Raw genomic sequence first — 57,671 nt, 5'->3', positions numbered from 1 at the left:
CCCACTTGTCGATAGCGCGAAACAACCTGCGCCACCACATTAAATCGTTCGGCGGATCGTTTGCCAGCTCCGCTTCCACGTGCTGCTCGATCATCACGCCCTGACGTTGCTCGCTGTCTAGTAGCTCCGTCATCTGGCGTGAGTCGAGTTTTGGCAACATCAAAACGAGCATTAAAACCAGTGCCAGCGTCAGCCAGAAGATGGCGAAGATGCGGGCGGTTAAGCTGCCTATCATGAAGCGGAAACCATCAGATAACCACGACCACGCAGGGTTTTGAACCAGGGATGACCGTCTTTACGCTCCGGCAGCTTACGGCGCAGGTTCGAGATATGCATGTCGATGGCGCGGTCAAACGGGGTGAGGCGTTTGCCCAGCACTTCCTGGCTTAAGTGTTCACGCGACACCACCTGGCCGAGATGCTGCGCCAGCAGATACAGCAGGGTGAACTCGGTGCCGGTTAGCTCCAGCGTTTCACCGTCGAAGCTCGCTTCCTGTCGGCCCGGGTTCAGGCTCAGGGAGTCCACTTCCAGCGTAGGTGAGCTGTTGTCGGTATTCTGCTGCTGCTCGCTCCAGTGAGAGCGGCGCAGGATCGCGCGAATACGGGCCACCAGTTCACGGTCGTTGAACGGCTTAGGTAAATAGTCATCCGCACCCAGCTCAAGGCCGAGTACGCGGTCAAGCTCGCTGCCGCGTGCGGTCAGCATAATGACGGGGGTCTGGTGTGTCTGGCGAAGCTCTTTCAACGTATCAATACCGTTTTTCTTCGGCATCATGACGTCGAGCAAAAGTAAATCGATGCTGTCGTCAAGGAGACTCAGCGCCTGCTCGCCATCATGGGCAACCAGGACGTTGAAACCTTCCATGTCGAGCAACTCCTTTAAAAGAGATGTGAGCTCTCGGTCATCATCAACTAACAGGATTTTATTCATTGTTTAAATACCTCCGAGGCAGAAATTACGACATCAAGGCTATCTAATCCATGACTTTACGTTGTTTTACACCCCCTGACGCATGTTTGCAGCCTGAATCGTAGACTGTCTCTCGTTGAATCGCGACACGAAAGATTTTGGGAGCAAGTGATGCGCAAAGTTACCGCTGCCGTCATGGCCTCAACGCTGGCCTTCAGTGCGTTTAGCCAGGCTGCTGTAGCTATCATCAGCGATAACGGTTCCTCAGCAGAGGGCGCAACGCAGCACAGCAGCCAAAGCCATATGTTTGACGGCATAAGTTTAACCGAACATCAGCGTCAACAGATGCGAGATCTGATGCAGAGGGCAAGACACGACCAGCCCCCTGTTAATGTTAGCGAAATGGAGACAATGCATCGCCTTGTCACCGCAGAAAATTTTGACGAAAGCGCTGTACGCGCTCAGGCCGAAAAAATGGCGCAGGAACAGGTTGCCCGCCAGGTAGAGATGGCGAAGGTTCGCAACCAGATGTTCCACCTGCTAACGCCCGAGCAGCAAGCGGTTTTGAATACCAAACATCAGCAACGTATGAACCAGTTGCGTGAGGTTGCACGGATGCAGCGAAGCTCAGATATGACGCTTTTCAGTAGCAATAGCAGTACCCGTAGTAACCAGTAAACCCTGTTTTCCTTGCCATAGACACCATCCCTGTCTTCCCCCACATGATGTGGGGGTTTTTTTTGCCCATCGTTCCGGTTTGTTAACGCTTTATTCATCCTTTCACTCCACCACCATCCGTTATACTAGCGCCATGGCATGACAGGAGTGTTTATGAATCAATCCTATGGACGGCTGGTAAGCCGGGCCGCAATAGCCGCGACGGTGATGGCGTCGTGTTTACTGATCATTAAAATTTTCGCGTGGTGGTACACCGGATCGGTCAGTATTCTGGCGGCGCTGGTGGACTCACTGGTGGATATTGCCGCCTCGCTGACCAACCTGCTGGTGGTGCGCTACTCGCTGCAACCGGCGGATGAAGAGCATACGTTTGGCCACGGCAAAGCGGAATCGCTGGCCGCGCTGGCACAAAGCATGTTTATTTCGGGCTCTGCGCTTTTCCTGTTTTTGACAGGCATTCAGCATCTTGTTTCGCCGTCACCGATGAACGATCCGGGCGTTGGCGTGGTCGTAACGGTAGTTGCACTTATAAGCACACTTGTTCTTGTAACGTTCCAGCGCTGGGTTGTACGCAAAACACAAAGCCAGGCTGTACGGGCCGATATGCTTCATTATCAGTCTGATGTTATGATGAATGGGGCTATTCTTATTGCGCTTGGTCTGGCCTGGTATGGCTGGCATCGGGCCGATGCGTTGTTTGCGTTAGGGATAGGGATCTATATTTTATACAGCGCCTTGCGGATGGGGTATGACGCGGTACAGTCGCTTCTTGACCGTGCGCTTCCGGATGCAGAACGTGATGAAATTTATGCCATCGTGACCAACTGGCCCGGCGTCAGTGGTGCTCACGATCTTCGTACGCGGCAGTCAGGGCCGACCCGCTTTATTCAGATTCATTTGGAAATGGAAGACAACCTGCCACTGGTTCAGGCGCATATGGTCGCTGAACAGGTGGAGCAGGCGATTTTGCAGCGTTTCCCTGGGTCAGACGTCATTATTCACCAGGACCCATGCTCTGTCGTACCCAGGGCGTTTTGAGCTTTCGTAATTCGTTGTAAAAAAGTGAGCCAGAGCAGCATTTTGTGGATAAATTACCACCATATGGCCTGACCTGAATCAATTCAGCTGGAAGGGATTGATATACTATTTGCAGTATTCGACGGTTGAACAGTTTCTTCCGGCAGCAGATTTCAATTTTGCATTCCTAAGTTCAGAGGTAGTCATGATTAAGAAAATCGGTGTGTTGACAAGCGGCGGTGATGCGCCGGGCATGAACGCGGCAATCCGTGGGGTTGTCCGTGCAGCGCTGACGGAAGGTCTGGAAGTTTTTGGTATCTATGACGGTTACCTGGGTCTGTATGAAGACCGCATGGTTCAGCTCGACCGCTACAGCGTGTCTGACATGATCAACCGTGGCGGTACTTTCCTCGGTTCTGCACGCTTCCCGGAATTCCGTGACGAACACATCCGTGAAGTGGCTATCGAAAACATGAAAAAACGGGGTCTGGATGCGCTGGTGGTTATCGGCGGCGACGGCTCCTACATGGGTGCAAAACGTCTGACTGAAATGGGCTTCCCGTGCATCGGCCTGCCTGGCACCATCGACAACGACATTAAAGGCACCGACTACACCATCGGTTACTTCACCGCGCTGGGTACCGTTGTGGAAGCGATTGACCGCCTGCGTGACACCTCTTCCTCTCACCAGCGTATTTCCATTGTTGAAGTGATGGGCCGTTACTGCGGTGACCTGACTCTGGCAGCGGCAATTGCCGGTGGCTGTGAGTTCGTGGTGGTGCCGGAAGTGGAATTTAGCCGTGAAGATCTGGTCGCTGAAATCAAAGCCGGTATCGCGAAAGGTAAGAAACACGCCATCGTTGCTATCACCGAGCACATCTGTGACGTTGACGAGCTGGCGAAGTACATCGAAACCGAAACCAAACGCGAAACCCGCGCGACCGTTCTGGGTCACATTCAGCGTGGTGGTTCCCCAGGCCCGTACGACCGTATCCTGGCGTCCCGCATGGGCGCGTACGCGATCGAGCTACTGCTTCAGGGACACGGCGGCCGCTGCGTCGGTATCCAGAACGAGAAACTGGTTCACCATGACATCATCGATGCCATTGAAAACATGAAGCGTCCGTTCAAAGGTGACTGGCTGGACTGCGCGAAAAAACTGTACTGATTGGCTCTGTTGCCCGGTGGCGGCAAGGTAAATGCAAAACGGTAACCCTTGGGTTACCGTTTTTTATGGTTGCTCCCTCTCCTGTGGGAGAGGGTTGGGGTGAGGGCATCAGTCCGCTCATTCACTTTTTTTATTCCTCCACGTTATAGCCAATCTTTTTTTATTCTTTAATCATCGGTTAGCTTTCTGGCACGCTGCATTCATCAAAACACTACACAAGAGAGCTGGGCGATGAATAAATGGGGCGTGGGGTTAACATTATTGCTGGCATCAACCAGCGTTCTGGCAAAGGACATTCAGTTACTGAATGTGTCGTACGATCCGACGCGTGAACTGTACGACCAGTACAACAAAGCTTTCGCGGCGCACTGGAAACAGGAAACCGGCGATAACGTGGTGGTTCGCCAGTCTCACGGCGGTTCCGGTAAGCAGGCGACATCGGTGATCAACGGTATCGAAGCCGACGTGGTGACCCTGGCGCTGGCTTATGACGTGGATGCGATCGCGGAGCGTGGCCGTATCGACAAAAACTGGATCAAGCGCCTGCCGGACAACTCTGCGCCATACACCTCGACCATCGTCTTCCTGGTGCGCAAAGGCAACCCGAAACAGATTAAAGACTGGAACGACCTGATTAAGCCTGGCGTGTCTGTCATTACCCCGAACCCGAAAAGTTCCGGCGGCGCACGCTGGAACTACCTGGCGGCCTGGGGCTACGCGCTGCACCACAACAACGGCGATCAGGCCAAAGCACAGGACTTCGTCAAAGCACTGTTTAAAAACGTCGAAGTGCTGGACTCCGGCGCGCGCGGCGCAACCAACACCTTCGTCGAGCGCGGCATCGGCGACGTGCTGATCGCCTGGGAAAACGAAGCCCTGCTGGCGACCAACGAGCTGGGTAAAGACAAGTTCGAGATCGTCACCCCGAGCGAATCCATCCTCGCTGAGCCGACCGTCTCCGTCGTCGATAAGGTTGTTGATAAGAAGGGCACCAAAGCGGTGGCGGAAGCCTACCTGAAGTACCTCTACTCACCGGAAGGGCAGGAAATTGCGGCGAAAAACTTCTACCGCCCACGCGATGAGGCCGTCGCGAAGAAATACGAAAACGCCTTCCCGAAACTGAAGCTGTTTACTATCGATGATGTTTTTGGCGGCTGGACCAAAGCGCAGAAAGAGCACTTCTCTAACGGCGGCACCTTCGACCAGATCAGCAAGCGCTAAGCGTTTTACAAAGAACGACACGGTAACCCGGTGTGAGAAATCCGCCGGGTTTTTTATTTGGTCATCATTTTGCGTTACTCTTTTGCCTCTATTGAAAACAGGGAACGCGTTGTGAAAAAAATTATCTTACTGATTCTGATCGTTATCGCCCTTGCCGCAGGCGGCGTGTACTGGATGAAAGCGGGTAATCCGAATGCGTTGCGTCATATCGTTCTCGACCAGTGTGTGCCCAACCAGCTGCATAACCGTAACCCGGCACCGTGCGCGCAGGTGAAGCCAGATGCGGGCTACGTGGTGTTCAAAGACCGCAACGGACCGCTGCAATACCTGCTGATGCCCACGTACCGTATCAACGGCACTGAAAGCCCGCTGCTGACAGAGCCGCAGACACCGAATTTCTTCTGGCTGGCATGGCAGTCTCGTCATTTTATGAGCATGAAACGAGGGGCCGACGTGCCTGACAGCGCCGTTTCGCTAACCATCAACTCCCCGACCGGGCGCACGCAAAACCATTTTCATATCCACATCTCCTGTCTGCGCCCAGACGTGCGCGAGAAGCTGAACGCGTCGCAGGGGCAAATCAGCACCCAGTGGTTACCGCTTCCGGGCGGGCTGGAAGGGCATGAATACCTTGCCCGTCGGGTGACGGAGAACGAACTGGTGCAGCGCAGCCCGTTTATGATGCTGGCGGAAGAGCTGCCAGAAGCGCGCGACCATATGGGACGCTTCGCGCTGGCGATGGCGCAGCAGTCAGACGGCTCGTTTGTATTGCTGGCGACAGAGCGTAATTTGCTTACCTTTAACCGCGCGTCAGCTGAGGAATTGCAGGATCATCAATGCGATATCCTGAAGTGACCCCACCATAAATAGCGTTTACTCGCCCTGCCTGTCGCCGTAGACTTGCTGAAAAATTCTACAGGAGACAGGTATGTCGCTCTGGTTAACGCATCCTCTGCTGCTTCCCTCGCTGATCGTCGGCGTCACCATCGTGCTGTGGGCGACGTCGCTGTTGCCCGAATTTATCACCGCGCTGCTGTTTTTCACGGCGGCGATGACCGCCAGAATCGCCCCGCCGGAAGTGATCTTCGGCGGCTTCGCCTCGTCTGCCTTCTGGCTGGTGTTCAGCGGCTTTGTGCTGGGTGTGGCGATTCGGAAAACCGGCCTGGCGGACAGGGCCGCCCGGGCGCTGTCGGCAAAGCTTACCGACTCCTGGGTGCTGATGGTGGCGAGCGTTGTGCTGCTGAGCTATGCCCTGGCATTCGTGATGCCGTCGAACATGGGACGTATTGCGCTGCTGATGCCGATTGTCGCCGCGATGGCGAAGCGGGCCGGCATTCCTGATGGCTCGCGGGCCTGGTTTGGCCTGGCGCTGGCGGTCGGGTTTGGCACCTTCCAGCTCTCGGCCACTATTTTGCCCGCCAACGTGCCCAACCTGGTGATGAGCGGCGCGGCGGAAGGCTCATACGGTATCCACCTCAACTATGTCCCGTATCTGCTGCTGCACACGCCGGTGCTGGGTATTCTCAAAGGCCTGATTCTGATTGGCCTGATCTGCTGGCTGTTCCCCGGCAACCCGAAACCGGCGAAGGATCTCGCGCCATCGGAACCGATGGGGCGTGACGAAAAACGGCTCGCCTGGCTGCTGGCGGTGGTGTTGACGATGTGGGTGACGGAGAGCTGGCACGGCGTGGGCCCAGCGTGGACAGGGCTGGCGGCCTCGGTCGTCGTTATGCTGCCGCGTATAGGTTTTATCACCGGGGAGGAGTTCTCGGCGGGGGTGAATATGCGCACCTGTATTTACGTCGCGGGTATACTCGGGCTGGCCATTACGGTGACGCAGACCGGTATCGGTGCGGCCGTAGGCGAGGCGTTGCTCCATATCATGCCGCTGGATGCAGATCGCCCGTTTACCAGCTTCCTGGCGCTGACGGGGATCACCACGGCGCTCAACTTCATTATGACCGCCAATGGCGTTCCGGCGCTGTACACCACGCTGGCGCAGAGCTTCTCGGACGCGACCGGCTTCCCGCTGCTGTCGGTGATCATGATTCAGGTGCTGGGGTATTCCACACCGTTGCTGCCGTATCAGGCGTCGCCGATTGTGGTGGCGATGGGCTTAGGGAAAGTGCCTGCGAAGGCGGGGATGCTGCTCTGCCTGGCGCTGGCGATTGCGACGTATCTGGTGCTGCTGCCGCTGGATTATTTGTGGTTTAGCGTATTAGGACGTTTGTAGTGGTTTTGTAGGGCGGGTTAGCGAAGCGCCACCCGCCCCAAAGGCAATTACGCCTGCTTAGCCGCTTCTGCCGCTTTAACGATCACCGCGAAAGCGTCTGCTTTCAGGGATGCGCCACCAACCAGCGCGCCATCGATGTCTGGCTGGGTGAACAGCTCAGCTGCGTTTGATGCGTTAACGGAACCGCCGTACTGGATGATGACCTGCTCCGCCACTTTCGCGTCTGCTTTTGCAATGTGGTCACGAATGAACTTGTGCACCGCCTGTGCCTGCGCTGGAGTTGCAGATTTGCCGGTACCGATCGCCCAGACTGGCTCGTAAGCGATAACCGCGCCTTCGAACGCTGCCGCGCCCTGGGTTTTCAGCACAGCGTCGATCTGACGTGCGCACACTTCTTCGGTTTTACCCGCTTCGTTTTCTGCTTCGGTTTCACCGATGCACAGAACCGGGATCAGACCCTGCTCTTTCAGCACAGCGAATTTCTTCGCGATGAACTCGTCAGATTCTTTGTGGTAGGTGCGACGCTCAGAGTGGCCGATGATGATGTATTTCGCGCCGATGTCTTTCAGCATTTCAGCGGAGGTTTCACCGGTAAACGCGCCAGACAGGTTAACGTCAACGTTCTGCGCGCCCAGAATGATGTGGCTGCCGTCAGCGGCACGTTTAGCCAGATCCAGGTACATATCCGGCGGAGCGATAGCAACCGCGCAGCCGGTCACGCCAGCCAGCTCTTTACGCAGGTTAGCAACCAGTTCGTTTACCATGTGGCGGCTGCCGTTCAGTTTCCAGTTACCCATCACTAAAGGATGTCGCATTTCAATTCTCCACGCTCAATAAGCGAATTAAGGAATATGGCCACCCTTAAGGGCAGCATGGTCTGTGAATCAGTATAGAGATTTTCCCTCGAAAGGCTTTGCTTTTTGTCATTAATTCGCCCCCTCGAGTGCGTCTGATAGGGCCAGCTTAATCGGTTCAACCGCGAAGGTCAGCCCCTTTTCGCCGTTATCTGCGACGACATAGCGAACGGCACCTTCCGTATCGGCGTAATAGCGTTTGTTTTTCCCCGCGGTAAGTAGTTTTTGCAGCTTTTGCTGGCTTTGTGCTTTCGTGAAGGTGGGGGTAAAGGCGCGCAGAATAGCGCTCATGTACTCCAGCGCTTTCGCTTTCGCCGCTTTCTGCTCTGGGCCCTGAATCGGCAGCCAGGTGATCTGCATGCTTTTGATTTTTAACGTTCCGCGCTCAAGGGCGGTAGAGGCATACAGATTCTCGTTAATTTTGCTGGCCGCGCGGGTCAGGGTCGGCGTATCGCGGGCGCTGTCAATCGCTCGGAACTCTCCCAACGGAAGTGAGGGGTTTTCTTTGTTGAAGGCTTCGCGGAACTGGCTGATAGATTGATCGAAAGAGGGAGCGCCCGCCAGAAGATAGGGGGCGGTGACCGGGGAAGCCGTTTCCGTGGCGTACAGGGAAAAACTGGCGCTCAGCATCGCTAAACACAAATAAAGAGAGTGTGCCGAACTTTTCATCAACATTGCCCCTGGCCGTCATTGCCCATGATTAAAACGATATCTGGTCGGCTTGTCAAAAGGTCACAACTCCAGGGTAAAATGCGGGCTAAACAATAATAAGGAACCTTACATGACCATACAGCAGTGGCTGTTTTCATTCAAAGGGCGTATTGGGCGCCGTGACTTCTGGATCTGGATTGCAACGTGGGTTGTCGCCATGCTGCTTCTGTTTTTTGTTGCCTACAACGCATGGCTGAGCACGCAAACCGCGGCATTTGCGCTGGTCTGTTTACTGTGGCCAACCGCCGCCGTGGTGGTGAAACGTCTGCACGATCGTGGCCGCTCCGGCGCATGGGCTTTCCTGATTATTCTGGCGTGGATGCTGGTGGCGGGGAACTGGTCATTGCTGCCCTCAATCCTCCCATGGGTGGTGGGCAGACTGCTGCCGACGGTTATCTTTGTAATGATGGTTGTCGAACTGGGCGCGTTTATCGGCACCCAGAGCGAGAACAAATATGGAAAAGATACCCTTGAGGTGAAGTACCGCTGATCACCAGTAGTGTTCAGCGGTCATGTGGCCCGGCCGGCGGCGAAGGTGCTTCGTCATCTGTCGGGTATCTTTCAGCAGCTGCTGCGTATCGCGTACCATCTGCGGGTTACCGCACAGCATCACATGGCTGGTTTCGGTATTCATCGGTAAACCCACCGCCTCTTCCAGCGCGCCGCTTTCAATCAACGCCGGAACGCGACCGGTTAACGAGCCAGCTGCGGTTTCGCGGCTGACCACCGTCTGAATTTTTAACTTTCCGCCATATCGCTGTTCCAGCGCCTGCATCTGCGGCAAATAGCTCAGGTCTGCGGCGTAGCGCGCGGCGTGAACCAGCACGATATTTTTAAAGCGCTCCAGATCTTTGCCGTATTGCAGAATGGAAAGATACGGGCCGATGGCCGTGCCGGTCGCCAGCATCCAGAGCGTGTCACAGTCGGGGATTTCATCCAGCACGAAGAACCCCGCCGCGTCGGAGACAATCTGCACTTCATCGCCTGGCTTCAGCGCAGCGAGGCGCGGGCTGAGCTTACCGTCCGGGACGGTGACCAGATAGAACTCAAGGTCCGGGTTATCAGGCGCATTAACGTAAGAGTAGGCGCGCTGTACGCGTTCACCGTCGATATCCAGCCCGAGTTTGGCAAACTGCCCGGCAGTAAACGGATGAACGGGAGCGTGCAGCGTGAGGCTAAATAGCGCATCGGTCCAGAACTGTACCTTTGTGACTTTACCTGTTACCCAGTCCGCCATGATCTTCTCCTGTGCTGTTTCTCTCTTCTATCTTCCGTACTTGTGGGAAACATTTCCAGCCCATTCGGGCCGGAAAGCTCTATCGATCAAACGGTTTTACAGAATGTGCGTCTGTACGTCCGGATCTTTACGATCGAGATAATGAATGGACTTAATGCGGCGAATAGTGCGGGATTTACCGCGGATCAGCAGGGTTTCAGTGGTGGCCATGTTGCCCTTGCGGGTGATGCCGTCCAGCAGATCGCCTTTGGTGATGCCGGTTGCGGAGAAGACCACGTTATCGCTGCGGGCCATCTCGTTTAGCGCGAGCACTTTATTGGCCTCGATGCCCATCGCCGCGCAGCGCGCCAGTTCGTCTGCACCAATGCGAAGGTTCTCGTCGCTGTCGCCTTTCACCTCATGGCGTGGCAGCAGACGCGCCTGCATATCGCCGTCCAGCGCGCGGATCACTGCCGCAGAGACCACACCCTCCGGCGCGCCGCCGATGCCGTAAAGCACGTCGACTTCGCTGTCAGGCATGCAGGTCAGAATAGAGGCGGCAACGTCGCCATCCGGAATAGCAAATACGCGCACGCCAAGCGTTTGCAGGTACGCGATGGTGGCGTCGTGGCGCGGTTTTGCCAGAATGGTCACGGTGAGTTCGCTGAGCGCTTTACCCAGCGCCGCAGCGATATTGCGCAGGTTGGCGTCCAGCGGCAGACTAAGGTCGATAGCGCCTTTAGCGCCAGGACCGACGATCAGCTTTTCCATGTACATATCGGGCGCGTTGAGGAAGCAGCCCTTATCGCCCACCGCCAGTACCGCCAGCGCGTTGGCCTGGCCCATCGCCGTCATGCGCGTGCCTTCGATCGGGTCGACCGCGATATCCACCGCATCGCCTTTGCCGGTCCCGACCTTTTCACCGATGTAGAGCATCGGCGCTTCGTCGATCTCGCCTTCACCGATGACGATAGTGCCGTCGATGTTAACCTGATTAAGCACAATGCGCATGGCGTGGACGGCTGCGCCGTCTGCGGTATTTTTGTCGCCACGGCCCAGCCACTTGTAGCCTGCGAGGGCGGCAGCTTCGGTGACGCGGGAAAACTCGATAGCAAGTTCACGTTTCATGAGGTACTCGTACAATCAAAAGGAATTGCACGAAGTTTATCACAGAGTGGGGAGGGGCGAGGGGACCGGTGCGGTTGGAGCCCCTCACCCTAACCCTCTCCCCAGGGGAGAGGGAATATAGGCTTACTCGTCGTGCTCTTCCCACGCCAGGGCACGTTTCACCGCTTTCTTCCAGCCGCTGTAGCGGTAGTTGCGCTCGGTGGTTTCGATGCCAGGACGGAATTCGCGTTCGATAACCGCTTTTTCCTGAAGCTCGTCGAGGTTTTGCCAGAAGCCAACCGCTAGACCTGCCAGATACGCCGCGCCCAGCGCCGTCACTTCTCGCACCTCAGGACGTTCAACGCGAGTGCCCAGAATGTCGGACTGGAACTGCATCAGAAAGTTGTTGGCTACTGCACCGCCGTCCACGCGCAGGGCGTGCAGACGAATGCCAGAGTCAGCCTGCATCGCTTCCAGCACGTCGCGCGTCTGGTAGGCGATGGATTCCAGCGTCGCGCGAATGATGTGGTTTGAGTTCACGCCGCGCGTCAGGCCGAAAATCGCGCCGCGGGCGTACGGATCCCAGTACGGTGCGCCCAGACCGGTGAACGCTGGCACCACGTACACGCCGTTGGTGTCTTTCACTTTGGTCGCGAAGTATTCGGAGTCAAACGCGTCGCTAATCAGCTTCATCTCGTCGCGCAGCCACTGAATGGAGGCACCCGCCATGAATACCGCGCCTTCCAGGGCATAGTTCACTTCGCCGCGCGGGCCGCAGGCGATGGTGGTCAGCAGACCGTTTTCTGATTTCACCGCTTTCTCGCCCGTGTTCATCAGCATAAAGCAGCCGGTGCCGTAGGTGTTCTTCGCCATCCCTTCTTTTACGCACAGCTGGCCGAACAGGGCTGCCTGCTGGTCACCGGCGATACCGGCGATAGGAATACGCGTGCCGCCTTTACCGCCAATGTTGGTCTGGCCGTACACTTCTGAAGATTTACGCACGTCTGGCAGCATCGCTCGCGGAATGTCCAGCGCGTCCAGCATCTTGTCATCCCACTCCAGAGTGTTGATGTTGAACAGCATGGTGCGCGAGGCGTTGGTGTAGTCGGTGACGTGAACGCGTCCCTGAGTCATCTTCCAGATAAGCCAGGTATCGACGGTACCGAAGAGCAGCTCGCCACGACGTGCGCGCTCGCGTGAACCTTCCACGTGGTCGAGGATCCACTTCACTTTGGTGCCGGAGAAATAGGGGTCAACCACCAGGCCGGTGGCGCTGCGCACGTACTCTTCCATCCCGTCGCGCTTCAGCTGTTCGCAGATCTCTGACGTACGGCGGCACTGCCAGACGATGGCGTTGTAGATGGGCTTACCGGTTTCGCGCTCCCAGACCACAGTCGTTTCACGCTGGTTGGTGATACCGATAGCGGCAATCTGGTCAGAACTGATGTCGGCTTTCGCCAGCACTTCCACCAGCGTGGAGCTTTGTGACGCCCAGATCTCCATCGGGTCGTGTTCAACCCAGCCTGGACGCGGATAAATTTGCTCAAATTCGCGTTGAGACACGCTGACAATGTTCGCGTCATGATCCATTACGACAGCGCGGGAGCTGGTAGTGCCCTGGTCGAGCGCAACGATATATTTTTTTTCGGTCATGGTATGTGTCCCGTAGTCAGATTACAGCGAAGCTTTTTGTTGTGTGGTGGAAGTTGTCTCTTTTTCCTCTTCCACACAGGTGTCGCACGGTAAGTGGCGACCAATTAATTTGCGATAGCCGAATGCGCCCAGCGCCGCTCCTACAATTGGCCCGAACAGCGGAACCAGGAAGTAAGGAATGTCTTTGCCGCCCGTAAAGGCGACATCGCCCCATCCCGCAAAGAAGGCGAAGGTTTTTGGACCCAGGTCACGCGCCGGATTCATCGCAAAACCGGTCAGCGGACCCATGGATGCGCCAATCACCGCAATCAGAAGGCCAATCAGAAGTGGTGCCAGCGGGCCGCGCGGAATGCCGTTTCCGTCGTCGCCCAGCGCCATAATGACGCCCATCAGAATAGCGGTAATCACCATTTCAACTGCGAACGCCTGCACAAAATTGATATGCGGATTCGGATACGTTGAGAAAATGCCTGCCAGATCCAGACTTTCGACACTGCCACGCACCATATGATGCGTCTGTTCGAAGTCGATGAAAAGATTGTAATAAAGCCCGTAAACTAACGCCGCTGCGCAAAAGGCGCCGGCAAATTGCGAAATGATGAAAGGAACAACTTTGCGTCCGTCAAAGCACGCGAATAGCCACAACGCGATGGTCACCGCCGGGTTAAGATGTGCGCCGGAAACCCCTGCGGTCAGGTAGATGGCCATCGCCACGCCCAGACCCCAGATAATACTGATTTCCCACTGACCAAAACTGGCACCCGCCACTTTCAGTGCAGCGACACAGCCTACTCCGAAGAATATCAACAACCCGGTACCCAGGAACTCGGCAATGCACTGGCCTTTTAAGGTTGATGTCTGACTCATAATCGGAATCCTGCAAAAGAGTAATGTTTATTGTTTGCGTGACCGCCCGTGACAGTCACGATGCCCTGTAGACATAGTGTTAATTTATCGTTAACGAGCACAAACGAGAAATATCGAAATCGAAATGTGTGGTCTGTGTCAATAAAATGAGCGTTTTCGCGCCATAAGGCGCGTTTTTGCATCAGGTAATGATTGTGGGTTGAATCATTTCTTTAACTTATGGGTTAACAACTTAGGGGTATATGCGGCGAACGCACCAGGACGAGGCCGAAAAGTGTTGCAAACCGCGATCTGCGTGGCATGCCGCTGGACAGGGGCGACGGCGCTCCATACAATCGGAACATATGTTGTGCGCGTTTACGTTAAAGCGTCGCCTTGCAATTCAGGAGAGGTAGGATCATGTCTTTAGAAGTGTTTGAGAAACTGGAATCGAAAGTACAGCAGGCGATTGACACCATCACGCTGCTGCAAATGGAAATTGAAGAGCTGAAAGAGAAGAACAACTCCCTGTCTCAGGAAGTTCAGAACGCTCAGCACAGCCGCGAAGAACTGGAGCGCGAAAACAACCAGCTGCGCGAACAGCAGAACGGCTGGCAGGAACGCTTGCAGGCGCTGCTGGGACGTATGGAAGAAGTCTGATTTCCTTGGGAATGAATTGAACAGGCCGGGTAAGGCGTAGCCGCCACCCGGCTTTTTTATGCATCTCGCTTACCGATTAACTACTCAATATCCAGCGCATCCTCAGAAAGGATAATGCCGGTATTGTCAGCATAAAGGTGGTCACCCGAGAAGAAGGTCACGCCGCCGAAGTTAACGCGCACGTCGCTTTCGCCGATGCCTTCACCCGCTGCGCCAACCGGAATGGCGGCAATGGCCTGAATACCGATATCCAGATCTTCCAGATCGTCCACCTGGCGCACGGAGCCGTAGACCACAATCCCTTCCCACTCGTTTTGCACCGCAAGGCGAGCGAGGTCCGCATCGATCAGTGCACGGCGCACTGAACCGCCACCATCCACCAGCAGAACGCGGCCACGACCATTCTCTTCGAGCAGATCGTACAGCAACCCGTTGTCCTCGAAACATTTCACCGTGATGATTTGTCCGCCAAACGACGACCGTCCACCAAAGTTGGAGAACAGGGGTTCAACGACGTTGACATCTTCCTGGTAGATGTCACAAAGCTCGGAGGTATCGTATTTCATAGGTTTAACGCTCTGTTGCTGCGAATGTGTTCAGTATATCGTGCGAAATGCGTTGTTGGCAAAATCATCAATTGTTAATTGATATTTGTCAGCTAACTCAGCGTCTGGCTTAAGACAATCCCGATGACGAACAGCAGGTTAGTCAGTAACGCGCCTTTTACCGTACGTTCCAGCATCGGTGGCATGGCGGCCGGGCTGCGTTCACGCATGACATAGCGGGCCTGCTTAATCAGCAGCGGTGCGGCGAGCACAAACAGCCAGCCCCACAGGCTGTGCAGAGAGATCAGATTGAACAGTGCCAGGCAGACCAGCGCGCCGATGAGCAGGAAGGCGTGATAGCGGCGTGCATTTACAGGACCCAGACGCACGGCCAGCGTGTTTTTACCGTTCTCGCGGTCGCTGTCGATGTCGCGCAGGTTATTGATATTCAGCACCGCCGTCGCCAGCAGACCGCAGGCGGTCGCCGGCAGGAACAGGGCAGGTATCACCGTATGCGCCTGCAAGTACCAGCTTCCCATCACGCTCAGCCAGCCGAAGAACACCAGCACGGAGATGTCGCCCAGACCAATATACCCGTAAGGACGCGTCCCGACGGTATAGGTAATGGCTGCAATAATGGCAAGCAAGCCCAGCACCAGGAAGCCAATGAAATCACTGGTGGTTTTCGACGCGACCGTCACCAGCGCCAGCCCGGACAGGCAAATCAATACCACGGTGATAATCAGCGCCCGTTTCATCTGTGCCTGGGTAATCACCCCTTTTTGCATCCCGCGCAGCGGCCCGATACGGTCAGGCTTGTCGCTGCCCTTTACCGCATCGCCGTAATCATTGGCGAGATTAGAGAGGATTTGCAGCAGCCCGGCGGTGACAAGCGCCAGGCCTGCTACCAGCGGATCGAAATGACCCTGCCACCAGGCAAGCGTGGTACCGACAATAATGGCGGCAAAAGCCAGAGGAAGCGTTTTAGGGCGCAGACTTTCGAGCCACGCCTGCGTACGGCTGATATCAGTCATAGTTATTTAGCCAATAAAAATGGGGGCCATAGCCCCCATCAACAGTGATGAAAATGCATTGAACGCGATTATAGAATAAAACGGCTCAGATCTTCATCTGCCACTAACGCATCCAGGTGTTTGCCCACATAGTCTGCGTCAATGGTAATGCTTTGACCGTTAAGGTCGCTCGCATCATAAGAGATGTCTTCCATCAGGCGTTCCAGCACGGTGTGCAGACGACGCGCACCGATGTTCTCGGTGGTTTCGTTGACCTGCCACGCGGCCTGGGCGATGCGCTTGATACCGTCATCGGTAAATTCAATGTTCACGCCTTCGGTCGCCATCAGCGCTTTATACTGTACGGTCACAGAAGCGTTTGGCTCAGTCAGGATACGTTCGAAATCTTCGGTGGTCAGCGCCTGCAACTCAACGCGGATTGGCAGACGACCCTGGAGTTCCGGGATCAGGTCAGACGGGCTGGCAATCTGGAACGCACCGGAGGCGATAAACAGAATGTGGTCAGTTTTAACCATGCCGTGCTTGGTGGAGACGGTGCACCCTTCCACCAGCGGCAGCAGGTCGCGCTGAACGCCTTCGCGGGAGACATCCGGGCCGGACGCGTTGCCGCGCTTACAGATTTTGTCGATTTCGTCGATAAACACGATACCGTGCTGCTCAACCGCGTCGATAGCGTCCTGTTTCAGCTCCTCCGGGTTAACCAGCTTCGCGGCTTCTTCTTCAATCAGCAGCTTCATCGCGTCTTTGATTTTCAGCTTACGCGCTTTCTGCTTCTGCCCGCCCAGGTTCTGGAACATGGACTGCAACTGGCTGGTCATCTCTTCCATGCCCGGAGGCGCCATAATTTCCACGCCCATTGGCGCGGCAGCGAGATCGATCTCAATCTCTTTATCGTCCAGCTCGCCTTCGCGCAGTTTTTTACGGAATGCCTGACGCGCAGCAGAAGGTTCAGACTGCTGTTCAGCCTGTCCCCAGTTGTTTTTTGCCGGTGGGATCAGCACGTCGAGAATACGCTCTTCGGCCATCTCTTCGGCGCGATAGCGGTTTTTCTCAATCGCCTGGACGCGCACCATCTTAATCGCCGAATCGGTCAGATCGCGGATGATGGAGTCCACTTCTTTACCCACATAGCCCACTTCGGTGAACTTAGTGGCTTCAACTTTGATGAACGGCGCGTTAGCCAGTTTGGCCAGACGACGGGCGATTTCGGTTTTACCCACACCGGTCGGGCCGATCATCAGAATATTTTTTGGCGTCACTTCGTGGCGAAGCTCTTCGTCGAGCTGCATGCGACGCCAGCGGTTACGCAGTGCGATAGCCACGGAGCGCTTGGCATTGTCCTGGCCGATAATGTGTTTGTTCAGTTCGCTGACAATTTCGCGTGGGGTCATTTCAGACATGGGCGATCCTTACGCTTTAGACGGTAATTCTTCGATGGTGTGATTGTGGTTGGTATAGATGCAGATATCACCTGCAATATCCAACGCTTTCACCGCGATATCGCGCGCGTTCATGTCGGTATTTTCCAACAGCGCACGGGCTGCGGCCTGGGCGTACGGGCCGCCAGAGCCGATGGCAATCAGGTCGTTTTCAGGCTGAACTACGTCGCCGTTACCGGTGATGATCAGCGAGGCGTTTTCGTCAGCCACGGCCAGCAGCGCTTCGAGCTTGCGTAGCATGCGGTCGGTACGCCAGTCTTTTGCCAGCTCAACGGCGGCTTTCACCAGATGACCCTGATGCATTTCCAGTTTGCGTTCAAACAGTTCAAACAGCGTGAAGGCATCAGCCGTGCCGCCTGCGAAACCGGCGATCACTTTGTCGTTATAAAGACGACGTACTTTCTTCACGTTGCCTTTCATGACGGTATTACCCAGCGTGGCCTGGCCATCACCGGCAATTACCACCTGGCCGTTACGGCGTACACTTACTATTGTTGTCACGAGCAGACCCCCTGGTTACAGATTCGGGAAACAGAAGCCCTGAGCCTGTGCTCAGGGCTGAATTAAATGATAGATGGGGGGGATTTTGGGGGTTTCAACCCCCGGAGGCGAGTCGAATGCAGTTTGTGTGGCCAGCCACTTTCAAACGGGAAATGGTGCCATCGGCATTTTCTTTGCCTTTGACCGGTCCAATCACTACGCGATTCCAGCCGTTATTGGTGGTAATGCGTGAGTCAAATCCTTCAAATGCCAGCTGAGCACGCACCGTTTCTGCCTGTTCGGCGCCTTTAAACGAACCGCACTGAACCATCCAGCGGCGTTCATCTTTTTTCTCAGCCGTCTGCTTCGGCACCTCGGTCTCTTTGGTGACCGGCGCAGCCTGCTGCGTTTTTGGCTGTTGCGCAGTGGTATGCGCAGGCGTCTGCAACAGATCCTGATACGGCTGTGCCGTTTGCTTCTGCGGCTGCGCCTTCGGTTGCTGCTGGACAGGCTGAGTTTGTACGGTACGCGTCTGCTGCTGCGGTTGTGAACGCGGCTGCTGTACCGGCTGCGTCTGCGTCCACTGCTGCTGTTGCGTTTGCTGCTGAGCCTGACGCTGGCGCTGCAATGTTTGCTGACGCTGCGCCGGGGTTTGTTCGTTCCACGGCACTTCGTTCAACTGCGTAGGCTGCTGGCGCATGTCCGCCTGCATCTGAGCGAGCAATTGACGCTGTTCGTCCGTCAGCTGATCGGCATTCTTCACTTCACCCCCGGCAGAAGGCTCGGTAGGCGCACGTACGCCAGGCTGGCGGCTTTCCAGCTCTTTAATGTAGCGCCAGCGCTCTTCAGGCTTAGGAGGAAGGCCGTTGCCGACGACCTTGTTACCCTGAAGGGCTTCAGACTCTTCTTTTTTATGATGCGTAATGAAGTAGAGGCCGCCAATAAAGGCCACCAGCACGGCCGCAGCAATGGCGACCATGGCTGGGGAGACAGCAGACAGGCTACGTTGCTTGCTTTTTGAACTACTCTTTTTGCGTCGCGAAGGTGCCGGCTGGCCGCGACGTACATAATCTCGTTGTGCCACTATCGTTTCGCTGTATTTATTCGTTCGTCAGCCCGCCATGTTACTTAAGCGACGGGGCTTTGACCAGATAAGGGTGTCGAAAGGTATTTACTTTAAGTTAATGCCTGGGTAGAGCCGCGCACAATTAGCTCACAATCCAGTAGCCGTGACCCACTGCTAACTGTTTGACCGTGCAGCTGATCCAGCAAAAGCAGCATCGCTTCCCGGCCAATGTCATACCGCGGCTGTGCAACGGTCGAAAGCGGCGGATCGCAAAACTCCGAAAGCGAAATATTATCAAAACCGATTATCGACAGGTCCTGCGGCACACGCAGGCCGTGACGTTTGGCGTAGGATAACGCCCCCAGCGCCATCACGTCGCTGTGGCAGAAGACCGCGGTAGGCGGTTCTGGCAAGGCCAGCAATTTTTCCAGCGCCTGCCCGCCCGCTTCAAAGGTGAAATCACCGCGCGCAATGTAGTGCGGATCGACGATAGCCCCGGTACGGCGCAGCGCCTGAACGTAGCCCTGCAAGCGGTAATGACACAGCGGCATCTCTTCTGGTCCGGCGATACAACCGATGCGCTTATGCCCCAGTTCCTGAAGATAGTTCACGGCGTTGAACGCGGCGGTGAGGTTATCGATATGAACGGTTGGCAGCTCCAGCTCCGGCGCGAATTCGTTCGCCATGACCATCGGCGGTAAATTGCGCTGTTCTTCAATGCTGGCATCAAACGGCAGGCGTGAGCCAAGCAGCAGCATGCCATCAATCTGCTTGGTGATGATCAGGTCGATGAACGTTTTTTCCTGCTGGTTCTGGTGGGCACAATCGCCAATCAGCACCAGATAGCCCTGGGCGGCGGCCGTGACTTCAATGCCGCGGATGATTTCGCTGAAAAAGGGATCGCAGATGTCGGGCACGATCACCAGGATGGTGCGGGATTCGTTGCGTTTTACGTTACGCCCCATGGCTTGCGGAAAATAACCGACCTCAAGCGCCGCCTTTTCAACCCGGTTTCGGGTCGCCTGGGAGACTTTGTCAGGGTTCATCAATGCGCGGGACACGGTTGCTGTTGAGACTTGTGCTTTCTCGGCAACGTCTTTCATGGTCGCCGAGGCAACCTCTTTCCTGGACTTCAACGTCTTCTCCTCGCCTGAACACCGAACTGCGGACCGCACCATTTTTACAGATAGTTAATGGAATCGGTTACAGAATTTTCATAAAAAGTGTGAGGCGCATTAAATTTTTCGATCCGTCTTCAGCCTTCAATCGGATCGACGTCCAGAACCCACTTCACTTTTCGCGCTTCCGGCAGGGTATTGATCAGCGCCAGCGTGCCGCTGACGATCTGCTGTAAACGGATACGCGAGGGGTGCTGAAGTAAGAGTTGCCAGCGGAAACGGCCGCCGCGTTTCGGGGCGAGCGCGGGTACCGGGCCTAAAATCCACAGCTGATTATCCACCAGCGGGCTGGCTTGCAGGAGGTTTCTCAGCTGTTGCAGGAACAGCGGCGCCTGCTGGTTATTATGGTCTTCCGCACGGATGATAACGTGGCTGGTCCACGGGGGAAGCTGCATCGTCTGACGTTCGGCCAGCGCCTGGTCCGCGAAGGCGTCATAGCCTTTGTGCAGCAGGGTTTGCAGCAGCGGATGTTCAGGGTGGTGCGTTTGCAGCACCACCTCGCCCTGCTTACCCGCTCGACCAGCGCGACCGGCAACCTGGGTATAAAGCTGGGCGAAACGCTCGGCGGAGCGAAAATCCGCGGAGAACAGCGCGCCGTCGACGTCCAGCAGGGCGACCAGCGTCACGTCCGGGAAGTGGTGCCCTTTCGCCAGCATCTGAGTACCAATCAGGATACGCGCGCCGCCGCGATGTACTTCCGCCAGTTGCTGCTCCAGCGCCCCTTTACGGCTGGTGGTATCCCTGTCGATACGGGAGATGGGCACATCCGGGAAGAAGGGCGCGAGCGCCTGTTCAAGCTGTTCCGTTCCCAGACCGACCGGCACGATGTGCGTTGAGCCGCAGGACGGGCACTGACGGGGGACCGGACGCTGGCTGTCGCAGTGGTGGCAGCGCAAATGGCGCTGAGCCTGGTGGAAGGTGTAGTAGTGATCGCAGCGCGGGCACTCCGCGATCCAGCCGCAGTCGTGGCACAGCAGCGCAGGCGCAAAGCCGCGGCGGTTCAGGAACAGGATCACCTGGTTGCCCGCCTGCAAATGCTGACGCATGCGGCTAATCAGCGCAGGCGCTAACCCGGCCTGCACCTGCTGACCTTTCAGATCCAGCACATGCTGAATGGCCGGGCGGGCATTTCCCGCGCGGCGCGTCAGGCGCAGCATGTGGTATTTACGCTGGCGAACGTTGTGCAGCGTTTCAAGCGCGGGGGTGGCAGACCCGAGAATAATGGGGATTTGCTCGCTGTGGGCGCGGTACACGGCTAAGTCGCGGGCGTGATAGCGCCAGCCTTCCTGCTGTTTATAGGAGCTGTCATGCTCTTCATCGATCACGATAACGCCGAGATTTTTAAACGGCGTAAACAGCGATGAACGGGTGCCGATCACAATCGCCGCTTCGCCGTTTTTCGCTTTCAGCCAGGCGCTGAGGCGCTCGCTGTCGTTCAGGCCGGAGTGCAGAACCTCAACGGGCGCATTAAAACGTTCACGGAAACGCGCGATGGTTTGCGGCGTCAGGCCGATTTCCGGCACCATCACCAGCGCCTGTTTGCCCTGCGCGAGCACGTTTTCCAGCACGCTCAGATACACTTCGGTTTTACCGGAGCCGGTGACGCCCGCCAGCAGCCAGGCGGAAAAACGATCGGCAGCGCTGTGAATCGCGCCTACGGCGGTGGCCTGCTCGGTATTCAGACGCAGACGATCGCCCGAGACGGAAAAGCCGTCGCGCCAGTCGTGAAGGGCAGGTGCTTCACTGGCCAGCTCGCTCAGCCCTTTCTTCCTTAATGCCTGCAACGCGGTTTCGCTTACCTCAAGCTCGTCGACCTGATGGCGCCAGATTTTTCCCTGGCGCAGCGCGGCCAACGCCTGCTGCTGTTTTTGCGAGCGCTTCAGGCTGTTAATGTCCACCGCCTGGCCCTGCTCGGTGGCAAACCAGTACCACATTGGCGCGTGGCTGGCGCTCTTACCCTGGCGCAGCATAATGGGCAGGGCATGGAACAGGACGTCGCCAATCGGATGATGATAATAATCTGCCGCCCACAGCAGCAGTCGCCAGGTGCTGGTGGAGTAAACCGGCTCGCTGTCCAGCACCTCAACAACCGATTTCAGCTCGTTAAGCGGCAGTTCGCTTTTGTCGCTGACGGACACCACGATCCCCACGCGCTGCTGTTTGCCAAACGGCACGGTCACGCGACAGCCCGCTTTGGCGCTCATGCTGTCGGGCAGCAGGTAGTCAAAGGTGCGGGGAAGCGGAACGGGCAGGGCAACGTGAGCGACGGGCATCGAATCTTCCTGACTTGAAAAGTGGCGCGTTAGTATACACATTAGTGAAAGCGGCGTGCGGATCAGTTTGCATACGTTGGTCAAATTCTGTATGATTCGCCGCCTTTGGTGTATTTTACGCCAAAGAACTTACATTCAACATCGCGTGGTGTCTGGCGTTAGGGCTGGAAGAGCGACGCGGCCTTAACTGAGGTTCTCCCATGAAAAAAGATATTCACCCGAAATACGAAATGATTACTGCAAACTGCTCTTGCGGTAACTCTATCCAGATCCGCTCTACCGTGGGTCACGATCTGAACCTGGACGTGTGCGGCAAATGCCACCCGTTCTACACTGGTAAGCAGCGTGATGTTGCAACCGGTGGCCGTGTTGACCGCTTCAACAAGCGTTTCAGCATCCCGGGCGCTAAATAAGCATCCAGAAGAAACCGCCTCCGGGCGGTTTTTTTGTGCCTGTAATATCTCTCCTGAATTAATTCTGTATTTATATTTTCTCTTCAAATATATATTTTAATTTTTCCGAAAAATAATCACCGTGTCTTAATATATTCCTATTTATACGGATAGTGAGCTTTATCTCTGTATTCTTGGCCTGTTTGCCATTTTATTGCCGGATATGGCAATAAATAAAAGGTTTCCCTCTGGGTGTAAAATTACACTGCGCTCGACATAAATTCTTATTTGCCATTTCAACAGCGATGGCTTTCAGGGTGTATTTACTTTGAGGGAAAAAGGATGAAACTGAAGCAACTTTTATTCGTGCTTCCATTACTATCGTGCGCGGCGCAGGCGGGATATGTTGATTACCGACACGAGTATTACGACGATGGACGTAACTATGACCGTGTATACATGTCACACCGTTTCGGGACGGGCTTTGGTGTGGCCGTAGAGGCCGTCTCACGCTCAGACGAAAAGCAATCTAATGATGCGCTCAATAATATGGAGAGTAACAGCAACGAATATACTGCCAGCTACCAGTTTACCTGGCAGGGATTTATCTGGCAGCCGGGTGTCGCGGTTGAAATGGGTGACGACATGGCTATTTATAAACCCTATTTACGCGTACAGTATAATATTAATGACAGCTGGTGGACGGCGTTCCGTTATCGTACCGAATATACCCGCCGTAATGCAGACGGTAAAGATGACAGACTGGTATATCGCCCGGAAATGTGGCTGGGATATAATATTGATAACTGGATGTTTGAGCTGAACGGAATTTATAAATTCGCCGACAACGAAGATCTGTATAACAACAAAAAAGAGGATTACGAATATAACTTCCGCGTGGCGTATAACATCGATTCGTGGGTGCCATTCGTGGAGGTGGGTAATGTCTCTTCCGGCTATAACACTGCTACCACTGACGACCGACAAACGCGTCTGCGTGTCGGCTTAGGTTACAACTTCTGAGAAACCATCCCGCTGAGCACCCTCAGCGGGACCGCATCGCTGTTAGTATTCCCAGGTCTCCGGGTCGATACCCAGTTCACGCATGATCACCTTCGCCTCTTCCGGGATTTCGTCACTGCGTTCTTTACGCAGATCGTCATCGTTCGGCAACGGTTGGCCGGTAAACGCATGCAGGAACGCTTCGCACAGCAGTTCGCTGTTAGTGGCGTGACGCAGGTTGTTCACCTGACGACGCGTACGTTCATCGGTGAGGATCTTCAACACCTTCAGAGGAATGGACACCGTGATTTTCTTGACTTGCTCACTCTTCTTACCGTGCTCAGCGTATGGGCTGATATATTCGCCGCTCCATTCAGCCATGAGATACCTTTAATCCTCTCAGTCATTAATCTAAAGGTGCAAAACCCGTAACCATCAGTTTTGAACCGTAATCTTGCGTAGTTTACCGTAGAGACGATACCGAGGCACGGATATTGCCGCTGTAGCGTGTCCTAAAGCATATAATTTTAACGGCTATTTGCGCATTGCTCAATCTATACGCAAAGAAGTTTAGATGTCCAGATGTATTGACGTCCATACTTTCAATGTTTACTCTGGTGCCTGACTTTTCACCTCATTCGCCAGGAAGCCTCACCATGACGCGTAAACAGGCCACCATCGCAGTGCGTAGCGGATTGAATGATGACGAGCAGTACGGCTGCGTTGTCCCGCCAATTCATCTCTCCAGTACCTATAATTTCACCGGATTTAATGAACCTCGCGCGCATGACTACTCGCGTCGCGGCAATCCTACGCGCGACGTCACCCAGCGCGCGCTGGCGGAACTGGAAGGCGGCGCAGGGGCGGTATTAACCAATACCGGCATGTCTGCCATTCACCTGGTAACCACAGTGTTCCTGAAACCTGGCGATCTGCTGGTGGCGCCACACGACTGTTACGGCGGCAGCTATCGTCTGTTTGATAGCCTGGCGAAACGTGGCTGCTACCGTGTGCTGTTTGTCGATCAAAACGACGAACAGGCGCTGAAACAGGCGCTTGCCGAGCAGCCGAAGCTGGTTCTGGTGGAAAGTCCAAGCAATCCATTGTTGCGCGTAGTCGATATTGCGAAAATTTGTCAGCTCGCAAGGGATGCGGGAGCGATAAGTGTAGTGGATAATACGTTCCTCAGTCCGGCCCTTCAGAACCCACTGGCACTGGGTGCCGATCTGGTGTTGCATTCATGCACGAAATATCTGAACGGCCATTCTGACGTGGTGGCGGGCGTGGTGATTGCCAAAGATCCCGACGTTGTCACCGAACTGGCATGGTGGGCCAATAACATTGGCGTCACCGCGGGCGCGTTCGACAGCTATTTGCTGCTGCGCGGTATTCGCACGCTATCACCGCGTATGGACGTGGCGCAGCGTAATGCCCAGGCGATCGTGGATTTCCTGAAAACCCAGCCGCTGGTGAAAAAGCTTTATCACCCGTCGCTGCCGGAAAACCAGGGGCACGAGATTGCCGCGCGCCAACAGAAAGGATTTGGCGCGATGTTAAGTTTTGAACTGGACGGTGACGAGCAAACGCTGCGTCGCTTCCTGAGCGGGTTGTCATTGTTTACGCTGGCGGAATCCTTAGGGGGAGTAGAAAGCTTGATCTCCCACGCCGCAACTATGACGCACGCAGGTATGGCACCCGAAGCACGTGCCGCCGCCGGGATTTCCGAGACGCTGCTACGTATCTCGACCGGTATTGAAGATTCTGAAGATTTAATTGCCGATCTGGAAAATGGCTTCCGGGTCGCAGCCAAGGGGTAATCATGAGTGTGATAGCGCAGGCAGGGGCGAAGGGTCGTCAGCTGCACAAGTTTGGTGGTAGTAGTCTTGCTGATGTGAAATGTTACCTGCGTGTCGCAGGGATCATGACCGAGTATTCACAGCCGGGGGACATGATGGTTGTCTCTGCGGCAGGCAGCACCACCAACCAGTTGATTAGCTGGCTGAAACTGAGCCAGACCGATCGCCTCTCTGCGCATCAGGTGCAACAGTCCTTACGTCGTTACCAGAGCGAACTGATTGCCGGTTTGCTGCCTGCGGACGTGGCGGACGGGCTGATTAGCGCTTTTACGCACGACCTTGAGCGTCTGGCCGCTCTGCTGGACAGCGGCATTACCGATGCGGTGTATGCCGAAGTGGTTGGCCACGGTGAAGTGTGGTCTGCGCGCCTGATGGCCGCCGTGCTGCAACACCTGGGTGTGGAAGCCGCCTGGCTCGACGCGCGTGATTTCCTGCGTGCCGAACGTGCCGCGCAGCCGCAGGTGGATGAAGGGTTGTCCTACCCACTGCTGCAACAGCTGCTGGTGCAACATCCCGGTAAACGTATTGTCGTCACCGGCTTTATCAGCCGCAGCAATGCCGGCGAAACCGTTCTGCTGGGCCGTAACGGCTCTGACTACTCGGCAACACAGATTGGTGCCCTGGCGGGCGTGTCCCGCGTCACCATCTGGAGCGACGTGGCCGGTGTGTACAGCGCGGACCCGCGCAAAGTGAAAGATGCCTGCCTGCTGCCGCTGCTGCGTCTCGACGAAGCGAGCGAGCTGGCGCGTCTGGCGGCCCCGGTGCTGCACGCGCGCACGCTACAGCCGGTTTCCGGCAGCGACATCGACCTGCAACTACGCTGTAGCTACACGCCGGATCAGGGTTCCACCCGCATCGAGCGCGTGCTGGCATCCGGTACGGGCGCGCGCATTGTCACCAGCCACGATGACATCTGCCTGATTGAGTTCCAGGTGCCTGCGGGCCAGGATTTCAAACTGGCGCACAAAGATATCGACACCATCCTGAAACGTGCCCAGGTGCGTCCGCTGGCCGTTGGCGTACATAACGATCGTCAGCTGTTGCAGTTCTGCTATACCGCTGAAGTGGTGGACAGCGCCCTGAAAATTCTGGATGAAGCGGGCCTGCCGGGCGAGCTTCGCCTGCGTCAGGGGCTGGCGCTGGTGGCGATGGTGGGCGCGGGCGTCACCCGTAACCCGCTCCACTGCCACCGCTTCTGGCAGCAGCTGAAAGGCCAGCCGGTGGAGTTCACCTGGCAATCAGAAGAGGGCATCAGCCTGGTTGCCGTTCTGCGTAAAGGGCCAACCGAAAGCCTGATTCAGGGCCTGCATACCTCCCTGTTCCGTGCGGAAAAACGCATCGGCCTGGTGCTGTTTGGTAAAGGCAACATCGGTTCCCGCTGGCTGGAGCTGTTCGCCCGCGAACAGGTCACGCTCTCGGCGCGTACCGGGTTTGAATTTATTCTGGCAGGGGTGGTGGACAGCCGCCGCAGCCTGCTGAACTACGAAGGGCTGGACGCCAGCCGGGCGCTGGCCTTCTTTAACGATGAAGCGGTTGAGCAGGATGAAGAGTCGCTGTTCCTGTGGATGCGCGCGCACCCGTACGACGATCTGGTGGTGCTGGATGTGACTGCCAGCGAACAGCTGGCCGATCAGTATCTGGATTTCGCCAGCCACGGTTTCCACGTCATCAGCGCCAACAAACTGGCGGGCGCGAGCAGCACTGATAAATACCGTCAGATCCATGACGCATTCGAAAAAACGGGTCGTCACTGGCTGTATAACGCCACCGTTGGCGCGGGCCTGCCGGTGAACCATACCGTGCGCGACCTGATTGAAAGCGGCGACAGCATTCTGGCGCTGAGCGGGATCTTCTCCGGCACGCTCTCCTGGCTGTTTTTGCAGTTTGACGGCACCGTTCCGTTCACCGACCTGGTGGATCAGGCGTGGCAGCAGGGCTTAACCGAGCCGGATCCGCGCGTTGACCTTGCCGGTAAAGATGTGATGCGTAAGCTGGTGATCCTGGCGCGTGAAGCCGGCTACGACATTGAGCCGGGTCAGGTACGCGTTGAGTCTCTGGTGCCTGCGGGCTGCGAGGAGGGGTCCGTCGATCACTTCTTCGAGAACGGTGACGAGCTGAACGAGCAGATGGTGCAACGTCTGGAAGCGGCTAACGAGATGGGCCTGGTGCTGCGTTATGTGGCGCGTTTCGAGGCGAACGGTAAAGCGCGCGTGGGCGTGGAGGCGGTGCGTCCTGAACATCCGCTGGCGGCGCTCCTGCCATGCGACAACGTCTTCGCCATCGAAAGCCGCTGGTACCGCGATAACCCGCTGGTGATCCGTGGCCCGGGCGCGGGGCGCGATGTCACCGCCGGAGCCATTCAGTCCGACATTAATCGTCTGGCTAAGCTGCTGTAACGTCTGCATTTCCCTCTCCCTGTGGGAGAGGGTCGGGGTGAGGGTATCAGACCGCACTCACCCCCATCATGAATGCCCTTCATCTTCCCTGAACAAACCTCACCGTTAATGTTGATTATTTCTGTTGACGTCATCCCGCTTTTCCGTCATTTTTACATCTGGACGTCTAAACGTATAGAAGTTCACAACACAACAGACAATGACACGCGATTGATAGGGGTAGGGTATGAGCTTTTTTCACGCCAACCAGCGGGAAGCACTGAACCAGAGCCTGGCCGAAGTAAACGGCCAGATTAACGTCTCTTTTGAATTTTTCCCGCCGCGCACCAGTGAAATGGAGCAAACCCTGTGGAGCTCTATCGATCGCCTGAGCAGCCTCAAGCCGAAGTTCGTCTCCGTGACCTACGGCGCCAACTCCGGTGAGCGTGACCGCACGCACAGCATCATTAAGGGCATTAAAGACCGAACCGGTCTGGAAGCGGCGCCGCACCTGACCTGTATCGACGCCACCCGTGATGAACTGCGCGCCATTGCCCAGGACTACTGGAATAACGGCATTCGCCACATTGTGGCCCTGCGCGGCGACCTCCCGCCAGGCAGCGGTAAGCCAGAGATGTTTGCCGCCGATCTGGTCGGCCTGCTGAAAGACGTTGCCGACTTTGATATCTCCGTGGCCGCCTACCCTGAAGTTCACCCGGAAGCCAAAAGTGCCCAGGCGGATCTGCTCAACCTGAAGCGTAAAGTGGAGGCTGGTGCTAACCGTGCGATTACTCAGTTCTTCTTTGACGTTGAAAGCTACCTGCGCTTTCGTGACCGCTGCGTCTCGGCAGGTATTGATGTCGAAATCATCCCTGGTATTCTGCCGGTCTCGAACTTCAAACAGGCGAAGAAATTCGCGGATATGACCAACGTGCGCATTCCGCTGTGGATGTCCAAAATGTATGAAGGGCTGGACGACGACCCGGAAACCCGCAAGCTGGTGGGAGCCAATATCGCGATGGACATGGTGAAGATTTTAAGCCGCGAAGGGGTGAAAGATTTCCATTTCTATACCCTGAATCGCGCGGAAATGAGCTATGCCATTTGCCATACGCTCGGTGTTCGCCCGGCGCTGTAAAGTAAAAAGCCCTCATAAAACGAGGGTTTTTTAATCGAACAGAGAGTTAAAAGGTATTAGCTATCGAATCTGTGGATTAATTCAACTATCTCTTATCGCTAGTGGTGTATATCGTAACGGTAACACTGTAAAGGGAGCATAGCGATGAGCATGTCAGACGAGACCAATAACGCGGCATCCGCCGGCAAATGTCCGTTCCACCAGGGCGGCGTCGATCACAGCGCGGGTGCAGGTACCGGCAGCAAAGAATGGTGGCCTAAACAACTCCGCATCGATCTTCTAAACCAACATTCCAACCGTTCGAACCCGCTGGGTGAAGACTTCGACTACCGCAAAGAATTCAGCAAGCTCGACTATTCCGCCCTTAAGGGCGATCTCAAAGCCCTTTTAACCGACTCACAACCGTGGTGGCCTGCCGACTGGGGAAGCTATGCGGGCCTGTTTATTCGTATGGCCTGGCACGGTGCGGGTACCTATCGCTCCGTTGACGGTCGCGGCGGCGCGGGGCGCGGCCAGCAACGTTTTGCGCCGCTGAACTCCTGGCCTGATAACGTCAGCCTGGATAAGGCTCGCCGTCTGCTGTGGCCAGTTAAGCAAAAATACGGACAAAAAATCTCCTGGGCCGACCTGTTTATCCTCGCGGGTAACGTGGCGCTGGAGAACTCCGGCTTCCGCACTTTTGGTTTCGGTGCCGGGCGTGAAGACGTCTGGGAACCGGATCTGGACGTGAACTGGGGCGATGAAAAAGCCTGGCTGACCCACCGTGACCCGGAAGCGCTGGCGAAGCGCCCGCTTGCGGCCACTGAAATGGGCCTGATTTACGTTAACCCCGAAGGGCCAAACGCCAGCGGTGAACCGCTGTCTGCGGCGGCGGCGATCCGCGCTACCTTTGGCAACATGGGCATGAACGACGAAGAGACCGTCGCGCTGATTGCAGGCGGCCATACGCTCGGTAAAACGCACGGCGCAGGCGAAGCCACGCATGTGGGCACTGACCCGGAAGCGTCACCGATTGAAGCGCAGGGCCTGGGCTGGGCCAGCACGCACGGCACCGGTATTGGCGCTGACGCCATCACCTCCGGGCTGGAAGTTATCTGGTCTCAAACCCCGACCCAGTGGAGCAACTACTTCTTCGAGAACCTGTTCAAATACGAATGGGTGCAGACGCGTAGCCCGGCGGGCGCCATTCAGTTTGAAGCCGTGGATGCGCCGGAAATTATGCCTGACCCGTTTGACCCGTCGAAAAAACGCAAGCCAACCATGCTGGTCACCGACCTGACGCTGCGTTTTGATCCGGAATTCGAGAAAATTTCCCGTCGCTTCCTGAACGATCCGCAGGCCTTCAACGAAGCCTTTGCGCGCGCGTGGTTCAAGCTGACCCACCGCGATATGGGGCCAAAAGCGCGGTACATCGGCCCGGAAGTGCCGAAAGAAGATCTGATTTGGCAGGATCCGCTGCCGCAGCCGGTGTTCCATCCGACGCAGGAAGATATTGAAAGCCTGAAAGCGGAAATCGCGGCCTCTGGTCTCTCCGTGAGCGAGCTGGTTTCCGTGGCCTGGGCGTCGGCATCGACCTTCCGCGGCGGCGACAAGCGTGGCGGCGCTAACGGCGCGCGTCTGGCGCTGGCGCCTCAGCGCGACTGGGATGTGAACGCCGCGGCGGTACGGGCGTTACCGGCTCTGGAAGCTATTCAGCGCACCACTAATAAAGCCTCACTGGCCGATATCATCGTGCTGGCAGGTGTTGTGGGCGTTGAGCAGGCGGCGAAAGCGGCAGGCGTTTACGTCAACGTACCGTTTACCCCAGGCCGCGTAGATGCGCGTCAGGACCAGACGGACATCGAGATGTTTAACCTGCTCGAACCGGTTGCCGACGGTTTCCGCAACTACCGTGCGCAGGTGGATGTATCCACCACCGAGTCGCTGCTGATCGACAAAGCCCAGCAGCTGACCCTGACCGCGCCGGAACTGACGGTGCTAATCGGCGGTCTGCGCGTACTGGGTGCAAACTTCGATGGCAGCAAGAATGGCGTGTTTACCAACCGCGAGGGCGTGCTGAGCAACGACTTCTTCGTTAATCTGCTGGATATGAACACCCAGTGGAAAGCGACCGATGACTCAAACGAGCTGTTTGCCGGTAGCGATCGCGCCAGCGGAGAAGTGAAATACACCGCCACCCGCGCCGATCTGGTCTTCGGTTCAAACGCCGTCCTGCGTGCGCTGGCCGAAGTATACGCCAGCAGTGATGCACACGAGAAGTTCGTCCGTGATTTTGTTGCCGCGTGGGCGCGAGTGATGGATTTGGACCGGTTTGACGTGAAGTAACCCATGTGCCGGGTGGCGGCTACGCCTTACCCGGCCTACAAATTAAAGTGCCATGTAGGCCGGGTAAGCGCAGCGCCACCCGGCTTTTTTCGTTACTCCCACTCCTGCAAGAATCGCTGTCCATACTGGTCGGCCACCAGCAGCGCCGCATAGACCTGATCCGGCGTGACGCCGCCAGGCATGTTGTGAATGGTTTCACCTTCGGCGCAGGACGCTTCCGCGATCAGCCGCATTTTGGCCGGAATATCCTCTTTGATGTTCAGCTGCGCCAGGGTGATCGGCAGCCCAACGCTGTGGCAAAGCGCGGCGACGGTCTCAATTTCTTCAACCGGCGCGTTCTCCAGTACCAGCTGTGTCAGCGTGCCGAACGCGACCTTTTCACCATGGTAAAAATGATGCGCATCCGGCACCGCCGTCATGCCGTTGTGAATGGCATGCGCCGCCGCCAGCCCGCCGCTTTCAAAGCCCACCCCGCTGAGATAGGTGTTGGCTTCGATAATGCGTTCCAGCGCCGGTGTGACGACATGCTGCTCTGCCGCCAGCATCGCTTTCTCGCCCTCTTCAACCAGCGTGTTGTAGCACAGCTCTGCCAGCGCTAACGCTGCCTGCGTGCACTTGCCACCCGCCATGGTCGTGGCGCCGCTGCGCGAACAGGCGCGCGCTTCAAACCAGGTTGCCAGTGCATCGCCAATCCCGGCGGCCAGCAGGCGCGCAGGTGCGCCTGCCACCACTTTGGTATCGACAATCACCATGTTCGGGTTGTGCGGCAGCATCAGGTAGCGATCGAACTCACCGCTGTCGGTATAAATCACGGAGAGGGCGCTGCACGGCGCATCGGTGGAGGCAATGGTCGGGGCAATAGCCACCGGCACGTCCATAAAGTGCGCCAGCGCTTTGGCGGTATCCAGCGTTTTTCCGCCGCCGATACCCAGCACCGCCAGGCAGTCGGCGCTGTCGGCCAGCTTTTTCAGGCGATCGATTTCATTTTGCGAACATTCGCCACCAAACGGTGCGATTTCGGCATGGAGTCCGGCTTTTTTAAAACTCTGACGCAGGGTTTCTTCAGCAAAACCCAGCACAAATTTATCGCCCACCACCAGCCAGCGATTCGCCAGCGGCTTCAGGTAGTCGCCGAGGCGAGTAAGAACATCTGCACCCTGGATGTATTTCCCCGGCGATTGAATAATACGGTCCATAACAGTTCTCCCTTAGAGGTTGAGGTTACCAAACGCGTTTTTCCAGTCCTGCTCGAACTTCTCTATGGCTGACTCTACCGCTGGTGTGTCGAGCATTTGTTGCGCTACGTCTAAGGGAAGCGTGATTGCCTCACATCCTGCCAACAGGCAATCCAGCGCCTGGCGCGGCGTTTTAAAGCTGGCAGCCAGCACCATGCTTTCCGGCGCATGCAGTTCCAGCAGGGACTGCAGCTCCTGTACCATGCCAATACCGTCGCCGCCCTGTGCGTCGACGCGGTTGACGTACGGCGCAACGTATTTCGCGCCTGCCAGCGCGGCCAGTAAACCCTGAGCGGCGCTGTAAACGGCGGTGCCCAGCGTGGTAATTCCCTCTTTCTTCAGCGCCTTAATCGCGATGAGCCCCTGTGCAGTGACGGGAATTTTTACCACGATGTCCGGCAGGGCATTGTTCAGCCGTTTTGCTTCCGCCACCATTTCTTCGGCATCGCGGCTCATGGTTTGAGCAAACAGCATGCCTTCCGGCCCAATGGCTTTTTGCAGGCGCGGCAGCACGTCCCAGATGGATTCACGGCTGGCGGCAATGATGCTCGGGTTGGTGGTAACGCCCGCAATGGGAAAAATGCGCGCCAGGCGTTCAACTTCCGCTACGTTGGCGGTATCCAGGTACAGTTCCATCACTCTTCCTCGTTTTACAGTTCTAATTCGTGTTGTAGCAGGGAAGCAATCGCCTCCCCTGAGCTGGCGTTAACCAGCGCATTGCGGAAATCCTCATGCATGATGCGGCGTGCCAGTCGGGAGAAAATACGCATATGCTGATCGCCCGCGGCGTGTTTATTCAGCGTTAGCATGATGATGAATTGTGCTTCTTCATCTCCCCACATGACGGGGGCTTTCAGGCGTGCAACGCTGATGGTGGATTGCTCAATGTGCTCCGATTTGCTGTGCGGGATAGCAAAGCTAAAGCCGAGCCCGGTGGAGAAGACCGCTTCGCGTGCCCACAGATCGGCCTCCAGCTTGCGTGGATAGCGGCAACGTCCTGCGAGCAGCAGGTTATCGGTCATTCCCTTCATGACCTCTTCTTTGCTGTTCCAGTCATTGTCCAGTGAAATGCAGCGAGGTGTAACCAGAGGTGTGTCCTGCTGATTCATGCGGAACTGCGCCAGCAGGTGCTCCACTTCAAGTGAGGTGCGACACGCCATGGCCTGATTCAGCAACTGGCGGCAGGCGCGGCTATCAAGCTGAGCCAGACGCGCTTTGGTTGCCGGGATAGCGGGCGACCCCATGCTCAGCTCGTCCAAACCCAGACCCACCAGCAATGGCAACACCGAGCCTTTTGCACCCAGTTCGCCGCACAGGCCAATCCATTTCCCCTGGCGATGGACGGCTTGTACCGCGTAATCCAGCGCCCTCAGGAAGGCCGGGTTCAGGCTGTTGTAATGGCGTGTGACTTTGGCGTTATCGCGATCAACAGCCAGCAGATACTGCGTCAGGTCATTGCTACCGATGCTAAAGAAATCAATCTCTTCGCAGCACTTGTCGATGATAAACATCACCGAAGGGACTTCCAGCATGATGCCAAGCGGGATTTTCTCATCAAACGGAATATGCTCAGCGCGGAGCTGTTGTTTCGCTTCGGCAAGTTTCTCTTTCACCCACAGGATCTCTTCCATGGAAGAGATCATCGGGATCATGATCTTCAGGCTGCCGTGAGCAGAGGCGCGCAGGATCGCCCGAAGCTGGGTGGTGAAAAGCACTGCATACTCTTCGTAAATACGTACGGCGCGGTAACCGAGGAACGGGTTATTTTCGGCCGGGATCTTCAGGTACTCTACCGGCTTATCGCCGCCGATATCCATGGTCCGCACGATGATGCTGCGCCCGTTTGCACTTTCCAGTGCCTGACAGAAAATGTTGTAGAGCTCGTTTTCACCGGGCGCGCTGCTGCGGTCCATATAAAGCATTTCGGTGCGAAACAGGCCAACGCCCTCGGCGCCGTTCTCAAAGGCTGCCTGCGCTTCCACCGCATGGGCGATGTTCGCGGCAATCTCAACCCGCAGGCCGTCGGCGGTTCTGGCTTCCCGGTCCAGCCAGATGCCCTGCTGCTCGCGTAGTGCCTGTTGTACCCGTGCTTCCTGTCGGTAGTAGCGCGCCACCGCATCGCTGGCATCGACCACGACGGCACCAGCATTGCCATCGATAAATACGGATTGATTGCGCCACTGCAGCAGGCTTTCATTGTCGACGCCCACCAGCGTCGGAATATTAAAGGAACGTGCAAGAATAACCGTATGCGAGGTTGTTCCACCGCTTTTTAACAGCAGCCCTTTTAGCAAGGTTTTATCCAGTTCCAGGAACTGGCCGGGCGTGAGGTCGTCAGCAAGGCAGACGCTCGGCTGCGTCAGTTGCCCCGGAGACGGGAAACGCGCTTCACCGTAGATATGCTGTAAAAGCTGATAGCAGACGTCGCGTACGTCCAGCACACGTTCCTGCAAATACGTGCTGCTGGAACGAGAGAACGTATCGCAGAAATGGTTCGCCGTGGCGATGATGGCCTGAGCGCAGCTTAAGCCCCGGTTGACCCCTGACAGGAGGTGCTGGCGCAGCGAGGTATCCGTAGCCAGCGAACGATGGGCTTCAAGAATGGCGCTGGCGGTGCTGTCGCTGTCCAGCGCGCGCAGCTCAATGTTTTTCACCATCAGGGTGAGACCATTATCCAGTGCTAACTGCTCATCTCCTTCGTCTTTCGCTTCGGCTAAATCTGACAGTGCGTTGAGATCCAGCGAGGCCAGCAAGGTCAACACGCCCTGGGCGCTACCGCTGCAAACGGGCAGGGCGCGGAAAAGCGTTGGATTAAGGCGCGCGAGGGATTCTGGCAGCGGATCGCGCTCAATATTAATGGCTTCTGCGAGCGGCGCATCACAGTGTGGGAACTCTTCCCGGAGCCATTGTTCCAGTTGCTGATAGGCGTTCTGCTCATCTTCACCTTGGATCACCAGACGACAGGCATCGCCTGCCAGCGTATCGGTGCCAATGACTGCCAGTGCGCTCTTGGCATTCCCTTTACGGTCTGTGCGCAGGTTGTGCCATTCGATTTGCGAGATAAACGTATTGCACAGCGTTTCCACATGACTTGCCGGACGCGCGTGAACACCGTTGGGTAATTCACAGGTAAATTCCACTACGAGAGCCATACACACTCCTGAAATCAATCCTCATTCATTGGGCAACAGCATACGAGTGTGTTGATGACGCGCGCCATGTGACAAATCTGCCAAAAGCTGGACAAATGTAATGTCACGTGGAAAGTGAGATTTGACTCACAGGTTGTGGTCCTTTGTCTTATGCGTAACGTCTATCAGAAATGTCGAGGCGGATCGCATTTTTATTTCGACATTACAAAAATCCAGTAAATGGCCTTTTTGTCTCCTGTCCGCCGTCTTCCTGATTGCCTATTGTTTGCCACAACATCTTTATGGTTTTAGGCCAGGAGCGACATATGAAAGAGTTGGTGCATATTCTCAAGAACACGCGGCAGCATCTGATGACTGGGGTGTCGCACATGATCCCGTTTGTGGTCTCGGGCGGCATTTTGCTGGCGGTTTCGGTCATGTTGTATGGCAAAGGCGCGGTGCCCGATGCCGCAACTGATCCCAACCTGAAAAAGCTCTTTGATATCGGCGTGGCGGGGTTAACGCTGATGGTGCCATTCCTCGCCGCCTATATCGGCTACTCCATTGCAGAACGTGCCGCGCTGGCTCCCTGTGCAATTGCCGCCTGGGTGGGCAACAGCTTCGGTGCCGGGTTCTTTGGCGCGATTATCGCCGGGATTTTCGGTGGGATTGTCGTTTGGTACTTGAAAAAACTGCCGGTCCCGAAAGTGCTGCGCTCCGTCATGCCTATCTTCATCATCCCGATTATCGGCACGTTTATCACAGCAGGCATCATGATGTGGGGGCTGGGCGAGCCTGTAGGCGCACTGACCACCGGCCTTACCCAGTGGCTGCAAGGAATGCAGCAGGGCAGCATTGTGGTACTCGCCATTATTATCGGTCTCATGCTGGCGTTCGATATGGGCGGCCCGGTCAACAAAGTGGCGTATGCCTTCATGCTGATTTGCGTTGCGCAGGGCGTCTATACCGTCGTTGCAATTGCCGCCGTGGCTATTTGCATACCACCGCTAGGATTAGGCCTGGCGACGCTGATTAATCGCAAGAATTTTACCGGTGAAGAGCGTGAAGCGGGTAAGGCTGCATTAGTGATGGGCTGCGTGGGGGTCACCGAAGGGGCCATTCCGTTCGCTGCTGCTGATCCTCTGCGCGTTATTCCCTCCATCATGCTGGGATCCGCATGTGGCGCAGTGACGGCCGCCGTGATGGGCGCACAATGCTATGCCGGTTGGGGCGGGCTCATCGTTCTCCCTGTGGTGGAGGGCAAGCTGGGCTACATCGTGGCGGTTGCCGTGGGGGCTGTTGTGACGGCCATTAGCGTTAACGTGCTGAAGAGTTTTGCCCGCAAGAATGCAAAACAGGTCGAGGAAAAAGAGGACGACCTGGATCTGGATTTCGAAATTAACTGATTGAGGAAAAGAACATGGCCCGAATTATCGCAGTAACAGCTTGTCCGTCAGGCGTTGCCCATACCTACATGGCGGCCGAAGCGCTGGAAAGTGCCGCCAAATCTAAAGGTTGGGAAGTGAAGGTTGAAACGCAGGGGTCAATTGGCCTGGAGAACGAACTGACGGCAGAAGACGTTGCCGCCGCCGATATGGTGATCCTGACCAAAGATATCGGCATTAAATTCGAAGAGCGCTTTGCCGGGAAAACCATTGTACGCGTCAATATCAGCGACGCGGTAAAACGCGCCGACGCCATCATGAACAAAATTGATGCCCACCTGGCGCAAATCGCCTGACGCTCTCCCGCCCTTCGGGGCGGGTTCGTTTTCCGTTACAGGAGTTCCCTCATGACGAATCGTATCCAGCGTTTGAAAGACGCACTTTTTGCCAGTCCACGTGAAATCTCGCTTGAGCGTGCTTTGCTCTATACCGCCAGCCATCAACAGACGGAGGGCGAGCCGGTTATCCTCAGGCGAGCAAAAGCCACGGCGTACATTCTTGACCATGTGAATATCGCGATTCGTGATGAGGAACTGATTGCCGGAAACCGCACCGTTAAACCGCGCGCGGGCATTATGTCCCCTGAGATGGATCCGTACTGGCTACTTAAGGAGCTGGACCAGTTTTCCACACGTCCGCAGGACCGCTTCGAGATCGGCGAAGCGGATAAGCAGATCTACCGCGACGTGCTGTATCCCTATTGGGAAAAACGGTCGATGAAAGATTTCATCAACAGCCAGATGACGGATGAGGTGAAAGCCGCTGTAGGGACGCAAATTTTCAGCGTCAACCAGACGGACAAAGGGCAGGGGCATATCATTATTGATTATCCGCGCCTGCTGAATAACGGGCTGGGTGCGCTGGTGGAGCAAATGCGAGAATATTGTGCCCGCGATGCTCAGAACACGTTCTATGCCGCCGCGCTGATTCTGCTTGAAGCCTCCCAGCGCCATATTCTGCGCTATGCTGCGCTGGCTGAAACGCTTGCAACCGTCTGTGATGACGCTTCACGGCGTGAAGAGCTACGAAAGATTGCCGAAATCTCGCGGCACAACGCGGAGCATAAGCCGCAAACGTTCTGGCAGGCGTGTCAGCTGTTCTGGTATATGAACGTCATTTTGCAATACGAATCTAACGCCAGCTCGCTTTCTATTGGGCGCTTCGACCAGTATATGCTGCCGTTTTATCAGGCCTCGTTAACGCAGGGAGACGACCCGGCATTTCTGAAAGAGCTGCTGGAATCGCTGTGGGTGAAGTGTAACGACGTGGTGCTCTTGCGCTCGACCAGCAGCGCCCGTTATTTTGCCGGCTTCCCGACCGGGTATACCGCGTTATTGGGCGGACTGACGGAAAGCGGGCGTAACGCGGTGAATGTGCTTTCCTTCCTGTGCCTGGATGCTTACCAAAGCGTTCAGCTTCCTCAACCGAACCTTGGCGTACGGGTTAATGAACTTATCGACCGACCTTTCCTGCTTAAAACGGCAGAGACGATCCGCCTGGGCACTGGTATTCCGCAGATTTTCAATGATGAAGTGGTGGTACCCGCTTTCCTGAATCGGGGTGTGTCGCTGGAGGATGCGCGCGACTACGCGGTGGTAGGCTGTGTAGAACTGTCAATTCCGGGTAAAACCTACGGTCTGCACGATATCGCGATGTTTAACCTGCTGAAAGTAATGGAAATCGCGATGCTGGAGAACGAAGGTAATTCAACGCTGAGTTATGAAGGCTTGCTGGACCATATTCGGGCCAAAATTAACCACTACATTGCGCTGATGGTTGAGGGGAGCAACATTTGCGATATCGGCCATCGAGACTGGGCACCGGTACCGTTGCTCTCTTCATTTATCAGCGATTGCCTTGAATCAGGGAAAGATATTACCGACGGCGGGGCGCGATATAACTTTTCTGGCGTTCAGGGGATCGGGATAGCCAACCTGAGTGATTCACTGCACGCCCTGAAAGGGCTGGTCTTTGAACAGCATCGCTTAAGTTTTGATGAGCTCTTAGCCGTGTTAAAAGCGAACTTTGCCACCCCTGAGGGAGAAAAGGTGCGTGCAAGGTTGATCAATCGCTTCGAAAAATACGGCAATGATATCGATGATGTCGACAATATCAGCGCTGAACTGTTGCGCCATTACTGTAAAGAGGTCGAAAAATACCGGAACCCGCGCGGCGGACAGTTCACGCCAGGCTCTTATACCGTATCGGCACACGTGCCGCTGGGGGCAGTGGTGGGAGCTACACCGGATGGCCGCTTTGCCGGAGAGCAACTGGCTGACGGTGGGCTCTCGCCGATGCTTGGGCAAGATATGCAGGGCCCAACGGCGGTACTTAAATCGGTAAGCAAGCTGGATAACTATCTGTTATCTAACGGTACGCTGTTAAACGTTAAATTTACCCCTGCGACGCTGGAAGGCGATGCCGGGCTGCAAAAGCTGGCGGATTTCCTTCGTGCTTTCACCCAGCTTAAGTTGCAGCATATCCAGTTCAACGTGGTGAACGCGGAAACATTGCGTGAAGCGCAACAGCGTCCACAGGATTTTGCCGGGCTGGTGGTGCGCGTTGCTGGCTACAGCGCCTTCTTTGTTGAGTTATCGAAGGAGATCCAGGATGACATTATCCGCCGCACAGCGCATCAGCTGTGACGTGGTTGAAACGCACGCCGAGGTGGCGCGTATTTTCAATATCCAGCGCTACTCATTGAATGACGGTCGCGGCATCCGTACGGTGGTCTTTTTTAAAGGTTGTCCTCACCGTTGTCCGTGGTGTGCGAATCCGGAGTCAATTTCACCGAAAATCGAAACGGTGCGCAGAGAAAGCAAATGTCTTCACTGCGCACCCTGTTTGCGGGACGTCGATGAGTGCCCCTCCGGCGCATTTGAGCCTATTGGGCGGGATGTTACGCTGGAGGAGCTGGTAAGCGAGGTAATGAAAGACGATGTTTTCTTTCGTTCCTCGGGAGGTGGGGTGACGCTCTCGGGTGGCGAAGTGTTGCTGCATGCGCCTTTCGCGACAAAATTTCTACAGGGTTTACGCCGTTTCGGCGTGCATACGGCCATCGAAACGGCAGGCGATGCCCCTTTGTCCCGATTAATGCCGCTGGCTCGCCAGTGTGATGAAGTGTTGTTTGATTTAAAGATCATGGACGCGGATCTGGCCCAATCGATTGTGGCAATGAATCTTCCCAGAGTGCTGGATAATTTCCGCCAGCTGGTGGCTGACGGGATAAACGTGATTCCTCGTGTGCCGCTTATTCCTGGCTATACGCTTAACGAAACGAACATGGCGCGCGTGCTGGCTTTCCTGCTACCTTCAGGAATACGGCAACTGCATTTATTGCCCTTTCATCAGTATGGGGAGCCAAAATACCGTCTGCTGGGACAGGAGTGGGGAATGCGGCAAGCGACCCCTCCGACAGAAGATGAGGTGTCAGCGATGCGTCAACTGGCAGAGCGCGAAGGTTTCAATGTTACCGTGGGAGGCTGAACATGACAGTGATAACGGGACGTCATCTGGTGGCGGTGACCGCGTGTGTCAGTGGCGTCGCACATACCTATATGGCTGCCGAACGTCTGGAAAAGCTCTGCCAGCAGGAGAAGTGGAGCGTTAACATTGAGACGCAGGGAGCGCTGGGTGTTGAGTGCGAGCTTACGGAAGACGACATACGGCGAGCCGATGTCGTATTGCTCATTACCGATATCGAACTGGCGGGCAGCGAACGTTTCGAGCATGCGCGCTACGTGAAGTGCGGTATTAGCGCCTTTTTACGCGACCCACAAAAGGTGATGGGGGCGGTGCGTAAAATGTTAGCCGCTCCGCAGCATACTCAGGTCATTCTGGACTAATGACCTTCCCGGTGAGCTGGCTGTGATACTGGCGACGGTATTCTGACGGCGAACGCTCGGTGTTTTTACGAAACAACCGGCAGAAATAGTTGCTGTCGACAAATCCGCAGGCATGCGCCACCTCTTTCACTTTCAAATCATATCCTTTCAGTAACTGGCGCGCGTGTTCCAGTCGGGTGTGCGTCAGGTACTCATTGAAACCCACTGCGCCCGTTTTCTGGAACAGATGCGACAGGTAGTTTGGGGAGATATAAAACGCCTGCGCGACGGATTCCCGGGTAAGGGGAGTGGCGTAGTGTTCGTCAATATAGACCCGAATTGCTTCAAACAAAGCCTGGCTGCGGGAGGCGGTTTGGATCTGACTACCCAGCAGGTCGACGCAGTGGCTAAGCAGGCTGGCAATAATCAGCCGCGCGGTTTGTTGCTCATGCGGTTGCATCTGCATTTCATGAAGCGTCTGTAAGAGTAGCGATCCAATACGGGGACCGCGGCGGGCAACGTGCTGCTTTGTCAGGTTTCGAACGTCTATACCATTCCAGTGCAAAAGGCTAAACCCAAGCTGCTGTTTGCCAAACAGGATGCTCAGCGTTGTTGCGGGTGCTTGCCATTGTGGATTATTCCAGCCGCCAGCCGGGACGTATAAAACATCACCCTGCTGTAAAACGCAGCCAGCCTGGTCTTTCATCGAACCTTCGATCGCGATCTCCAGACGTGGAAAATCGACCTGCAAGGCAAGTTCGGGGGCGGAGGTAGCGGAGTTTGCAAAATGCACCTGACGCAGCGGCGTTGTGCCGTTGATCAGGTTAGTCAGGATCTGGGTAATGTCGTGGTGCATGGTGTGGATACCAGGGTATTGCCCGGCGGCGCTGGTGCTTGCCGGGCCTACGAAAAGCCTATTTTAGGGCGGGTAAGCGTAAGCGCCACCTGGCAAAACCGATCAACCGGTGTTACGCATACCTGCCGCAACGCCTGCTATCGTTACCATCAGCGCCTGTTCAACGCGTGGATCCGGCTCTTTACCTTCCTCTTCCGCCAGACGCGAACGGTGCAGCAGCTCTGCCTGTAAAACGTTCAGCGGGTCGGTGTAGATGTTACGCAGCTGGATAGACTCGGCGATCCACGGCAGGTCTTCCATCAGGTGGGAGTCGTTAGCGATGTCCAGCACCACTTTGATGTCGCCTTCCAGCAGTTCGCGCAGTTCTTTGCCCAGCGCCCACAGCTCCGGCTTCACCAGGCGCTGATCGTAATATTCCGCCAGCCACAGGTCGGCCTTCGAGAAGACCATCTCCAGCATTCCCAGACGGGTTGAGAAGAATGGCCAGTCGCGGCACATGGTTTCCAGTTCGCTCTGCTTACCGTCTTCCACCACTTTTTGCAGCGCCGCACCGGCACCCAGCCAGGCTGGCAGCATTAAGCGGTTTTGCGTCCAGGCGAAGATCCATGGAATGGCGCGCAGGGATTCAACGCCACCGGTCGGGCGACGCTTTGCAGGACGCGAGCCCAGCGGCAGTTTACCCAGCTCCTGTTCAGGCGTGGCCGAGCGGAAGTAAGGGACAAAATCTTTGTTTTCACGCACGTAGCCGCGGTACAGATCGCAGGAGATGTCAGACAGTTCGTCCATAATCCGGCACCAGGATTCTTTTGGCTCCGGCGGCGGCAGCAGGTTGGCTTCGAGGATCGCGCTGGTATAAAGCGACAGGCTGCTGATGGTCACTTCCGGCAGGCCGTACTTGAAGCGGATCATCTCGCCCTGCTCGGTCACGCGCAGGCCGCCTTTCAGGCTTCCTGGTGGTTGAGAGAGCAGCGCCGCGTGTGCAGGCGCACCGCCACGACCAATTGAGCCACCGCGTCCGTGGAACAGGGTCAGCTCGATACCGGCTTTCTCACAGGTTTTGATCAGTGCATCCTGCGCCTGATACTGCGCCCAGGAGGCTGCCATCACCCCCGCATCTTTCGCGGAGTCGGAATAGCCGATCATCACCATCTGTTTGCCCTGAATAAAGCCGCGATACCAGTCGATGTTCAGCAGCTGGGTCATCACGTCGTTAGCGTTGTTCAGGTCGTCGAGAGTCTCAAACAGCGGTGCTACCGGCAGAGCATAGTCAATGCCCGCTTCTTTCAGTAGAAGGTGAACGCCCAGCACGTCGGACGGGGTCTTCGCCATGGAGATCACGTAGGCGGCCACAGATCCTTTCGGCGCATCGACGATCGCTTTACAGGTGTTGAGCACTTCGCGGGTGTCATTGCTTGGCTCCCAGTTGCGCGGCAGCAGCGGGCGCTTGGAGTTCAGCTCGCGGATCAGGAACGCCTGTTTGTCGGCTTCTGACCAGCTTTCATAGTCGCCGATGCCGAGGTAGCGGGTCAGCTCGCCCAGCGCTTCGGTATGACGGGTACTTTCCTGACGAACGTCGATACGCACCAGCGGCACGCCGAAACACTTCACGCGGCGCAGGGTGTCGAGCAGTTCGCCGTTGGCAATGATGCCCATCCCACAAGCCTGGAGCGATTTATAGCAGGCGTATAGAGGCTCCCAGAGCTGTTCGTTCTGGCTCAGCAGACCTTCCGGCTTCGGCAGGCGCTGGCCTTTCAGGCGCGCTTCCAGCCAGGCCTGAGTGGCCATCAGCTGACCGCGCAGCTTTTTCATCAGGAAGCGGTACGGCTCGCTGGCGCCTTCTTCACCGGCCAGCGCGCGCAGTTCCGGCGTCGCTTCCACCATCGACAGCTCGGAGATCAGTACCTGGATATCTTTCAGGAACAGGTCGGTCGCTTTCCAGCGGCTCAGCAGCAGGACGTGACGGGTGATTTCCGCCGTCACGTTCGGGTTGCCGTCGCGGTCGCCGCCCATCCAGGAGGTGAAGCGAACCGGCACAAAGTCGACCGGCAGGCGATAGCCCAGATTTTCTTCCAGCTGTTCGTTCAGCTCGCGCAGGTAGTTGGGTACCCCTTCCCACAGGCTGTTTTCCACCACCGCAAAGCCCCACTTGGCTTCGTCGACCGGGCTTGGGCGATGCTTACGAATTTCATCGGTGTGCCAGGACTGGGCAATCAGCTGGCGCAGGCGGCGCATAAGCTGGTTACGTTCGTAGTCGGCGATGTCTTTGTTATCCAACTGCTTCAGACAGTTGTTCACTTCCACCATTTTGTGGATCAGCGTACGACGGGTGATTTCGGTTGGGTGTGCGGTCAGCACCAGCTCCAGCGAAAGGGATTCCACCGCTTTTTTGATGGTCGCTTCGTTGAGGTCGGGCTGGTCTTTGAGTTTACGAAGGGTGCGGGCAATGACTTCCGGGTTGCTGGCCGCTTCGCCTTTTGGCGAAATGCTGTGGTATTGCTCAGCGGTGTTTGCCAGGTTCAGGAACTGGCTGAAGGCGCGGGCAACGGGCAGCAGCTCATCGTTGGAGAGGTTCTGCAAGGTGGTAAGCAGCTCCTGACGGTTGGCCTCATTACCGGCGCGGGAAGATTTGGACAGCTTGCGGATGGTTTCAACGCGGTCGAGGATGTTCTCCCCCAGTGCGTCTTTGATGGTATCTCCAAGCACTTTGCCGAGCATACTGACATTACTACGCAACGCGGAATATTGTTCGTTCATAAAAACCCAGTCACCCCATCATTTTTGTTTATGCCCAGGCGAAAATCTTCTGGACATTATTTTGTCATCTCCCTTTATAAAGCCACGTAAAACCCCCGTCGTCAATTGCTGCGAAAACGGTTCAGCAGACGAATAAATGCGGACAATTTACGAAATTTAATTCGCATTGCGTCAGATAAGAGATGCTTATGGAAATGTGACGGTGATCATGCGATTTGTTGCCCTCACCCTAACCCTCTCCCACAGAGAGAGGGGACTTTTCGGTGCGGTTTTAATGCCAGCAGAAGTGATGCACAACCTGGGTAATGAGTTCGCGGGTGGGCTTGATGAAGCGGGTTTCGAGATATTCGTCCGGCTGGTGTGCCTGGTTGATGGAGCCAGGGCCCAGAACCAGCGTCGGGCACAGCGTCTGAATAAACGGCGCTTCGGTGCAGTAGTTCACCACGTCGGTTTTCTCGCCGAGCAGTTTTTCCACTACCTGAACCAGCTGATGGTCAGGCGGGCATTCGTAGCCTGGAATCGGCGGATGCAGTTCGGAGACCGTCAGACGGCCCGGCCAGCGCTCGCTGACCGGTGCCAGCGCTTCGTTCAGTAAGCCATCCAGATCGCTCAGCGTCATACCCGGCAGAGGACGGATATCCATATGCAGTTCGCAGCAGGCGCAGATACGGTTGGACGCATCACCGCCGTGCAGGCTGCCGAGGTTAAGCGTTGGGTAAGGCACGGTGAACGCCTCGTAGTGATAGCGCTCTTTCAGATCGTCGCGCAGGGTCATGATGCGGCCAATCGCGTCATGCATCAGCTCAATGGCGTTCACGCCGCGCGCCGGATCGCTGGAGTGGCCAGACTGGCCCAGTACGCGCACCGCGGTAGAAATATGGCCTTTGTGCGCCCGAATCGGTTGCAGAGAGGTCGGTTCGCCGATGATCGCGCAGTCAGGACGAATCGATGTGTTTTCAGAGAAATAACGTGCGCCCGCCATGCTGGTCTCTTCATCGGCGGTCGCCAGAATGTAGAGCGGTTTTTTCAGCTTCGTCACGTCCACGTCACGCAGCGCGTCGAGGATAAAGGCGAAGAAGCCTTTCATGTCGGCGGTGCCCAGACCATAAAGCTTGTTGTCATGCTCGGTCAGCGTGAACGGATCGCGCGTCCAGCGGCCATCATCAAACGGCACGGTGTCAGTGTGCCCAGCCAGCAGCAGGCCGCCCGCGCCATGTCCGGTACTGGCGAGCAGGTTAAATTTGTGACGTGTTCCGGGGACGGGCTGAACCTCAACGTTAAACCCAAGATCGCTAAACCAACCCGCCAGCAGATTGATTAAAGACTCATTGCTCTGATCCAGGGCTTCTTCCGTCGCGCTGATGGAGGGTGTGGCGATCAGGGCGCGGTAAATCTCGATAAATGGCGGTAAGTTCATTTTCATTGTTGACACACCTTAGGTCGTGATAGTATCAATATTCATGCAATAAATGTGAATAAAAATACATTAACGTTGAGCATAAAGGAACCCGATGTTGAATACGCTGATTGTAGGCGCTAGCGGTTATGCGGGCGCAGAGCTTGTAAGCTACGTAAATCGCCACCCTCATATGACCATAACCGCTTTGACCGTGTCAGCGCAAAGCAATGATGCCGGAAAGTTAATTTCCGATTTGCATCCACAACTTAAGGGCGTGGTTGATTTGCCTTTGCAGCCCATGTCTGACATCAGCGAGTTTACCGACGGCGTTGACGTGGTGTTTTTAGCCACCGCACACGAGGTCAGTCACGACCTGGCGCCGCAGTTCCTGGCAGCCGGATGCGTGGTGTTCGATCTCTCCGGCGCGTTCCGCGTTAACGACGGCGCGTTCTACGAAAAATATTACGGTTTCACCCACCAGCATCCGGAACTGCTTGAAAAAGCGGTGTACGGCCTGGCGGAGTGGAGCGCAGATAAACTGAAAGAAGCGAACCTGATTGCCGTTCCGGGATGCTACCCGACGGCGGCGCAGCTTTCCCTGAAGCCGCTGATCGACGCCGGGTTGCTGGATCTGAACCAGTGGCCGGTGATCAACGCCACCAGTGGCGTGAGCGGCGCCGGGCGCAAAGCGGCGATCTCCAACAGCTTCTGCGAAGTGAGCCTTCAGCCGTATGGCGTGTTTAATCACCGTCATCACCCTGAAATCACCACCCATCTGGGCGCGGACGTGATTTTCACCCCGCACCTCGGCAGCTTCCCGCGTGGGATCCTCGAAACCATTACCTGCCGCCTGAAGCCGGGTGTGGCCAAAGAACAGGTGAGCGAGGTCTTCACGCAGGCGTATGCGGATAAACCGCTGGTGCGCCTGTATGACAAAGGCGTGCCGGCGTTGAAAAACGTGGTTGGCCTGCCGTTCTGCGATATCGGCTTTGCCGTGCAGGGTGAGCATCTCATCGTGGTGGCAGCAGAAGATAACCTACTCAAAGGCGCTGCCGCACAGGCAATGCAGTGTGCAAATATTCGTTTCGGCTTCCCTGAAACGCAGGCTCTTATTTAAGGTGTGATGATGAACCCATTAATTATCAAACTCGGTGGTGTACTGCTGGACAGCGAAGAAGCGCTGGAGCGCCTGTTTAACGCACTGGTGAACTATCGTGAATCACACCAACGTCCGCTGGTGATTGTGCACGGCGGCGGCTGTGTGGTGGATGAGCTGATGAAAGGGCTCAACCTGCCGGTGAAAAAGAAAAATGGCCTGCGCGTCACCCCTGCTGACCAGATTGACATCATTACCGGCGCGCTGGCGGGCACGGCGAACAAAACGCTGCTGGCATGGGCGAAGAAACACCATATCGCTTCCGTTGGCCTCTGTCTGGGCGACGGTGACAGCGTAAAAGTGACCCAGCTTGACGAAGAGCTCGGCCATGTTGGACTGGCGCAGCCAGGTTCGCCTAAGCTGATTAACACCCTGCTGGAAGGCGGTTTTCTGCCGGTGGTGAGCTCAATCGGCGTGACCGAAGAGGGCGAGCTGATGAACGTTAACGCTGACCAGGCGGCAACCGCGCTGGCGGCCACGCTGGGCGCAGACCTGATCCTGCTCTCCGACGTGAGCGGCATACTGGACGGCAAAGGCCAGCGTATTGCGGAAATGACCGCCGCAAAAGCCGAGCAGCTGATCGATCAAGGCATTATCACCGACGGCATGATTGTTAAAGTGAATGCGGCGCTGGATGCGGCCCGCACGTTGGGTCGCCCGGTGGATATCGCCTCCTGGCGGCACGCGGAGCAACTCCCGGCGCTGTTTAACGGTACGCCGATTGGTACGCGTATTCTGGCTTAAGATTCTGTGCCGGATGGCGCTTCGCTTATCCGGCCTACGTGAATTTTGTAGGCCCGGTAAGCGCAGCGCCACCGGGCAAAAATATCATCATTAAGGAAATTCGTTATGGCACTTTGGGGTGGGCGTTTTACACAGGCAGCGGATCAGCGGTTCAAACAGTTCAACGACTCTTTGCGCTTCGACTACCGCCTGGCCGAACAGGATATTGTCGGCTCTGTGGCCTGGTCCAAAGCGCTGGTGACCGTTGGCGTGCTGACCGCAGACGAACAGCAGCAGCTGGAAGAGGCGCTGAACAATCTGCTGGAAGAGGTGCGTCTGGATCCGCAGCAAATCCTCCAGAGCGATGCTGAAGATATTCACAGCTGGGTGGAAGGCAAACTGATCGACAAAGTCGGCCAGTTGGGTAAAAAGCTCCATACCGGGCGTAGCCGTAATGACCAGGTGGCGACCGACCTGAAGCTGTGGTGCAAAGAGACCGTCGGCGAACTGCTGGCGGCGAATCGTCAGTTGCAGGGCGCGCTGGTGGACACCGCGCAGAACAATCAGGACGCGGTGATGCCGGGTTATACCCACCTGCAACGCGCGCAGCCGGTGACGTTCGCGCACTGGTGTCTGGCCTATGTTGAGATGCTGGCGCGTGATGAGAGCCGTTTACAGGATACCTTAAAGCGTCTGGACGTGAGCCCGCTGGGCAGCGGCGCGCTTGCCGGCACGGCTTATGAAATTGACCGTGAGCAGCTGGCAGGCTGGCTGGGCTTTGCCTCCGCCACCCGCAATAGTCTGGACAGCGTCTCTGACCGTGACCACGTGCTGGAACTGCTCTCAAATGCGTCTATCGGGATGGTGCACCTGTCGCGCTTTGCCGAAGACCTGATCTTCTTTAACTCTGGCGAAGCCGGGTTTGTGGAGCTGTCCGACCGTGTGACGTCCGGCTCCTCCCTGATGCCGCAGAAGAAAAACCCGGACGCGCTGGAGCTGATCCGCGGGAAATGTGGCCGCGTGCAGGGTGCGCTGACCGGTATGATGATGACCCTGAAAGGGCTGCCGCTGGCGTACAACAAAGACATGCAGGAAGACAAAGAGGGGCTGTTCGACGCGCTCGACACCTGGCTGGACTGTCTGCATATGGGCGCGCTGGTGCTGGACGGCATTCAGGTGAAACGTCCGCGCTGCCAGGAAGCGGCGCAGCAGGGGTATGCTAACTCTACCGAGCTGGCGGACTACCTGGTGGCGAAAGGCGTACCGTTCCGCGAGGCGCACCATATTGTGGGTGAAGCGGTAGTGGAAGCGATTCGTCAGGGTAAAGCCCTTGAAGAGCTGGCGCTTGCCGACCTGCAAAAATTCAGCGCGGTTATCGGGGATGATGTCTACCCGATTCTGGCCCTGCAATCCTGCCTGGATAAGCGTGCAGCGAAAGGCGGCGTGTCACCGAAGCAGGTAGCGCAGGCGATTGCGGATGCGAAAAACCGGTTGGTTTAAACCGTGCGGGCTGGTGCCCTCACCCCGGCCCTCTCCCACTGGGAGAGGGAGAAAAACGGAGCCTGGCTTAGTGCTGGGCTTTTTTTTACGCAAAAAAAAGCGGACCACGGGGTCCGCAAAAGTTCACGTTGGCTTTAGTTTTTTCGAGTTTTGAGAGAAACTCGCTGACGGTGCGGGGACGTCAAGGGTCAAACACGTGCCGCCTCGTCTATGTGATGTATTATTCAACAGAATGCTTGATAGGGATAATCGTTCGTTGCTATGCTATCTATCGCCATGAACTATCGTGGCGACGGAGGATGAATAATGAATATTCGTGATCTTGAATACCTGGTAGCGTTAGCTGAGCATCGCCATTTTCGCCGCGCGGCAGACTCCTGCCATGTCAGCCAGCCAACGCTGAGCGGTCAGATCCGCAAGCTGGAAGATGAGCTGGGCGTGATGCTGCTGGAGCGCACCAGTCGTAAAGTACTGTTCACGCAGGCAGGTCTGCTGCTGGTGGATCAGGCGCGCACCGTACTGCGCGAGGTCAAAGTGCTCAAGGAAATGGCAAGCCAGCAGGGGGAAGCGATGTCCGGCCCGCTGCATATTGGCCTGATCCCAACCGTTGGCCCGTACCTGTTGCCGCACATCATTCCGATGCTGCACCAGACGTTCCCGAAACTCGAAATGTACCTGCATGAAGCGCAAACCCATCAGCTGCTGGCGCAGTTAGACAGCGGTAAGCTCGACTGTGCGATTCTGGCGCTTGTTAAAGAGAGTGAAGCGTTTATTGAAGTACCGCTGTTCGATGAGCCGATGATGCTGGCGATCTATGAAGATCACCCGTGGGCGAACCGCGATCGCGTACCGATGGCCGATCTGGCCGGTGAAAAACTGCTGATGCTGGAAGACGGCCACTGTCTGCGCGATCAGGCGATGGGCTTCTGCTTCGAAGCGGGTGCCGATGAAGATACCCATTTCCGCGCAACCAGCCTGGAAACGCTGCGTAATATGGTGGCGGCGGGAAGCGGTATTACGCTGTTGCCGGCGCTGGCGGTGCCGCACGAGCGTAAACGTGATGGCGTGGTCTATCTGCCGTGTATTAAGCCGGAGCCGCGTCGCACCATTGGTCTGGTTTATCGTCCGGGGTCACCGCTGCGCAGCCGCTATGAGCAGCTGGCAGAGGCCATCCGCGGTGCGATGGATGGCCATTTTGACAGCGCGTTAAAACAGGCGGTTTAAGCCGTTCAGCGCAGCGACCCGATAAGCTTCCGCCATGGTCGGGTAGTTAAAGGTGGTGTTAACGAAGTACTCAATGGTGTTGCCACCACCTTTTTGCTCCATGATCGCCTGGCCGATATGAATGATTTCCGCCGCGCGTTCACCGAAGCAGTGAATACCGAGGATCTCTTTCGTCTCGCGATGGAACAGGATCTTCAGTGTACCCACGCTCATTCCCACGATTTGCGCCCGCGCCAGATGTTTAAACTGGGCACGACCCACCTCGTAAGGCACCTTCATGGCCGTAAGCTGCTGCTCGGTTTTGCCGACAGAACTGATTTCCGGAATGGTGTAGATCCCCGTCGGGATATCTTCAATCAGATGCGCCGTCGCTTCACCTTTCACCAGCGCCTGTGCGGCGATGCGGCCCTGATCGTAAGCGGCGGAGGCCAGGCTTGGGTAACCAATCACGTCGCCCACCGCGTAAACGTGCGGCAGCGCAGTCTGGTACATGCTGTTGACCTTGAGCTGACCGCGGCTGTCGGTTTCAAGCCCGATATTCTCCAGCTGCAATGAATCCGTGTTGCCGGTACGGCCGTTGGCATACAGCAGGCAGTCGGCTTTCAGCTTCTTACCGGATTTCAGGTGCATGATCACACCGTCATCGCAGCCTTCGATTTTCTCGTACTCTTCGTTGTGGCGAATCACCACGCCACTGTTCCAGAAGTGGTAGGAGAGGGAATCTGACATCTCCTGATCGAGGAACGCCAGCAGCCGGTCTCGGGTGTTGATCAAATCAACTTTGACCTCCATTCCGCGGAAGATCGACGCATATTCACAGCCAATCACCCCCGCACCATAAATGATCACATGGCGTGGCTCGTGGTGCAGGCTGAGGATGGAGTCGCTGTCGTAAATGCGCGGGTGCGAGAAATCCACGTCTGCCGGATGGTAAGGACGGGAGCCGCAGGCGATCACAAATTTTTCAGCGGTGAGCGTCTCAACCGAACCGTCGTGGCACTCCAGCGCCAGGGTGTGTTCATCCACAAAATGCGCGTTCCCTTGCAGAATTTCACAGTGGTTGCGCTCATAGAAACCCTGACGCATGCGCGTCTGCTGGTTAATGACCGTGTCTGCGTGATTCAGGATATCGGCAAAGGAGGAGCGAAGAAGTCGGGAGTGGTCGCTGTAAAGAGGGTTCTGGTTAAATTCGATAATGCGGCTAACGGCGTGGCGGAGGGCTTTCGAAGGGATGGTGCCCCAGTGGGTGCAACCGCCGCCGACATTATGGTAGCGCTCAATAACCGCTACTCTGGCTCCCTGTTTTACCAGACCCATAGCAGCACCTTCGCCGCCGGGGCCGGAACCAATAACTATTGCGTCGTAATCGTAGGAATGTGGCATGGCAAGGCTTACCTGTTCTTATACATAAAAGCAACAGAATCATAACATCATTGCCAGGGTAACCCAATTATCGTTGTGCTTTTTTCGGGCAGTGGAGCACAAACCGCGCGTAAACAATCATTCACAAAGTCAGGTAAACAGATTAATTTTATTCTCTGGTATAGTGCCAACGGGCCTTTGGAAGGATTCAACTATCGTGATGGGCGTAAGAGCACAACAAAAAGAGAAAACCCGGCGTTCGCTGGTGGAAGCCGCATTCAGTCAACTGAGTGCTGAGCGGAGTTTTGCCAGTTTGAGCCTGCGTGAAGTGGCGCGCGAGGCCGGGATTGCGCCAACGTCCTTCTATCGTCATTTCCGTGATGTGGATGAACTGGGCCTGACCATGGTCGACGAGAGCGGTTTGATGCTGCGCCAGCTTATGCGTCAGGCGCGTCAGCGTATCGCCAAGGGCGGCAGCGTGATCCGCACTTCCGTGTCGACATTTATGGAATTTATCGGCAATAACCCTAACGCGTTTCGCCTGCTGTTGCGTGAGCGTTCCGGAACGTCAGCCGCGTTTCGTGCCGCCGTCGCGCGTGAAATTCAGCATTTCATCGCGGAACTTGCCGACTATCTTGAACTCGAAAACCATATGCCGCGTGCGTTTACTGAAGCACAGGCTGAGGCGATGGTGACGATTGTGTTCAGCGCGGGTGCTGAAGCGCTGGATGTCAGCATTGAACAACGTAAGCAACTCGAAGAGCGACTGGTATTGCAGCTGCGGATGATTTCTAAAGGCGCGTACTACTGGTATCGCCGTGAACAAGAGAAGTTGGCACATCAAAACGATGAGTGAAGGTGAGTAATGAAACAGTCAGGTCAGGATAAAGGAACGCTGTTGCTGGCATTGATCGCTGGCTTATCCATTAATGGTACGTTTGCGGCGGTTTTCAGCTCAATTGTACCGTTCTCGATTTTCCCGATTATCGCGCTGGTGCTGACGGTGTACTGCCTGCATCAACGTTATCTGAACCGCACGATGCCAGTTGGGTTACCGGGACTGGCCGCAGCCTGTTTTATTCTGGGTGTATTGCTTTATAGCACGGTGGTGCGCGCGGAGTATCCGGATATTGGCTCTAACTTCCTGCCTGCGGTACTGTCTGTGGCGCTGGTGTTCTGGATTGGCTCTCGCATGCGTAGCCGCAAGAGCGAGTTGCCGGAGTAATGAGGTCTGAGTAGGGCAGGTAAGCGAAGCGCCACCTGCCAAAAACGCCGGCTAGTTACTTCGCCGTGAGCAGTACACCGCACTCCATATGGTGCGTATACGGGAACTGATCGAACAGCGCCAGACGTTCAACCTTGTGCGTCTGGCTCAATGTTTCCAGATTCTTGCACAGCGTCTCCGGGTTACAGGAGATGTACAAAATACGCGGGTACGCCTGCACCATCTTCTCGGTTTCGCTGTCCAGCCCGCTGCGTGGCGGATCGACAAAAATCGTCTCACACTGGTAGCTCTTCAAATCAATGCCTTGCAGGCGGTTAAACTCGCGTACGCCGTTCATCGCCTGGGTAAACTCTTCTGCCGCCATACGAATAATTTGTACGTTATCAATATGGTTAGCGGCGATGTTGTACTGCGCGGCTGCCACCGACGGTTTGGCGATTTCCGTCGCCAGCACGCGTTCGAAGTTACGCGCCAGCGCCAGCGAGAAGTTGCCGTTACCGCAGTAGAGTTCCAGCAGATCGCCCTTAGACCCTTCCGTCGCCTTCAACGCCCACTCCAGCATCTGCACGTTCATGGCGGCATTCGGCTGGGTGAAGCTGTTCTCCACCTGACGGTAAACCATCTCTTTTCCTGCCACCGGCAGACGCTCGTCGATGTAATCCTGGTCCAGCATGATTTTGGTTTTGGTCGCGCGGCCAATCAGATGCACGTTGATATTCTGCGCGCGCAGCGCATCGCGCAGGGCTTCTGCCTGCTCGCGCCACTCGTCAGTCAGTGCTTTGTGATAGAGCAGAGAAACAATGGCCTGATTGCTTTGGGTGGTCAGGTAGTCAATCTGGAACAGCTTGTTGCGCAGTACCGGATTGTTGCGCACACCGTCGATCATCAGCGTCATCAGCTGGTTGATGAGCTCACTCGCCGCCGGAAAACTGTCTACGCGAATACGGGATTTCGTCTGCTGATCGAAAATGATGTGGTACAGGTCATCGCCATCGTGCCAGATGCGGAACTCAGCGCGCATACGGTAGTGGCTGACCGGAGAACGAAACACCTCGGGAACCGGCGCGTTGAAAGGCGTCATCATACTTTGCAGGCGGACAACTTTTTCTGCCAGCTGTGCGTCGTACTGTTCTGTCGGGAGGTGTTCGGGGGTCATGATGCGTCCTGAGTGATAAAGAATTACGCGGGGATTGTAGGGATTGTGCAGTGGATGTCCAGATTTAATGGCTAATAGCTATCTGGACATCTATACGTGTCTAATTGTAGCATTCTGTTTCCGGTCTCCTGAGAGTGAAAAGGGAATCCAGTGCAAATCTGGAGCTGACGCGCAGCGGTAAAGACTGGCGGGATGAGAGTTGTAGACACTGTGAAAATGGGAAGTCTTCATCCGTATAACGCCACCCAGCCCGAAGACCTGCCGGGATCACGTCGCATTTGGTTTCATCATCGCGTGCTATCGGTGAGGCCTGCGGCATCCTTCTTATATTGTGGATGCTTTAACAATGATTAAAAAAGTATCGCTGTTGACGGTGTTTTCCGTCACGGCATTTTCGGGCTGGGCGCAGGAAAGCGCCGACTCGTTGGTGGTGACAGCAAACCGTTTCGAACAACCAGCAAAAACCGTTCTGGCTCCGACCTCCGTCGTGACGCGTGAGGATATTGAACGCTGGCAGGCAACGAGTGTTGTGGAAATCATGTCACGCCTGCCGGGTGTGGACATCGCACAAAGCGGCGGGATGGGGTCGACCTCTTCAACGTTTATTCGCGGTACGGAATCCCGCCATGTTCTGGTACTGATTGATGGTATCCCTCTGAATAATGCCGGGATCAGCAACGTTCCCGATTTAAGCCAAATTCCGACGTCGCTGATTCAGCGTATTGAGTACATTCGCGGCCCACGTTCGGCGCTGTATGGCTCCGACGCGATTGGCGGTGTGATTAACATCATTACCGGGCGCGACAAGCCGGGTGCGGAAATTTCTGCGGGTGTCGGTTCAAAGGGGTATCAAAACTATAACGGTGCCTTCCAGCAGGTGTTCGATAAAACCAAAATCACCATGGCCGGTGATTATACCTATACCCGTGGTTTTGATATTGCCGCAAAAGATGCCCCGCGCCAGCCAGACCGCGATGGTTTTATGAGTAAATCGCTGTTTGGCTCGGTGGAGCAGCAGTTTACCGACAGCGTCAGCGGATTCGTCCGTGGTTTTGGCTACGATAACCGCTCCGCGTATGACGGTTACGATCACTATGGCGCGACCGGCATTGATGGGCGGCCGGACACGCGTCAGGTTTACAGCCAGAACTGGGACACCGGGTTGCGCTATAACCAGGGTATTTTCCAGTCACAGCTGGTGGCAGGGTATGGCCGTAGCAAAGATCAGAACTATGATCCGAAAAAAGGCCGCTACGCTGACTCCGCAACCATGGATGACGTGAAGCAGTACACCACCCAGTGGCTGAATACGGTTGAAGTGGGGCACGGCAATATCGGCGCGGGTCTGGACTGGCAGAAGCAGAAAACCCAGGCGGGTACGGGCTATCTGGAAAAAGGTTACGAACAACGTAATACCGGCGTGTTCCTTTCGGCGATGCAGCAGTTCAACAGCGTGACGCTGGAAGCGGCGGCGCGTAATGACGATAACTCTAATTTTGGCAATCACGCCACCTGGCAGACCAGCGCCGCATGGGAGTTCATCGAGGGGTATCGCATCATCGGTTCTTACGGTACAGCGTATAAAGCACCGACCATGAGCCAGATCCACAGTAAAGATTACGGTAATCCGGATCTGAAGCCAGAAGAGAGTAAGCAGTGGGAAGGCGGCTTTGAAGGTCTGACGGGGCCGGTAAACTGGCGCGTGACGGGTTATCGTAATGATATTGATAACCTGATTAACAGCGACCCGCGGACCTACCGTTATTACAACGTGGATGAGGCTCGCATCAAAGGGATTGAGGTGACGGCGCAGTTCGATACCGGACCGGTAGGGCACCAAATTTCCTATGACTACGTTGACCCGCGCAATGCGAAAACCAACGAAGTCCTGGCACGTCGCTCAAAGCAGCAGGTTAAGTATCAGCTTGACTGGCAGGTGTGGGATCTCGACTGGAATCTGGCGTACCGTTATCTGGGCACTCGCTATGACGTTGCCGTTGATCCGAATACCTATGCAACAGAACGCGTGAAAATGGGCGGCGTCAGCCTGTGGGACGTCGCGGTTTCATATCCCGTCACCTCTCATCTCACAGTTCGTGGTAAAATAGCCAACCTGTTCGATAAAGATTACGAGACAGTTTATGGCTACCAAACTGCAGGACGGGAATACACCTTGTCTGGCAGCTACACCTTCTGATCCGCGTCCCACCGTGCTGGTGTTTGATTCCGGCGTCGGTGGGCTTTCGGTCTATGATGAGATTCGGCAGCTCCTGCCGGATCTCCATTACATCTACGCCTTCGATAACGTCGCGTTCCCGTATGGGGAAAAGAGTGAAGACTTTATTGTTGAGCGTGTGGTTGAAATCGTCACCGCGGTACAAAAGCGTTATCCCCTGGCGCTGGCGGTCATTGCCTGTAATACGGCAAGCACGGTCTCTCTTCCTGCCCTGCGCGAAAAATTCCCGTTCCCGGTTGTGGGCGTTGTTCCGGCAATCAAACCTGCGGCGCGTCTGACGGCGAACGGCATTGTGGGGTTGCTGGCTACGCGTGGTACGGTAAAACGTCCTTATACGCGTGAGCTTATTGAGCGCTTTGCCAATGAATGCCAGATCGCCATGCTCGGCTCCGCGGAGCTGGTGGAAATGGCGGAAGCGAAACTGCACGGCGAGACGGTATCGCTTGAAGAGCTGCGTCGTATTCTGCGTCCATGGCTGCGGATGCAGGAACCACCGGATACGGTTGTTCTCGGCTGTACCCATTTCCCGCTATTACAGGAAGAGCTGTTAAAGGTTCTGCCTGAAGGGACCCGGCTGGTGGATTCCGGTGCTGCGATTGCGCGTCGGACGGCCTGGCTGCTGGAACACGAGGCGCCGGATGCGAAATCCGCTGATGCGAACATCGCTTTTTGTATGGCGATAACAAAAGAAACTGAACAACTTTTGCCCGTTTTACGTCGTTATGGCTTTGAAACGCTCGAAAAACTGGCGCTGTAGCACGGTTTTGAGCAAAAAAGAGACGGTTGAACGTTTTTTTTCAAAGAGGGGTTGTCAACGTCTGAGAACTCCCTATAATGCGCCTCCACTGACACGGAACAACGGCTTGCAAGCCGCCGGGGCAGCGGGGTTCAGAGATGAACACCAACAGAGAAAAGTGAAAATAATTGCTTGACTCTGAATGAGGAAAACGTAATATACGGGACCTCGCAACGATGTGCTGAAAGCCGCGTTGCAACTGCTCTTTAACAATTTATCAGACAATCTGTGTGGGCACTCAAAGTGACATGGATTCTTAACGTCCTCGGACGA

At 56.0% G+C, this 57,671-nt stretch carries 51 protein-coding genes and 1 riboswitch (1 of these 52 running past the window's edge); of the genes, 27 read left to right on the top strand and 24 right to left on the bottom strand.

What is annotated here, in order from left to right; all coding sequences use genetic code 11:
* Window positions 1-235, bottom strand: partial view of an envelope stress sensor histidine kinase CpxA gene (gene cpxA, locus SK47_RS21040; protein WP_015569937.1) — the 5' end (the start) only. It extends 1,139 nt beyond the left edge of the window; the window shows 235 of its 1,374 coding nt (coding positions 1-235); its start codon is at window positions 233-235; the stop codon falls past the left edge of the window.
* Entirely contained in the window at window positions 232-930 is a 699-nt protein-coding gene (gene cpxR / locus SK47_RS21035; protein WP_003862004.1) for an envelope stress response regulator transcription factor CpxR, read from the bottom strand. The genes cpxA and cpxR overlap by 4 nt, the downstream gene beginning before the upstream one ends.
* A 150-nt stretch (window positions 931-1,080) precedes the next feature.
* On the opposite strand from cpxR, the gene cpxP reads away from it, so the two are divergent.
* The 6 genes from cpxP (at window position 1,081) to SK47_RS21005 (ending at window position 7,226) form a co-directional block, all read left to right on the top strand.
* Window positions 1,081-1,587 (top strand): cell-envelope stress modulator CpxP, encoded by a 507-nt coding sequence (gene cpxP / locus SK47_RS21030; RefSeq protein WP_003862006.1) that lies wholly within the window; start codon window positions 1,081-1,083, stop codon window positions 1,585-1,587.
* Between the two features lie 153 nt (window positions 1,588-1,740).
* Complete coding sequence (fieF, locus tag SK47_RS21025; RefSeq protein ID WP_022652064.1) at window positions 1,741-2,625, top strand: CDF family cation-efflux transporter FieF; 885 nt, start codon at window positions 1,741-1,743, stop codon at window positions 2,623-2,625.
* Window positions 2,626-2,809: 184 nt separating this feature from the next.
* Entirely contained in the window at window positions 2,810-3,772 is a 963-nt protein-coding gene (gene pfkA, locus SK47_RS21020) for a 6-phosphofructokinase (RefSeq protein ID WP_003862009.1), read from the top strand.
* A gap of 231 nt (window positions 3,773-4,003) precedes the next feature.
* The gene (locus SK47_RS21015) at window positions 4,004-4,993 is read left to right on the top strand and encodes a sulfate ABC transporter substrate-binding protein (protein WP_003862012.1); all 990 of its coding nucleotides are present in this window, start codon (window positions 4,004-4,006) and stop codon (window positions 4,991-4,993) included.
* 111 nt (window positions 4,994-5,104) lie between these two features.
* Window positions 5,105-5,848 (top strand): CDP-diacylglycerol diphosphatase, encoded by a 744-nt coding sequence (locus tag SK47_RS21010; RefSeq protein ID WP_003862014.1) that lies wholly within the window; start codon window positions 5,105-5,107, stop codon window positions 5,846-5,848.
* 73 nt (window positions 5,849-5,921) lie between these two features.
* Window positions 5,922-7,226, top strand: coding sequence for an SLC13 family permease (locus SK47_RS21005; protein ID WP_045331518.1), 1,305 nt, complete (start codon window positions 5,922-5,924; stop codon window positions 7,224-7,226).
* Between the two features lie 47 nt (window positions 7,227-7,273).
* Here the strand turns inward: SK47_RS21005 and tpiA are convergent, their stop codons facing one another.
* Complete coding sequence (gene tpiA / locus SK47_RS21000; RefSeq protein WP_003862019.1) at window positions 7,274-8,041, bottom strand: triose-phosphate isomerase; 768 nt, start codon at window positions 8,039-8,041, stop codon at window positions 7,274-7,276.
* A 111-nt stretch (window positions 8,042-8,152) separates the two neighbouring features.
* Window positions 8,153-8,749 carry a DUF1454 family protein gene (locus SK47_RS20995; protein ID WP_003862020.1) on the bottom strand — a complete coding sequence of 199 codons (597 nt, stop codon included), beginning with the start codon at window positions 8,747-8,749 and terminating at the stop codon, window positions 8,153-8,155.
* Between the two features lie 112 nt (window positions 8,750-8,861).
* Here SK47_RS20995 and SK47_RS20990 point away from each other — a divergent pair, with 112 nt between their 5' ends.
* Entirely contained in the window at window positions 8,862-9,281 is a 420-nt protein-coding gene (locus SK47_RS20990) for a DUF805 domain-containing protein (RefSeq protein ID WP_003862022.1), read from the top strand.
* Here the strand turns inward: SK47_RS20990 and fpr are convergent, their stop codons facing one another.
* From fpr to SK47_RS20970, 4 genes are all read right to left on the bottom strand, one after another.
* On the bottom strand, window positions 9,282-10,028 hold the full coding sequence (gene fpr, locus SK47_RS20985) for a ferredoxin--NADP(+) reductase (RefSeq protein ID WP_003862024.1): 747 nt from the start codon (window positions 10,026-10,028) through the stop codon (window positions 9,282-9,284).
* 96 nt (window positions 10,029-10,124) lie between these two features.
* Window positions 10,125-11,135 (bottom strand): class II fructose-bisphosphatase, encoded by a 1,011-nt coding sequence (gene glpX / locus SK47_RS20980; RefSeq protein ID WP_023315041.1) that lies wholly within the window; start codon window positions 11,133-11,135, stop codon window positions 10,125-10,127.
* Between the two features lie 123 nt (window positions 11,136-11,258).
* Complete coding sequence (glpK, locus tag SK47_RS20975) at window positions 11,259-12,767, bottom strand: glycerol kinase GlpK (RefSeq protein ID WP_003862028.1); 1,509 nt, start codon at window positions 12,765-12,767, stop codon at window positions 11,259-11,261.
* Between the two features lie 21 nt (window positions 12,768-12,788).
* Window positions 12,789-13,634 (bottom strand): MIP/aquaporin family protein, encoded by an 846-nt coding sequence (locus tag SK47_RS20970; protein WP_003862030.1) that lies wholly within the window; start codon window positions 13,632-13,634, stop codon window positions 12,789-12,791.
* Between the two features lie 399 nt (window positions 13,635-14,033).
* Between SK47_RS20970 and zapB the strand changes: the two genes are divergently transcribed.
* Complete coding sequence (zapB, locus tag SK47_RS20965) at window positions 14,034-14,273, top strand: septal ring assembly protein ZapB (RefSeq protein ID WP_003862031.1); 240 nt, start codon at window positions 14,034-14,036, stop codon at window positions 14,271-14,273.
* Between the two features lie 80 nt (window positions 14,274-14,353).
* On the opposite strand, the gene rraA is transcribed toward zapB, so the two are convergent.
* The 7 genes from rraA to priA form a co-directional block, all read right to left on the bottom strand.
* Window positions 14,354-14,839, bottom strand: a complete 486-nt coding sequence (rraA, locus tag SK47_RS20960) for a ribonuclease E activity regulator RraA (RefSeq protein WP_003862032.1) — start codon at window positions 14,837-14,839, stop codon at window positions 14,354-14,356.
* A 92-nt stretch (window positions 14,840-14,931) separates the two neighbouring features.
* Window positions 14,932-15,852, bottom strand: coding sequence for a 1,4-dihydroxy-2-naphthoate polyprenyltransferase (menA, locus tag SK47_RS20955; RefSeq protein WP_022652060.1), 921 nt, complete (start codon window positions 15,850-15,852; stop codon window positions 14,932-14,934).
* Window positions 15,853-15,920: 68 nt separating this feature from the next.
* Window positions 15,921-17,252 (bottom strand): HslU--HslV peptidase ATPase subunit, encoded by a 1,332-nt coding sequence (gene hslU, locus SK47_RS20950; protein ID WP_003862035.1) that lies wholly within the window; start codon window positions 17,250-17,252, stop codon window positions 15,921-15,923.
* Between the two features lie 9 nt (window positions 17,253-17,261).
* Window positions 17,262-17,792: an ATP-dependent protease subunit HslV gene (gene hslV, locus SK47_RS20945; RefSeq protein ID WP_003862036.1), complete on the bottom strand. Its 531-nt coding sequence runs from the start codon at window positions 17,790-17,792 to the stop codon at window positions 17,262-17,264.
* A 94-nt stretch (window positions 17,793-17,886) separates the two neighbouring features.
* On the bottom strand, window positions 17,887-18,855 hold the full coding sequence (gene ftsN, locus SK47_RS20940; RefSeq protein ID WP_003862037.1) for a cell division protein FtsN: 969 nt from the start codon (window positions 18,853-18,855) through the stop codon (window positions 17,887-17,889).
* Between the two features lie 92 nt (window positions 18,856-18,947).
* The gene (gene cytR, locus SK47_RS20935) at window positions 18,948-19,973 is read right to left on the bottom strand and encodes a DNA-binding transcriptional regulator CytR (RefSeq protein WP_003862038.1); all 1,026 of its coding nucleotides are present in this window, start codon (window positions 19,971-19,973) and stop codon (window positions 18,948-18,950) included.
* Between the two features lie 119 nt (window positions 19,974-20,092).
* Window positions 20,093-22,288 (bottom strand): primosomal protein N', encoded by a 2,196-nt coding sequence (gene priA, locus SK47_RS20930; protein WP_023323887.1) that lies wholly within the window; start codon window positions 22,286-22,288, stop codon window positions 20,093-20,095.
* A gap of 200 nt (window positions 22,289-22,488) precedes the next feature.
* On the opposite strand from priA, the gene rpmE reads away from it, so the two are divergent.
* Together rpmE and SK47_RS20920 are read left to right on the top strand one after the other, a co-directional pair.
* The gene (gene rpmE, locus SK47_RS20925) at window positions 22,489-22,701 is read left to right on the top strand and encodes a 50S ribosomal protein L31 (RefSeq protein WP_003862040.1); all 213 of its coding nucleotides are present in this window, start codon (window positions 22,489-22,491) and stop codon (window positions 22,699-22,701) included.
* A gap of 321 nt (window positions 22,702-23,022) precedes the next feature.
* Window positions 23,023-23,703, top strand: a complete 681-nt coding sequence (locus tag SK47_RS20920; RefSeq protein ID WP_032608106.1) for an oligogalacturonate-specific porin KdgM family protein — start codon at window positions 23,023-23,025, stop codon at window positions 23,701-23,703.
* Window positions 23,704-23,745: 42 nt separating this feature from the next.
* Here SK47_RS20920 and metJ read toward each other — a convergent pair whose 3' ends face one another.
* On the bottom strand, window positions 23,746-24,063 hold the full coding sequence (metJ, locus tag SK47_RS20915; RefSeq protein ID WP_003862042.1) for a met regulon transcriptional regulator MetJ: 318 nt from the start codon (window positions 24,061-24,063) through the stop codon (window positions 23,746-23,748).
* Between the two features lie 275 nt (window positions 24,064-24,338).
* Between metJ and metB the strand changes: the two genes are divergently transcribed.
* The 4 genes from metB (at window position 24,339) to katG (ending at window position 31,376) form a co-directional block, all read left to right on the top strand.
* Window positions 24,339-25,499 carry a cystathionine gamma-synthase gene (metB, locus tag SK47_RS20910; protein ID WP_017383102.1) on the top strand — a complete coding sequence of 387 codons (1,161 nt, stop codon included), beginning with the start codon at window positions 24,339-24,341 and terminating at the stop codon, window positions 25,497-25,499.
* Between the two features lie 2 nt (window positions 25,500-25,501).
* The gene (locus tag SK47_RS20905) at window positions 25,502-27,934 is read left to right on the top strand and encodes a bifunctional aspartate kinase/homoserine dehydrogenase II (RefSeq protein WP_003862044.1); all 2,433 of its coding nucleotides are present in this window, start codon (window positions 25,502-25,504) and stop codon (window positions 27,932-27,934) included.
* Between the two features lie 226 nt (window positions 27,935-28,160).
* The gene (metF, locus tag SK47_RS20900; RefSeq protein ID WP_003862045.1) at window positions 28,161-29,051 is read left to right on the top strand and encodes a methylenetetrahydrofolate reductase; all 891 of its coding nucleotides are present in this window, start codon (window positions 28,161-28,163) and stop codon (window positions 29,049-29,051) included.
* Between the two features lie 144 nt (window positions 29,052-29,195).
* Window positions 29,196-31,376: a catalase/peroxidase HPI gene (gene katG, locus SK47_RS20895; protein WP_048245117.1), complete on the top strand. Its 2,181-nt coding sequence runs from the start codon at window positions 29,196-29,198 to the stop codon at window positions 31,374-31,376.
* 92 nt (window positions 31,377-31,468) lie between these two features.
* Here the strand turns inward: katG and SK47_RS20890 are convergent, their stop codons facing one another.
* Genes SK47_RS20890 through ptsP form a run of 3 tightly spaced genes read right to left on the bottom strand, consistent with a single transcriptional unit; the run spans window position 31,469 to window position 35,763 of the window.
* On the bottom strand, window positions 31,469-32,572 hold the full coding sequence (locus SK47_RS20890) for a bifunctional L-1,2-propanediol dehydrogenase/glycerol dehydrogenase (protein WP_023315034.1): 1,104 nt from the start codon (window positions 32,570-32,572) through the stop codon (window positions 31,469-31,471).
* Between the two features lie 12 nt (window positions 32,573-32,584).
* Window positions 32,585-33,247 carry a fructose-6-phosphate aldolase gene (gene fsa, locus SK47_RS20885; RefSeq protein ID WP_023315033.1) on the bottom strand — a complete coding sequence of 221 codons (663 nt, stop codon included), beginning with the start codon at window positions 33,245-33,247 and terminating at the stop codon, window positions 32,585-32,587.
* 14 nt (window positions 33,248-33,261) lie between these two features.
* Entirely contained in the window at window positions 33,262-35,763 is a 2,502-nt protein-coding gene (gene ptsP, locus SK47_RS20880) for a phosphoenolpyruvate--protein phosphotransferase (RefSeq protein ID WP_048245115.1), read from the bottom strand.
* 305 nt (window positions 35,764-36,068) lie between these two features.
* On the opposite strand from ptsP, the gene SK47_RS20875 reads away from it, so the two are divergent.
* The 5 genes from SK47_RS20875 to SK47_RS20855 are packed head-to-tail and all read left to right on the top strand — an operon-like array spanning window position 36,069 to window position 41,032.
* The gene (locus SK47_RS20875; RefSeq protein WP_045343481.1) at window positions 36,069-37,148 is read left to right on the top strand and encodes a PTS fructose transporter subunit EIIC; all 1,080 of its coding nucleotides are present in this window, start codon (window positions 36,069-36,071) and stop codon (window positions 37,146-37,148) included.
* 14 nt (window positions 37,149-37,162) lie between these two features.
* Window positions 37,163-37,483: a PTS fructose-like transporter subunit IIB gene (locus tag SK47_RS20870; RefSeq protein ID WP_045346531.1), complete on the top strand. Its 321-nt coding sequence runs from the start codon at window positions 37,163-37,165 to the stop codon at window positions 37,481-37,483.
* A 51-nt stretch (window positions 37,484-37,534) separates the two neighbouring features.
* Window positions 37,535-39,832 carry a formate C-acetyltransferase gene (locus SK47_RS20865; RefSeq protein WP_048245113.1) on the top strand — a complete coding sequence of 766 codons (2,298 nt, stop codon included), beginning with the start codon at window positions 37,535-37,537 and terminating at the stop codon, window positions 39,830-39,832.
* The gene (locus SK47_RS20860) at window positions 39,798-40,673 is read left to right on the top strand and encodes a [formate-C-acetyltransferase]-activating enzyme (protein ID WP_045343484.1); all 876 of its coding nucleotides are present in this window, start codon (window positions 39,798-39,800) and stop codon (window positions 40,671-40,673) included. Before SK47_RS20865 ends, SK47_RS20860 begins: the two co-directional genes overlap by 35 nt.
* 2 nt (window positions 40,674-40,675) lie before the next feature.
* Complete coding sequence (locus tag SK47_RS20855; RefSeq protein WP_045343485.1) at window positions 40,676-41,032, top strand: PTS fructose-like transporter subunit IIB; 357 nt, start codon at window positions 40,676-40,678, stop codon at window positions 41,030-41,032.
* Here SK47_RS20855 and SK47_RS20850 read toward each other — a convergent pair.
* The 3 genes from SK47_RS20850 to argE all read right to left on the bottom strand — a co-directional run bounded on the left by SK47_RS20850 (window position 41,019) and on the right by argE (window position 46,044).
* Entirely contained in the window at window positions 41,019-41,867 is an 849-nt protein-coding gene (locus tag SK47_RS20850; RefSeq protein WP_045343486.1) for a helix-turn-helix transcriptional regulator, read from the bottom strand. The genes SK47_RS20855 and SK47_RS20850 overlap by 14 nt on opposite strands.
* Window positions 41,868-41,969: 102 nt before the next feature.
* Window positions 41,970-44,621 carry a phosphoenolpyruvate carboxylase gene (gene ppc / locus SK47_RS20845; protein ID WP_017383108.1) on the bottom strand — a complete coding sequence of 884 codons (2,652 nt, stop codon included), beginning with the start codon at window positions 44,619-44,621 and terminating at the stop codon, window positions 41,970-41,972.
* Between the two features lie 271 nt (window positions 44,622-44,892).
* Window positions 44,893-46,044, bottom strand: coding sequence for an acetylornithine deacetylase (argE, locus tag SK47_RS20840; RefSeq protein WP_003862050.1), 1,152 nt, complete (start codon window positions 46,042-46,044; stop codon window positions 44,893-44,895).
* A gap of 88 nt (window positions 46,045-46,132) precedes the next feature.
* Here argE and argC point away from each other — a divergent pair, with 88 nt between their 5' ends.
* The 4 genes from argC (at window position 46,133) to oxyR (ending at window position 50,623) form a co-directional block, all read left to right on the top strand.
* Window positions 46,133-47,137 carry an N-acetyl-gamma-glutamyl-phosphate reductase gene (gene argC, locus SK47_RS20835; RefSeq protein WP_048245111.1) on the top strand — a complete coding sequence of 335 codons (1,005 nt, stop codon included), beginning with the start codon at window positions 46,133-46,135 and terminating at the stop codon, window positions 47,135-47,137.
* A 6-nt stretch (window positions 47,138-47,143) separates the two neighbouring features.
* Window positions 47,144-47,920, top strand: a complete 777-nt coding sequence (argB, locus tag SK47_RS20830) for an acetylglutamate kinase (RefSeq protein ID WP_086527949.1) — start codon at window positions 47,144-47,146, stop codon at window positions 47,918-47,920.
* A gap of 105 nt (window positions 47,921-48,025) precedes the next feature.
* Window positions 48,026-49,399, top strand: a complete 1,374-nt coding sequence (gene argH, locus SK47_RS20825) for an argininosuccinate lyase (protein ID WP_003862053.1) — start codon at window positions 48,026-48,028, stop codon at window positions 49,397-49,399.
* 306 nt (window positions 49,400-49,705) lie between these two features.
* A complete protein-coding gene (gene oxyR / locus SK47_RS20820; RefSeq protein WP_008501786.1) occupies window positions 49,706-50,623 on the top strand; it encodes a DNA-binding transcriptional regulator OxyR in 918 nt (305 codons plus the stop codon).
* Here the strand turns inward: oxyR and sthA are convergent.
* Entirely contained in the window at window positions 50,606-52,006 is a 1,401-nt protein-coding gene (gene sthA, locus SK47_RS20815; protein WP_003862057.1) for a Si-specific NAD(P)(+) transhydrogenase, read from the bottom strand. The two genes, oxyR and sthA, sit on opposite strands and share 18 nt — an antisense overlap.
* A 196-nt stretch (window positions 52,007-52,202) precedes the next feature.
* Here sthA and fabR point away from each other — a divergent pair, with 196 nt between their 5' ends.
* Together fabR and SK47_RS20805 are read left to right on the top strand one after the other, a co-directional pair.
* Entirely contained in the window at window positions 52,203-52,841 is a 639-nt protein-coding gene (gene fabR, locus SK47_RS20810) for an HTH-type transcriptional repressor FabR (protein WP_003862059.1), read from the top strand.
* Between the two features lie 9 nt (window positions 52,842-52,850).
* Entirely contained in the window at window positions 52,851-53,210 is a 360-nt protein-coding gene (locus SK47_RS20805) for a YijD family membrane protein (protein WP_003862061.1), read from the top strand.
* A gap of 55 nt (window positions 53,211-53,265) precedes the next feature.
* On the opposite strand, the gene trmA is transcribed toward SK47_RS20805, so the two are convergent.
* Entirely contained in the window at window positions 53,266-54,366 is a 1,101-nt protein-coding gene (gene trmA, locus SK47_RS20800; RefSeq protein ID WP_045343489.1) for a tRNA (uridine(54)-C5)-methyltransferase TrmA, read from the bottom strand.
* Window positions 54,367-54,470: 104 nt separating this feature from the next.
* Window positions 54,471-54,647: riboswitch (cobalamin riboswitch) on the top strand.
* Window positions 54,648-54,712: 65 nt separating this feature from the next.
* On the opposite strand from trmA, the gene btuB reads away from it, so the two are divergent.
* Both btuB and murI read left to right on the top strand, forming a co-directional pair.
* A complete protein-coding gene (btuB, locus tag SK47_RS20795; RefSeq protein WP_048210862.1) occupies window positions 54,713-56,563 on the top strand; it encodes a TonB-dependent vitamin B12 receptor BtuB in 1,851 nt (616 codons plus the stop codon).
* On the top strand, window positions 56,508-57,359 hold the full coding sequence (gene murI, locus SK47_RS20790) for a glutamate racemase (protein WP_003862067.1): 852 nt from the start codon (window positions 56,508-56,510) through the stop codon (window positions 57,357-57,359). Before btuB ends, murI begins: the two co-directional genes overlap by 56 nt.
* The last annotated feature ends 312 nt before the right edge of the window (window positions 57,360-57,671 follow it).

Origin of the sequence: Enterobacter sp. BWH52 (assembly GCF_001037565.1) — a bacterium.
GTDB classification, from domain to species: Bacteria; Pseudomonadota; Gammaproteobacteria; order Enterobacterales; family Enterobacteriaceae; genus Enterobacter; species Enterobacter hormaechei_C.
The sequence above is the reverse complement of the archived record's forward strand: the minus strand, read 5'-3'. Positions and strand labels throughout refer to the sequence as shown.

Excerpts from the sequence above, each read along its gene's own strand:
- cpxR (WP_003862004.1), bottom strand. The coding sequence starts at position 930 with ATGAATAAAATCCTGTTAGTTGATGATGACCGAGAGCTCACATCTCTT.
- cpxP (WP_003862006.1), top strand. The coding sequence starts at position 1,081 with ATGCGCAAAGTTACCGCTGCCGTCATGGCCTCAACGCTGGCCTTCAGT.
- fieF (WP_022652064.1), top strand. The coding sequence starts at position 1,741 with ATGAATCAATCCTATGGACGGCTGGTAAGCCGGGCCGCAATAGCCGCG.
- pfkA (WP_003862009.1), top strand. The coding sequence starts at position 2,810 with ATGATTAAGAAAATCGGTGTGTTGACAAGCGGCGGTGATGCGCCGGGC.
- SK47_RS21015 (WP_003862012.1), top strand. The coding sequence starts at position 4,004 with ATGAATAAATGGGGCGTGGGGTTAACATTATTGCTGGCATCAACCAGC.
- SK47_RS21005 (WP_045331518.1), top strand. The coding sequence starts at position 5,922 with ATGTCGCTCTGGTTAACGCATCCTCTGCTGCTTCCCTCGCTGATCGTC.
- tpiA (WP_003862019.1), bottom strand. The coding sequence starts at position 8,041 with ATGCGACATCCTTTAGTGATGGGTAACTGGAAACTGAACGGCAGCCGC.
- SK47_RS20995 (WP_003862020.1), bottom strand. The coding sequence starts at position 8,749 with ATGAAAAGTTCGGCACACTCTCTTTATTTGTGTTTAGCGATGCTGAGC.
- SK47_RS20990 (WP_003862022.1), top strand. The coding sequence starts at position 8,862 with ATGACCATACAGCAGTGGCTGTTTTCATTCAAAGGGCGTATTGGGCGC.
- fpr (WP_003862024.1), bottom strand. The coding sequence starts at position 10,028 with ATGGCGGACTGGGTAACAGGTAAAGTCACAAAGGTACAGTTCTGGACC.
- glpX (WP_023315041.1), bottom strand. The coding sequence starts at position 11,135 with ATGAAACGTGAACTTGCTATCGAGTTTTCCCGCGTCACCGAAGCTGCC.
- glpK (WP_003862028.1), bottom strand. The coding sequence starts at position 12,767 with ATGACCGAAAAAAAATATATCGTTGCGCTCGACCAGGGCACTACCAGC.
- SK47_RS20970 (WP_003862030.1), bottom strand. The coding sequence starts at position 13,634 with ATGAGTCAGACATCAACCTTAAAAGGCCAGTGCATTGCCGAGTTCCTG.
- zapB (WP_003862031.1), top strand. The coding sequence starts at position 14,034 with ATGTCTTTAGAAGTGTTTGAGAAACTGGAATCGAAAGTACAGCAGGCG.
- rraA (WP_003862032.1), bottom strand. The coding sequence starts at position 14,839 with ATGAAATACGATACCTCCGAGCTTTGTGACATCTACCAGGAAGATGTC.
- menA (WP_022652060.1), bottom strand. The coding sequence starts at position 15,852 with ATGACTGATATCAGCCGTACGCAGGCGTGGCTCGAAAGTCTGCGCCCT.
- hslU (WP_003862035.1), bottom strand. The coding sequence starts at position 17,252 with ATGTCTGAAATGACCCCACGCGAAATTGTCAGCGAACTGAACAAACAC.
- priA (WP_023323887.1), bottom strand. The coding sequence starts at position 22,288 with ATGCCCGTCGCTCACGTTGCCCTGCCCGTTCCGCTTCCCCGCACCTTT.
- rpmE (WP_003862040.1), top strand. The coding sequence starts at position 22,489 with ATGAAAAAAGATATTCACCCGAAATACGAAATGATTACTGCAAACTGC.
- SK47_RS20920 (WP_032608106.1), top strand. The coding sequence starts at position 23,023 with ATGAAACTGAAGCAACTTTTATTCGTGCTTCCATTACTATCGTGCGCG.
- metJ (WP_003862042.1), bottom strand. The coding sequence starts at position 24,063 with ATGGCTGAATGGAGCGGCGAATATATCAGCCCATACGCTGAGCACGGT.
- metB (WP_017383102.1), top strand. The coding sequence starts at position 24,339 with ATGACGCGTAAACAGGCCACCATCGCAGTGCGTAGCGGATTGAATGAT.
- SK47_RS20905 (WP_003862044.1), top strand. The coding sequence starts at position 25,502 with ATGAGTGTGATAGCGCAGGCAGGGGCGAAGGGTCGTCAGCTGCACAAG.
- metF (WP_003862045.1), top strand. The coding sequence starts at position 28,161 with ATGAGCTTTTTTCACGCCAACCAGCGGGAAGCACTGAACCAGAGCCTG.
- katG (WP_048245117.1), top strand. The coding sequence starts at position 29,196 with ATGAGCATGTCAGACGAGACCAATAACGCGGCATCCGCCGGCAAATGT.
- SK47_RS20890 (WP_023315034.1), bottom strand. The coding sequence starts at position 32,572 with ATGGACCGTATTATTCAATCGCCGGGGAAATACATCCAGGGTGCAGAT.
- fsa (WP_023315033.1), bottom strand. The coding sequence starts at position 33,247 with ATGGAACTGTACCTGGATACCGCCAACGTAGCGGAAGTTGAACGCCTG.
- ptsP (WP_048245115.1), bottom strand. The coding sequence starts at position 35,763 with ATGGCTCTCGTAGTGGAATTTACCTGTGAATTACCCAACGGTGTTCAC.
- SK47_RS20875 (WP_045343481.1), top strand. The coding sequence starts at position 36,069 with ATGAAAGAGTTGGTGCATATTCTCAAGAACACGCGGCAGCATCTGATG.
- SK47_RS20870 (WP_045346531.1), top strand. The coding sequence starts at position 37,163 with ATGGCCCGAATTATCGCAGTAACAGCTTGTCCGTCAGGCGTTGCCCAT.
- SK47_RS20865 (WP_048245113.1), top strand. The coding sequence starts at position 37,535 with ATGACGAATCGTATCCAGCGTTTGAAAGACGCACTTTTTGCCAGTCCA.
- SK47_RS20860 (WP_045343484.1), top strand. The coding sequence starts at position 39,798 with ATGACATTATCCGCCGCACAGCGCATCAGCTGTGACGTGGTTGAAACG.
- SK47_RS20855 (WP_045343485.1), top strand. The coding sequence starts at position 40,676 with ATGACAGTGATAACGGGACGTCATCTGGTGGCGGTGACCGCGTGTGTC.
- SK47_RS20850 (WP_045343486.1), bottom strand. The coding sequence starts at position 41,867 with ATGCACCACGACATTACCCAGATCCTGACTAACCTGATCAACGGCACA.
- ppc (WP_017383108.1), bottom strand. The coding sequence starts at position 44,621 with ATGAACGAACAATATTCCGCGTTGCGTAGTAATGTCAGTATGCTCGGC.
- argE (WP_003862050.1), bottom strand. The coding sequence starts at position 46,044 with ATGAAAATGAACTTACCGCCATTTATCGAGATTTACCGCGCCCTGATC.
- argC (WP_048245111.1), top strand. The coding sequence starts at position 46,133 with ATGTTGAATACGCTGATTGTAGGCGCTAGCGGTTATGCGGGCGCAGAG.
- argB (WP_086527949.1), top strand. The coding sequence starts at position 47,144 with ATGATGAACCCATTAATTATCAAACTCGGTGGTGTACTGCTGGACAGC.
- argH (WP_003862053.1), top strand. The coding sequence starts at position 48,026 with ATGGCACTTTGGGGTGGGCGTTTTACACAGGCAGCGGATCAGCGGTTC.
- oxyR (WP_008501786.1), top strand. The coding sequence starts at position 49,706 with ATGAATATTCGTGATCTTGAATACCTGGTAGCGTTAGCTGAGCATCGC.
- sthA (WP_003862057.1), bottom strand. The coding sequence starts at position 52,006 with ATGCCACATTCCTACGATTACGACGCAATAGTTATTGGTTCCGGCCCC.
- SK47_RS20805 (WP_003862061.1), top strand. The coding sequence starts at position 52,851 with ATGAAACAGTCAGGTCAGGATAAAGGAACGCTGTTGCTGGCATTGATC.
- trmA (WP_045343489.1), bottom strand. The coding sequence starts at position 54,366 with ATGACCCCCGAACACCTCCCGACAGAACAGTACGACGCACAGCTGGCA.
- btuB (WP_048210862.1), top strand. The coding sequence starts at position 54,713 with ATGATTAAAAAAGTATCGCTGTTGACGGTGTTTTCCGTCACGGCATTT.
- murI (WP_003862067.1), top strand. The coding sequence starts at position 56,508 with ATGGCTACCAAACTGCAGGACGGGAATACACCTTGTCTGGCAGCTACA.